At 70.5% G+C, this 51,473-nt stretch carries 51 protein-coding genes and 1 riboswitch; of the genes, 26 read left to right on the top strand and 25 right to left on the bottom strand.

The genetic code is table 11. From position 1 onward, the window contains the following. Positions 1-199 precede the first annotated feature (199 nt). Positions 200-1,369, bottom strand: coding sequence for a family 2 encapsulin nanocompartment cargo protein polyprenyl transferase (locus GTY47_RS21185; protein WP_010047517.1), 1,170 nt, complete (start codon positions 1,367-1,369; stop codon positions 200-202). Between the two features lie 111 nt (positions 1,370-1,480). After that, the gene (locus GTY47_RS21190; protein WP_010047518.1) at positions 1,481-2,887 is read right to left on the bottom strand and encodes a family 2B encapsulin nanocompartment shell protein; all 1,407 of its coding nucleotides are present in this window, start codon (positions 2,885-2,887) and stop codon (positions 1,481-1,483) included. 291 nt (positions 2,888-3,178) lie between these two features. Between GTY47_RS21190 and GTY47_RS21195 the strand changes: the two genes are divergently transcribed. Together GTY47_RS21195 and GTY47_RS21200 are read left to right on the top strand one after the other, a co-directional pair. Beyond that, positions 3,179-3,649, top strand: coding sequence for a DUF6010 family protein (locus GTY47_RS21195; protein WP_010047519.1), 471 nt, complete (start codon positions 3,179-3,181; stop codon positions 3,647-3,649). A 4-nt stretch (positions 3,650-3,653) separates the two neighbouring features. Beyond that, the gene (locus tag GTY47_RS21200; protein ID WP_010047522.1) at positions 3,654-4,562 is read left to right on the top strand and encodes a pyridoxal-phosphate dependent enzyme; all 909 of its coding nucleotides are present in this window, start codon (positions 3,654-3,656) and stop codon (positions 4,560-4,562) included. 94 nt (positions 4,563-4,656) lie between these two features. Here GTY47_RS21200 and GTY47_RS21205 read toward each other — a convergent pair whose 3' ends face one another. Continuing rightward, positions 4,657-6,255 carry a Na+/H+ antiporter gene (locus GTY47_RS21205; protein WP_010047525.1) on the bottom strand — a complete coding sequence of 533 codons (1,599 nt, stop codon included), beginning with the start codon at positions 6,253-6,255 and terminating at the stop codon, positions 4,657-4,659. 62 nt (positions 6,256-6,317) lie between these two features. On the opposite strand from GTY47_RS21205, the gene GTY47_RS21210 reads away from it, so the two are divergent. The 3 genes from GTY47_RS21210 to GTY47_RS21220 all read left to right on the top strand — a co-directional run bounded on the left by GTY47_RS21210 (position 6,318) and on the right by GTY47_RS21220 (position 8,409). Next, complete coding sequence (locus GTY47_RS21210) at positions 6,318-6,578, top strand: UBP-type zinc finger domain-containing protein (protein WP_010047527.1); 261 nt, start codon at positions 6,318-6,320, stop codon at positions 6,576-6,578. Positions 6,579-6,838: 260 nt separating this feature from the next. Further along, positions 6,839-7,252 carry a hypothetical protein gene (locus tag GTY47_RS21215; RefSeq protein ID WP_003992877.1) on the top strand — a complete coding sequence of 138 codons (414 nt, stop codon included), beginning with the start codon at positions 6,839-6,841 and terminating at the stop codon, positions 7,250-7,252. A gap of 17 nt (positions 7,253-7,269) precedes the next feature. Continuing rightward, positions 7,270-8,409 carry an RNA polymerase sigma factor SigF gene (locus tag GTY47_RS21220; protein WP_010047529.1) on the top strand — a complete coding sequence of 380 codons (1,140 nt, stop codon included), beginning with the start codon at positions 7,270-7,272 and terminating at the stop codon, positions 8,407-8,409. Positions 8,410-8,412: 3 nt separating this feature from the next. On the opposite strand, the gene GTY47_RS21225 is transcribed toward GTY47_RS21220, so the two are convergent. Beyond that, positions 8,413-8,862, bottom strand: coding sequence for a hypothetical protein (locus GTY47_RS21225; protein WP_029181718.1), 450 nt, complete (start codon positions 8,860-8,862; stop codon positions 8,413-8,415). A gap of 116 nt (positions 8,863-8,978) precedes the next feature. Between GTY47_RS21225 and GTY47_RS21230 the strand changes: the two genes are divergently transcribed. Both GTY47_RS21230 and GTY47_RS21235 read left to right on the top strand, forming a co-directional pair. Then, a complete protein-coding gene (locus tag GTY47_RS21230; RefSeq protein ID WP_010047534.1) occupies positions 8,979-9,947 on the top strand; it encodes a diacylglycerol kinase family protein in 969 nt (322 codons plus the stop codon). Between the two features lie 319 nt (positions 9,948-10,266). Further along, positions 10,267-10,524: a WhiB family transcriptional regulator gene (locus GTY47_RS21235; RefSeq protein ID WP_003992873.1), complete on the top strand. Its 258-nt coding sequence runs from the start codon at positions 10,267-10,269 to the stop codon at positions 10,522-10,524. A 193-nt stretch (positions 10,525-10,717) separates the two neighbouring features. On the opposite strand, the gene GTY47_RS21240 is transcribed toward GTY47_RS21235, so the two are convergent. Continuing rightward, on the bottom strand, positions 10,718-12,184 hold the full coding sequence (locus tag GTY47_RS21240; protein ID WP_010047549.1) for a PAS domain-containing sensor histidine kinase: 1,467 nt from the start codon (positions 12,182-12,184) through the stop codon (positions 10,718-10,720). Between the two features lie 385 nt (positions 12,185-12,569). Next, entirely contained in the window at positions 12,570-13,193 is a 624-nt protein-coding gene (locus GTY47_RS21245; protein ID WP_029181719.1) for a TetR/AcrR family transcriptional regulator, read from the bottom strand. Positions 13,194-13,359: 166 nt separating this feature from the next. Between GTY47_RS21245 and GTY47_RS21250 the strand changes: the two genes are divergently transcribed. After that, positions 13,360-14,112: an SDR family oxidoreductase gene (locus GTY47_RS21250; protein ID WP_010047553.1), complete on the top strand. Its 753-nt coding sequence runs from the start codon at positions 13,360-13,362 to the stop codon at positions 14,110-14,112. Positions 14,113-14,155: 43 nt separating this feature from the next. On the opposite strand, the gene GTY47_RS21255 is transcribed toward GTY47_RS21250, so the two are convergent. Then, positions 14,156-15,229 (bottom strand): SIS domain-containing protein, encoded by a 1,074-nt coding sequence (locus tag GTY47_RS21255; protein ID WP_010047555.1) that lies wholly within the window; start codon positions 15,227-15,229, stop codon positions 14,156-14,158. 247 nt (positions 15,230-15,476) lie between these two features. Here GTY47_RS21255 and nagB point away from each other — a divergent pair, with 247 nt between their 5' ends. Beyond that, a complete protein-coding gene (nagB, locus tag GTY47_RS21260) occupies positions 15,477-16,262 on the top strand; it encodes a glucosamine-6-phosphate deaminase (protein ID WP_010047558.1) in 786 nt (261 codons plus the stop codon). Here the strand turns inward: nagB and GTY47_RS21265 are convergent. The 6 genes from GTY47_RS21265 to GTY47_RS21290 all read right to left on the bottom strand — a co-directional run bounded on the left by GTY47_RS21265 (position 16,259) and on the right by GTY47_RS21290 (position 21,859). Next, positions 16,259-16,804 (bottom strand): hypothetical protein, encoded by a 546-nt coding sequence (locus GTY47_RS21265; protein WP_010047560.1) that lies wholly within the window; start codon positions 16,802-16,804, stop codon positions 16,259-16,261. The genes nagB and GTY47_RS21265 overlap by 4 nt on opposite strands. Beyond that, positions 16,801-17,049, bottom strand: a complete 249-nt coding sequence (locus tag GTY47_RS21270) for a helix-turn-helix transcriptional regulator (protein WP_010047561.1) — start codon at positions 17,047-17,049, stop codon at positions 16,801-16,803. The genes GTY47_RS21265 and GTY47_RS21270 overlap by 4 nt, the downstream gene beginning before the upstream one ends. 60 nt (positions 17,050-17,109) lie before the next feature. Continuing rightward, positions 17,110-18,645, bottom strand: a complete 1,536-nt coding sequence (locus tag GTY47_RS21275; protein ID WP_010047562.1) for a glycoside hydrolase family 3 protein — start codon at positions 18,643-18,645, stop codon at positions 17,110-17,112. 9 nt (positions 18,646-18,654) lie between these two features. Continuing rightward, a complete protein-coding gene (locus GTY47_RS21280; RefSeq protein WP_029181720.1) occupies positions 18,655-19,521 on the bottom strand; it encodes a carbohydrate ABC transporter permease in 867 nt (288 codons plus the stop codon). Next, positions 19,518-20,504, bottom strand: coding sequence for a sugar ABC transporter permease (locus tag GTY47_RS21285; protein WP_029181721.1), 987 nt, complete (start codon positions 20,502-20,504; stop codon positions 19,518-19,520). The genes GTY47_RS21280 and GTY47_RS21285 overlap by 4 nt, the downstream gene beginning before the upstream one ends. 71 nt (positions 20,505-20,575) lie before the next feature. Further along, complete coding sequence (locus tag GTY47_RS21290; RefSeq protein ID WP_010047565.1) at positions 20,576-21,859, bottom strand: extracellular solute-binding protein; 1,284 nt, start codon at positions 21,857-21,859, stop codon at positions 20,576-20,578. A gap of 311 nt (positions 21,860-22,170) precedes the next feature. On the opposite strand from GTY47_RS21290, the gene GTY47_RS21295 reads away from it, so the two are divergent. From GTY47_RS21295 to GTY47_RS21325, 7 genes are all read left to right on the top strand, one after another. Beyond that, positions 22,171-22,935: a GntR family transcriptional regulator gene (locus GTY47_RS21295; protein WP_010047568.1), complete on the top strand. Its 765-nt coding sequence runs from the start codon at positions 22,171-22,173 to the stop codon at positions 22,933-22,935. 142 nt (positions 22,936-23,077) lie between these two features. Next, complete coding sequence (locus GTY47_RS21300; protein ID WP_173937245.1) at positions 23,078-23,344, top strand: DUF3311 domain-containing protein; 267 nt, start codon at positions 23,078-23,080, stop codon at positions 23,342-23,344. After that, positions 23,341-24,969: a sodium:solute symporter family protein gene (locus tag GTY47_RS21305; protein ID WP_010047575.1), complete on the top strand. Its 1,629-nt coding sequence runs from the start codon at positions 23,341-23,343 to the stop codon at positions 24,967-24,969. The genes GTY47_RS21300 and GTY47_RS21305 overlap by 4 nt, the downstream gene beginning before the upstream one ends. 73 nt (positions 24,970-25,042) lie before the next feature. Beyond that, the gene (locus GTY47_RS21310; protein ID WP_010047577.1) at positions 25,043-25,549 is read left to right on the top strand and encodes a GNAT family N-acetyltransferase; all 507 of its coding nucleotides are present in this window, start codon (positions 25,043-25,045) and stop codon (positions 25,547-25,549) included. A gap of 77 nt (positions 25,550-25,626) precedes the next feature. Then, positions 25,627-25,709, top strand: a riboswitch (cobalamin riboswitch). A gap of 145 nt (positions 25,710-25,854) precedes the next feature. After that, a complete protein-coding gene (locus GTY47_RS21315) occupies positions 25,855-28,212 on the top strand; it encodes a ribonucleoside-diphosphate reductase subunit alpha (RefSeq protein ID WP_010047579.1) in 2,358 nt (785 codons plus the stop codon). Next, positions 28,212-29,219 (top strand): ribonucleotide-diphosphate reductase subunit beta, encoded by a 1,008-nt coding sequence (locus GTY47_RS21320; RefSeq protein WP_010047584.1) that lies wholly within the window; start codon positions 28,212-28,214, stop codon positions 29,217-29,219. The genes GTY47_RS21315 and GTY47_RS21320 overlap by 1 nt, the downstream gene beginning before the upstream one ends. A gap of 248 nt (positions 29,220-29,467) precedes the next feature. Continuing rightward, the gene (locus tag GTY47_RS21325) at positions 29,468-30,430 is read left to right on the top strand and encodes a helix-turn-helix domain-containing protein (RefSeq protein ID WP_010047588.1); all 963 of its coding nucleotides are present in this window, start codon (positions 29,468-29,470) and stop codon (positions 30,428-30,430) included. 13 nt (positions 30,431-30,443) lie between these two features. On the opposite strand, the gene GTY47_RS21330 is transcribed toward GTY47_RS21325, so the two are convergent. The 10 genes from GTY47_RS21330 to GTY47_RS21375 all read right to left on the bottom strand — a co-directional run bounded on the left by GTY47_RS21330 (position 30,444) and on the right by GTY47_RS21375 (position 40,498). Continuing rightward, entirely contained in the window at positions 30,444-31,814 is a 1,371-nt protein-coding gene (locus tag GTY47_RS21330) for a cytochrome P450 (RefSeq protein WP_010047589.1), read from the bottom strand. Beyond that, positions 31,811-32,896 carry an epi-isozizaene synthase gene (cyc1, locus tag GTY47_RS21335; protein ID WP_029181723.1) on the bottom strand — a complete coding sequence of 362 codons (1,086 nt, stop codon included), beginning with the start codon at positions 32,894-32,896 and terminating at the stop codon, positions 31,811-31,813. The genes GTY47_RS21330 and cyc1 overlap by 4 nt, the downstream gene beginning before the upstream one ends. Before the next feature lie 295 nt (positions 32,897-33,191). Beyond that, on the bottom strand, positions 33,192-33,842 hold the full coding sequence (gene def, locus GTY47_RS21340) for a peptide deformylase (protein ID WP_010047593.1): 651 nt from the start codon (positions 33,840-33,842) through the stop codon (positions 33,192-33,194). 132 nt (positions 33,843-33,974) lie between these two features. Further along, positions 33,975-34,955, bottom strand: coding sequence for a hypothetical protein (locus GTY47_RS21345; RefSeq protein ID WP_010047594.1), 981 nt, complete (start codon positions 34,953-34,955; stop codon positions 33,975-33,977). Positions 34,956-35,072: 117 nt separating this feature from the next. After that, entirely contained in the window at positions 35,073-36,410 is a 1,338-nt protein-coding gene (locus GTY47_RS21350) for an HD domain-containing protein (protein ID WP_040904319.1), read from the bottom strand. Further along, positions 36,317-37,648: an HD-GYP domain-containing protein gene (locus GTY47_RS21355; protein ID WP_010047597.1), complete on the bottom strand. Its 1,332-nt coding sequence runs from the start codon at positions 37,646-37,648 to the stop codon at positions 36,317-36,319. Before GTY47_RS21355 ends, GTY47_RS21350 begins: the two co-directional genes overlap by 94 nt. Positions 37,649-37,800: 152 nt before the next feature. Continuing rightward, positions 37,801-38,112 (bottom strand): mycothiol system anti-sigma-R factor, encoded by a 312-nt coding sequence (gene rsrA, locus GTY47_RS21360; protein ID WP_010047599.1) that lies wholly within the window; start codon positions 38,110-38,112, stop codon positions 37,801-37,803. Beyond that, positions 38,109-38,795 (bottom strand): RNA polymerase sigma factor SigR, encoded by a 687-nt coding sequence (sigR, locus tag GTY47_RS21365; protein WP_010047600.1) that lies wholly within the window; start codon positions 38,793-38,795, stop codon positions 38,109-38,111. The genes rsrA and sigR overlap by 4 nt, the downstream gene beginning before the upstream one ends. A 256-nt stretch (positions 38,796-39,051) precedes the next feature. Next, positions 39,052-39,681: an alpha/beta family hydrolase gene (locus GTY47_RS21370; RefSeq protein ID WP_010047601.1), complete on the bottom strand. Its 630-nt coding sequence runs from the start codon at positions 39,679-39,681 to the stop codon at positions 39,052-39,054. A gap of 1 nt (position 39,682) precedes the next feature. Next, entirely contained in the window at positions 39,683-40,498 is an 816-nt protein-coding gene (locus GTY47_RS21375) for an SOS response-associated peptidase (protein WP_010047602.1), read from the bottom strand. 50 nt (positions 40,499-40,548) lie between these two features. Between GTY47_RS21375 and GTY47_RS21380 the strand changes: the two genes are divergently transcribed. The 4 genes from GTY47_RS21380 (at position 40,549) to GTY47_RS21395 (ending at position 44,193) form a co-directional block, all read left to right on the top strand. After that, entirely contained in the window at positions 40,549-41,271 is a 723-nt protein-coding gene (locus GTY47_RS21380) for a M50 family metallopeptidase (RefSeq protein ID WP_010047605.1), read from the top strand. A 106-nt stretch (positions 41,272-41,377) separates the two neighbouring features. Continuing rightward, positions 41,378-42,694 (top strand): 3-phosphoshikimate 1-carboxyvinyltransferase, encoded by a 1,317-nt coding sequence (aroA, locus tag GTY47_RS21385; protein ID WP_010047607.1) that lies wholly within the window; start codon positions 41,378-41,380, stop codon positions 42,692-42,694. 17 nt (positions 42,695-42,711) lie between these two features. Then, complete coding sequence (gene rsgA / locus GTY47_RS21390; protein WP_010047610.1) at positions 42,712-43,722, top strand: ribosome small subunit-dependent GTPase A; 1,011 nt, start codon at positions 42,712-42,714, stop codon at positions 43,720-43,722. Positions 43,723-43,869: 147 nt separating this feature from the next. Then, complete coding sequence (locus GTY47_RS21395) at positions 43,870-44,193, top strand: multidrug efflux SMR transporter (protein WP_010047612.1); 324 nt, start codon at positions 43,870-43,872, stop codon at positions 44,191-44,193. Positions 44,194-44,200: 7 nt separating this feature from the next. On the opposite strand, the gene GTY47_RS21400 is transcribed toward GTY47_RS21395, so the two are convergent. Beyond that, on the bottom strand, positions 44,201-44,809 hold the full coding sequence (locus tag GTY47_RS21400) for a TetR/AcrR family transcriptional regulator (protein ID WP_029181725.1): 609 nt from the start codon (positions 44,807-44,809) through the stop codon (positions 44,201-44,203). Positions 44,810-45,026: 217 nt separating this feature from the next. Here GTY47_RS21400 and hisN point away from each other — a divergent pair, with 217 nt between their 5' ends. Together hisN and GTY47_RS21410 are read left to right on the top strand one after the other, a co-directional pair. After that, entirely contained in the window at positions 45,027-45,827 is an 801-nt protein-coding gene (gene hisN / locus GTY47_RS21405) for a histidinol-phosphatase (RefSeq protein WP_010047617.1), read from the top strand. A gap of 143 nt (positions 45,828-45,970) precedes the next feature. Further along, entirely contained in the window at positions 45,971-46,363 is a 393-nt protein-coding gene (locus GTY47_RS21410) for a CBS domain-containing protein (protein WP_010047619.1), read from the top strand. A 70-nt stretch (positions 46,364-46,433) separates the two neighbouring features. Here GTY47_RS21410 and GTY47_RS21415 read toward each other — a convergent pair whose 3' ends face one another. After that, positions 46,434-47,903 carry a catalase gene (locus GTY47_RS21415; protein ID WP_029181726.1) on the bottom strand — a complete coding sequence of 490 codons (1,470 nt, stop codon included), beginning with the start codon at positions 47,901-47,903 and terminating at the stop codon, positions 46,434-46,436. A gap of 126 nt (positions 47,904-48,029) precedes the next feature. On the opposite strand from GTY47_RS21415, the gene GTY47_RS21420 reads away from it, so the two are divergent. The 4 genes from GTY47_RS21420 to GTY47_RS21435 all read left to right on the top strand — a co-directional run bounded on the left by GTY47_RS21420 (position 48,030) and on the right by GTY47_RS21435 (position 51,393). Next, the gene (locus tag GTY47_RS21420) at positions 48,030-48,446 is read left to right on the top strand and encodes a Fur family transcriptional regulator (RefSeq protein ID WP_010047623.1); all 417 of its coding nucleotides are present in this window, start codon (positions 48,030-48,032) and stop codon (positions 48,444-48,446) included. A gap of 183 nt (positions 48,447-48,629) precedes the next feature. Beyond that, positions 48,630-49,397, top strand: coding sequence for an ABC transporter ATP-binding protein (locus tag GTY47_RS21425; protein ID WP_010047625.1), 768 nt, complete (start codon positions 48,630-48,632; stop codon positions 49,395-49,397). After that, a complete protein-coding gene (locus tag GTY47_RS21430) occupies positions 49,394-50,257 on the top strand; it encodes an ABC transporter permease (protein WP_010047628.1) in 864 nt (287 codons plus the stop codon). Before GTY47_RS21425 ends, GTY47_RS21430 begins: the two co-directional genes overlap by 4 nt. After that, positions 50,254-51,393, top strand: a complete 1,140-nt coding sequence (locus tag GTY47_RS21435; RefSeq protein ID WP_010047631.1) for an ABC transporter substrate-binding protein — start codon at positions 50,254-50,256, stop codon at positions 51,391-51,393. The genes GTY47_RS21430 and GTY47_RS21435 overlap by 4 nt, the downstream gene beginning before the upstream one ends. Positions 51,394-51,473: the final 80 nt, after the last annotated feature.

A 51,473-nucleotide genomic window follows, 5' to 3' on the forward strand; every position in this document is an offset into this window, starting at 1 on the left:
GAGGGCGGGCCCCGCACACCGTGGGGCAGTGCGGGGCCCGCCTGTCCGGAGGCGCGGGACCGTACGGAGTCAGGAGCCGCACGGCCCCGGCGCTCCGGGGTCCTGCCCTTCGGTCACCCGAAGGTCCGTCAGGTGCCGCCGAGGGCCCGTGGCCGCACCGCCGGCCGTTGCCGACGGCCGATTTCCGCACCGTCGGCCGTCAACTGCTGCGCCGTGTCACGAACTCGGCGAGGGCCAGCAGACCGCCCGCCGCCTCCGGGTCCGGCACCGCGCGGGCCAGTTGCTGCATCGCCAGAGCCATCCGGTCGGCCGCCTGGTTCTGCGCCCAGTCACGGCCGCCCGCCCGCTCCACGGTCAGGGCGATGTGGTCGAGGTCCTCCTTCTCGCTGGGTCGTGCGTACAGTTCGGCGAGTTCCGCGGCCGCCGGCGTGCCGGAGGCGAAGGCCGCCACGACCGGCAGGGACTTCTTGCGGGCGGCCAGGTCCGCGCCGACGGGCTTGCCGGTGCGGCGCGGGTCGCCCCATATGCCGATGACGTCGTCGATGAGCTGGAAGGCGAGCCCGGCCTCCCGGCCGAACGCGTCCAGCGCCGCCACGTCCGCGTCCCCGGCGCCCGCGTACATCCCGCCGATCGCGCAGGCGGTCCCCAGCAGTGCGCCCGTCTTGGCCTCCGCCATGGCGAGCACCTCGTCGAGCGTGACCTCGTCGGGACCGCGCCGCTCCATGGCCGTGTCCGCGTGCTGTCCCGCGCACAGTTCGACGACGCAGTCCGCGAGCCGGGCGGTGGCGGCCCGGCTCGCCGGATGCGGGTCCTCGGCGAGCAGCCGCATGGCCAGCGCCTGGAGGGCGTCCCCGGCGAGGATCGCGTCGGGGTCGCCGAACACGGTCCACGCGGTGGGCCGGTGCCGGCGGGTGGTGTCCCGGTCCATCACGTCGTCGTGCAGCAACGTGAAGTTGTGGACCAGCTCCACCGCCGCGGCCGCCCGGACCGCCGCGGCCCGTGCCTCGGGTCCGCCGAGGGCGGCCGCTGCGGCGAGGACGAGCGCGGGCCGGATCGCCTTGCCGGAGCCGCCCTCGGCCGGTGTGCCGTCCGCCTGCTCCCAGCCGAAGTGGTAGAGCGCGATCCGGCGCATCGGCCCGGGCAGCGAGCCGAGGGCGTCCCGCAGGACCGGGTCGACCTCCGTCCGGGCCCGCTCCAGGAGCGTGACCGCCTCGTGGACCTCGGCCGGTCCCGGCCGGCCGTCGCGCTGTGTCCCGATGAGCCCCCGCCTTTCCGGCGCCCCGGCCGCACGCCCGGGCTCGGTACCGCGCTGCCCACCGGGAGTGGGCAGCGTCGTCTCCGTCCCGAGATCCGTAAGGGACTCACCCATGGAACCGCCTCGGAGAGTGAGTGGACGGTGGCCCTTCCGCTGCCGCTGGGCGCGTACCCCGAGGGTGTACCCGCCCTGCCGGGCGCGGACACGGCCGGCGTACCGGATGCGTCACCGCCAGCGGCCGATCTCGACGTTCTCCAGGACGCCGAGCGCGTCCGGTACCAGCACCGCGGCCGAGTAGTAGGCCGTGACCAGGTACTTGATGATGGCCTGTTCGTTGATGCCCATGAAGCGCACCGACAGGCTCGGCTCGATCTCGTCCGGGATGCCGGAGGCCCGCAGGCCGATGACGCCCTGGTCGGCCTCGCCGGTACGCATGGCGATGATCGACGTCGTCCGCTCCGGGGTCACCGGGATCTTGTTGCACGGGTAGATCGGCACGCCGCGCCAGGTGGGGATGCGGTTGCCGGCCATGTCGATGGTCTCGGGGACGAGCCCTCGCTTGTTGAGCTCGCGGCCGATCGCGGCGATCGCGCGCGGGTGGGCGAGGAGCAGTTTGGTGCCGCGGCGCCTGCTGAGCAGTTCGTCCAGGTCGTCCGGGCTGGGCACGCCGTCGTGCGGCTGGATCCGCTGGTCGTATTCGCAGTTGTGCAGGAGACCGAAGTCGCGGTTGTTGATGAGCTCGTGCTCCTGGCGCTCCTTCAGCGCCTCGACCGTCAGCCGGATCTGCTGCTCGGTCTGGTTCATGGGCTGGTTGTAGAGGTCGGCCACGCGCGTGTGGATGCGCAGGACGGTCTGGGCGACGCTCAGTTCGTACTCACGGGGCCGGGCCTCGTAGTCGACGAAGGTGTGCGGGATGTCCGGCTCGCCGGAGTGGCCGGCGGCGAGGTCGATCTCCTTCTCGCCGTACTTGTTGGAGCGCTGCGAGGGGATCGAGCGGCGCTGCTGGAGGTGTTCGCGCAGCGTGTCCGAGCGCTCGGCGATCTGCGCGAACTCCGCGCGGGGCAGGACCAGGACGGTGCAGGTGGTGAGCGCGCGGGCCGTGTACTCCCAGATCGCGTCCTCGTTCAGCAGCGCGTCGTCACCGAAGTAGGCGCCGTCGGCGAGGACTCCGAGGGACTCCTCGTCCCCGTACGGGCCCGTGCCGACCTTCTCCACACGGCCGTGCGCGAGCAGGTACACCTCGTCGGACGGGCTGCCGAACGAGGCGATCACCTCGCCCGCGGCGATCTCCCGCTGCTCGCAGCGCCGGGCGATCTCGAAGAGCACCTCCTCGTCCTCGTACGACCGCAGCGCGGGCAGTTCACCCAGCTCAGCGGGGATGACCTCGACGCGGTCGCCGGTCTTCACGAACGTCAGCCGACCGTCGCCCACGGCGAACGTCAATCGCCGGTTCACCCGGTACGTACCACCCTGGATGTCGACCCAGGGCAGCATGCGCAGCAGCCAGCGGGAGCTGATCTCCTGCATCTGCGGCACGGACTTGGTCGTGGTGGCCAGGTTCCGCGCGGCCGCCGTGCCGAGACTCTGCTGCGGCTTGGTCTGCTCCGTGCGGACCTCTTCGCCTACCGACATAGAGAACTGCCCTCCCGGTTGTGACCGACGCCCATATGCCTCGGGCATCGATGTGCGCGCCCAAGCCTTCCTCACACCGTGGCGTGGTGCTATTACCCGAAAGAGGGGGAATGGATCATCGTACGACTGGGCAGGGGGCGCGAATTCCCGCCCGGTCACGGGAGGCACGGCCGGCCCCGGACCGCTGGCGACAACCCGTGGGAACCTGTCGGTAATGCCGCTGGGGAGCGTGCGGAACCGGACCTAGCGTGGTGATCCGTTCCTTCCACCGACTCCAGAAACGGCCCATCCATGCAGTACGTCGCGCCGATCGGCATCGGCATCCTCTACGCCCTGTTGATGTCCCTCGTCCGCGAGCCGCACCGGCGGCGCCTGAACGCGGTCATGGTCGGCGGCGCGGGAGCGGCGTACCTCAGCGGCGGCGGCACGGGCGGCTGGGAGTTCCTCTTCACCGCGCTGCTCACCTACGTCGCGTTCCGCGGTCTGGAGTCGTGGACGTGGATCGGCATCGGCTGGCTGCTGCACACGGCGTGGGACATCGTCCACCACATCAAGGGCAATCCGATCATCCCCTTCGCCCACACCTCCTCTCTGGGCTGCGCCATCTGCGACCCGGTGATCGCCCTCTGGTGCCTTCGGGGCGGCCCCTCACTCATCGGCCTCGTACGCGACCGCCGCCGGTCCGGGCGGCCGCAGCCCGGGCCGGATCCGCGGGAAGGCGTCAGCCCCGGGTCCCCCTCCCTCACTCCCGGGGGACAATGACCCGGTGACCAGCCCCGACGTCCCCGGACTCGCCGCACTGCACCCCCGGCTGCCCTCGCCGGTGCAGGAGGTCGTGGACAGCCGGTTCGAGCGTCACGGCGTCCGGCTGGTGCTGAAGCGGGACGACCTGATCCACCCGGAGCTGATCGGCAACAAGTGGCGCAAGCTGGCGCCGAATCTCACGGCCGCGGCCGGCCGTACCGTCGTCACCTTCGGGGGCGCCTACTCCAACCACCTGCGTGCCACGGCCGCGGCCGGCCGGCTGCTCGGCATCCCCACGATCGGAGTCGTACGCGGCGAGGAGCTGGCCGGCCGGCCCCTCAACCCCTCGCTGACCCGCTGTGCGGCCGACGGCATGCGGCTGCACTTCGTCGACAGGGCTGCGTACCGCCGCAAGTCCGAGCCGCGGACCCTGGCCGCGATCCTGCGCGCGGTGGACGCCGCGGAGGCGTACGTCGTCCCCGAGGGCGGCAGCAACGCACAGGCGGTACGGGGCTGCCGGGCACTCGGCGCCGAGCTGCACGACCAGGGCGATGTCGTCGCCGTGGCCTGCGGCACCGGTGGCACGCTGGCAGGGCTGGCGGCGGGACTCGCCCCCGGACAGCGTGCCCTCGGTGTCCCGGTCCTCAAGGGCGGCTTCCTGACCACCGACGTCGCCTCCTTGCAGCAGCAGGCCTTCGGCGGCCCGCGCGGCACCTGGAGCCTCGACGACCGCTTCCACTTCGGCGGCTATGCGCGCGTGCCCGACGAGCTCGACGCCTTCGCCGCGGACTTCGAGCAGCGTCATGGACTACCCGTCGAACGCCTCTATGTCGCGAAACTGCTGTACGGACTCGTCGCCCTGGCCGGCGAAGGCGCCTTCCCGCGCGGGACGACGGTGACGGCTGTGATCACCGGCCGGCCTTTCCCGTGACGCTCGCCGGTCCGGCGACGCCGCCGCCCTTCCCGTCACTCCCGCCGCCCCTCCCCTGACGCCCGGCAGCGTGTCCGTGCCGTCCGCCCCTCCCCTACGCCGTCTCCCGGAAGGCAGCCGCCTCCTCCAGGTCCAGCCTGCGCAGCAGCGTCCGCAGCATCTCGTCGTCGATGTACCGCGCGTCCCGGAGCTTGACGAACACCTCACGCTCGGCGCTGATCATCTCCCGGGACAACCGCCGGTACGTGTCGTCGACGGACTCCCCCGTCACCGGGTTGGCCTGCCCGAGCCGTTCCCAGACGGCGTTGCGGCGGCGCTCCAGGACGATGCGCAGCCGGTCGGCGAGCGGAGCGGGCAGGGCGTTGCGCTCGTCGGTGAGGAGTTCGTCCAGGCGCCGCTCGGCGGCCCGGGAGGCCTGGGCCTGGGCGTTGGCCTCGGCCAGCGTCTCGGCCTGTGCGTCCCGCCCGGGGAACTTCAGGAGACGGATCAGCGGGGGCAGGGTGAGGCCCTGCACGACCAGCGTCCCGATGACCGTCGTGAAGGTCAGGAAGAGAATGAGGTTGCGGTGCGGGAAGGGCTCCTCGCCGTCGTGCAGGGTGAGCGGGATCGAGAAGGCGATGGCCAGCGAGACCACGCCCCGCATACCGGCCCACGCGATCACGAACGGCCCCCTCCAGGTCGGATTCGCCTCCCGCTCCCGGATCCGGGCCGACAGCAGCCGCGGCAGGAAGGTCGCCGGGTACACCCACACGAACCGGGCCGCGACGACCACCAGGAAGACGGCGACCGCGTACCAGGCGGCCAGGGCCCCCTCGTACTCCCCGAGGCCCCTCAGCACCACCGGCAGCTGGAGTCCGATCAGCGCGAACACCGCCGACTCCAGGACGAAGGCGACCATCTTCCACACCGCCTCCTCCTGGAGCCGCGTGGCGAAGTCGACCTCCCACGCGCGGTGTCCCAGGTAGAGCGCGACGACCACGACCGCGAGGACGCCGGAGGCGTGCACCTGCTCGGCGACGGCGTACGCGACGAACGGGGTCAGAAGGGAGAGCGTGTTCTGGAACAGCGCCTCCTTCACGTGCGTGCGCAGCCAGTGGATCGGCGCCATCAGCACGAGCCCGGCCACGACACCGCCGACCGCCGCGAGCAGGAACTCGCCTATGCCACCGGCCCAGGTCGCGCCCTCGCCGACGGCGGCGGCGAGGGCCACCCGGTAGGCGGTGATCGCGGTGGCGTCGTTGAGCAGGGACTCGCCCTGGAGGATCGTGGTGATCCGCGACGGGAGCCCGACCCGGCGGGCCACGGCCGTCGCCGCGACCGCGTCCGGCGGCGCCACCACCGCCCCGAAGACCAGGGCCGCGGTCAGCGGCAGGTCCGGCACGAGCAGGTAGAGGGCCCAGCCGACGACGAAGGTCGCGAAGAGCACGTACCCGACGGACAGCAGCGCGACCGGCCGCAGCTGCGCCCGCAGGTCGAGGTAGGAGCTGTCGGTGGCGGCCGTGTGCAACAGCGGGGGCAGGAGGAGCGGCAGGACGACATGCGGGTCGAGGGTGTAGTCCGGCACGCCGGGGACGGAACTGACCGCCAGCCCGACCGCCACCAGCAGCAGCGGCGCGGGAACCGGTGTGCGCCTGGCCACCGCGGCGATCGCGGCACTGCCCGCCACCAGCAACAGCAGTGGCATCACGTCCATCGTTCTCGCCCGCCCTCTTTTTTCCACGCGGTCTTCTGCGCGACCGTCGTAACCTGGCAATCATGAAACAGTGCACGCACGCCGACGCGCTGCCGCACCCCGAACCCGTCCCGCTCAGCGAGACGTGTCCGGAGTGCCTGGCGGAGGGCATGGATCCGGTGCAACTGCGGCTGTGCCTGAGCTGCGGTCACGTCGGCTGCTGTGACTCCTCGCCGGGGCGGCACGCGGCGGGGCACCACAAGGAGTCCGGGCATCCCGTGATGCGGACCCATGAGCCCGGGGAGACCTGGCGCTGGTGCTTCGTCGATCATGTCCTGGTGTGACTCGACAGGACCCCGGCGCCGGACGGTTCGACCGTCTGACGTCTGGGTACGTCAACCCGGCGCGCGCTCTTCCCTTTTGGGCCCGCCAACCCCCTAGACACGGAGCGTATCCACAGGTTTACTGTGAGTGACGGCAAGGGGTTGGGGTCCCGGGGACAGGACCGTTGAGAGCGCGATAGCGTCACCGCTGAACCACGTATCGCGTTACCCCGGGGGGCGACCCTCGGCCCTGAAACGCTTGTACCACCATGGAGGTGAGGGTGTCCCAGATCGCAGGCGAGCCCGCGACCCAGGACTTCGTGGAAGTCCGGCTGCCGGCCGCGGGTGCCTACCTGTCGGTGCTGCGTACGGCCACGGCCGGTCTCGCGGCCCGTTTGGACTTCACCCTCGACGAGATCGAGGACCTGCGCATCGCGGTGGACGAAGCCTGCGCGATCCTGCTCCAGCAGGCCGTGCCCGGCTCCGTACTCAGCTGTGTCTTCCGCCTCGTCGACGACTCGCTCGAGGTCACTGTCTCGGCGCCGACCACGGATGGTCATGCCCCCTCGCGGGACACCTTCGCCTGGACGGTCCTGTCCGCTCTCGCGGGCAAGGTCTCCTCCGCCGTGGACAAGGACAAAACCGTTTCGATCAGCCTCTACAAACAGCGCGGCGCGGGACCCGGGCCGGCGTGAGGAACGAGGACGGGCCGGTGCGGGACGAAGAGCGCGGCACACGAGAGCTGCCGGCCGAGGGCACGGCCCCGGGCACGGCGCCCGGCGGCACCCGGCGCATGGCGGACGGCATCGACGGCATCCCCGAGCAGGCCCGCCCGCATCCCGAGGACGACTCCGCGAGGGCCGTCGTCCCGGGCGGCGAGCGGCGGGACCCGGACGGGGCCGTGCGGAGCGCGCCTCCGGGCGGAGGGATCGCGGCATCTCCTGCCCAGGGGGGTCCCCCCACTCGCGTGAAGCCGGGAGTGGAGGAGGAGGCGAGGGCTCGGGGAAGGGCGACGGGCGGGACGATGAGCGAGCACGAGCGACACTCCGAGGACGCAGCGCCGCGCGCGCACCACACACAGGGTGCGCAGCACGGCTCCCCGGACCGCAGCGGGGCGCGCGACATGTTCCTCAAACTGCGCACCCTGAGCCCCGGCAGCCCCGAGTACGCGGAGCTGCGCAACCAGCTGGTCCGCATGCACCTGCCGCTCGTGGAGCATCTCGCGCGGCGCTTCCGCAACCGCGGTGAGCCGCTGGACGACCTGACCCAGGTCGCCACGATCGGGCTGATCAAGTCGGTCGACCGCTTCGACCCGGACCGCGGCGTGGAGTTCTCCACGTACGCGACCCCGACGGTCGTCGGCGAGATCAAGCGGCACTTCCGCGACAAGGGCTGGGCGGTGCGCGTCCCGCGCCGCCTCCAGGAGCTGCGCCTGTCACTGACCACGGCCACGGCCGAGCTCTCGCAGCTGCACGGCCGCTCCCCCACGGTCCACGAGCTCGCCGAGAAGCTCGCGATCTCGGAGGAGGAGGTCCTGGAGGGCCTGGAGTCCGCCAACGCGTACTCCACACTGTCCCTGGACGTCCCCGACACCGACGACGAGTCACCGGCGGTCGCGGACACCCTCGGCGCGGAGGACGAGGCGCTGGAGGGCGTGGAGTACCGGGAGTCCCTCAAGCCGCTGCTGGAGGACCTCCCGCCGCGCGAGAAGCGGATCCTGCTGCTGCGCTTCTTCGGCAACATGACCCAGTCGCAGATCGCGCAGGAGGTCGGCATCTCGCAGATGCACGTCTCGCGGCTGCTGGCGCGCACACTGGCGCAGCTCCGGGAGAAGCTCCTCGTCGAGGAGTGACGGCTACTTCTCCGTAGCGCCGGGGTTGCCGGGCCCGCGGATCCCGAGGGCCCGGGTCGTCTCGGGGTTCACGAGCAGGACGAGCGCCGCGACGGCCACGACCGCGAGGGCGATCCCGGCCGGAATGGCCATGCTGTCGGCCTGGAGCAGGTTGTAGGCCACCGGCAGCGCCATGAGCTGGGTGATGACGGCCGGGCCGCGGCTCCAGCTGCGGCGGCCGAGCAGCCCGCGCGCGGCGAGCAGCGGCAGCAGAGCGAGCACGACGAGCGTGATGCCCCCGGTCACGGCCTGCTGGCGGTCGTCCGGATGACCCGTGAGGCCGAGGACGAGGATCCAGACGCCGCCGACGACCAGCGCGAGCCCCTCCAGTGCGGCCAGCAGCGCGGCGTACGTCAGCCGCCGCGGACGGGGGCCGGTGATGTCCGGGGTGGTGGGGGTCTGCTCACTGCTCACCCCTGAAGGGTAGCCCTGGCCGTACGCGCCCCTCATGGCGAGGTTCACCCCTGCTCTCTTACCTGATCCCTACCTCGGTCTGGGCCAGGTACCACCCAGTAGGTACGCTGCCAGTCATGCGTGCACTTCTCGTGGTCAATCCGGCGGCAACCACCACAAGTGCGCGCACACGCGACGTACTGATCCACGCGCTCGCCAGCGAGATGAAGCTGGAAGCGGTCACCACCGAGTACCGCGGCCATGCGCGCGACCTGGGCCGGCACGCGGCGGAGAGCGACGACATAGACCTGGTGGTGGCCCTCGGCGGTGACGGCACGGTCAACGAGGTGGTCAACGGCCTCCTGCACGCCGGCCCCGACCCGGGGCACCTCCCCGGCCTCGCCGTGGTCCCGGGCGGCTCCACCAACGTCTTCGCCCGCGCTCTGGGCCTGCCCAACGACGCGGTGGAAGCAACCGGGGCTCTGCTGGACGCCCTGCGCGACGGCAGCGAACGCACCGTCGGCCTGGGCCTGACCTCCGGCACTCCGGGCACGGAGGACGAGGCGGTGCCCTCCCGCTGGTTCACCTTCAACGCGGGGCTCGGCTTCGACGCCGGTGTGGTCGGCCGGGTGGAGCAGCACCGCGAGCGCGGCCGGAAATCCACACACGCTCTTTACGTCCGGCAGGTCGTGCGCCAGCTCCTCGGCGAACCGAACCGCCGGCACGGGACGATCACGCTGGAGCAGCCCGGCGAGGACCCGGTCACCGATCTGGTGCTGTCCATAGTCTCGAACACCTCCCCGTGGACGTTTCTGGGGAATCGCCCGATCTACGCGGCGCCTAAGGCCTCGTTCGATACCGGACTCGATCTCTTCGGCCTCAGCCGGCTGTCCACGGCGGCGGTTGCCCGGTATGGCACCCAGTTGCTCACTTCGTCCCCCGAGCGCGGACCCCGCGGCAAGCACGCGACCTCTCTGCACGATTTGACCGAGTTCACCTTGCATTCGAAGGTGCCACTCCCCCTCCAGATGGACGGTGACCACCTGGGGCTGCGAACAAGCGTGACGTTCACAGGCGTACGCCGTGCACTGCGTGTGATTGTGTGAGCAGAACTGGCTAAAGTCCTTTCACTCGAACGTTTAGGCCAGGATCCACCCCATGGAAGTACGGCTGTGACCTAGTCGACACCGAAGAATCAAAAAAAACTTTCCAGAAGGGGTTGTATCCGCCGCTGAGGTTTGCGAGTCTCTACGTGGCGATCGGGACGGCCCGCAACACCGGCCTCCACTGATCACCAGAACCCCTCTTCAACTCACAGGACCCACGCCAGGGAACCTGGCGGTCGGCCCTTCACTTGTTGAGGGATTCGTGAAAGCGTTCACATTCACAAGCACCTGCACGTAATACCAAGGAGAGGTAGCAGCCATGGACTGGCGTCACAACGCCGTTTGCCGCGAGGAAGACCCCGAGCTCTTCTTCCCCATCGGCAACACCGGTCCTGCGCTGCTGCAGATCGAGGAAGCCAAGGCCGTCTGCCGTCGCTGCCCGGTGATCGAGCAGTGTCTGCAGTGGGCGCTCGAGTCCGGCCAGGACTCCGGCGTCTGGGGTGGTCTCAGCGAGGACGAGCGCCGCGCCATGAAGCGCCGCGCCGCCCGCAACCGGGCCCGTCAGGCCTCCGCCTGACAACCCACCCCTGCTGACAGCCTGAGCTTGGCGGCGCGTGCAGCGAGCACGCATCTCCCGCCCCCGAGCCGCAGCGCGCAGTTCCCCCGATGCGCTTAGTTAAGCAGCAACGAGCTTTAGCCCCGGGCCATTTACTGGCCCGGGGCTCAATGCTTTTGTGGGTCGCTTCCGAGGGCCCCGGATGCTGCTGCTTCTACTTCCGCGCCGGCACCGGGATGTCGAGGATCACGCGGGTGCCGCGCTCCGGGGCCGGGACCATGTCGAAGGTTCCCCCCAACTCGCCCTCCACGAGCGTCCGTACGATCTGGAGGCCGAGATTGCCCGCGGTCTGCGGATCGAAGCCTTCCGGCAGGCCGACGCCGTCGTCCTGGACGGTCACCAGCAGGCGGGCCTCCTTGGAGGTACCGCCGCGGACCGCCGACACCTCGACCGTGCCGGTGTCGCCCTCGCGGAAGCCGTGCTCCAGCGCGTTCTGAAGAACCTCGGTCAGCACCATCGACAGCGGAGTGGCGACCTCGGCGTCGAGGATGCCGAAGCGGCCGGTGCGCCGGCCGGTGACCTTGCCCGGGGAGATCTCCGCGACCATGGCCAGGACCCGGTCGGCGATGTCGTCGAACTCGACGCGCTCGTCCAGGTTCTGGGAGAGCGTCTCGTGCACGATCGCAATCGATCCGACGCGCCGCACCGCCTCCTCCAGGGCCTCGCGGCCACGGTCGGATTCGATGCGCCGGGCCTGGAGGCGGAGCAGCGCCGCCACCGTCTGCAGGTTGTTCTTGACGCGGTGGTGGATCTCCCGGATCGTCGCGTCCTTGGTGATCAACTCGCGTTCCCGGCGACGGAGTTCGGTGACGTCACGGAGCAGGACCAGCGAGCCGATGCGGGTGCCCTTGGGTTTGAGGGGGATCGCGCGGAACTGGATGACCCCGTCGCTGGCCTCGATCTCGAACTCGCGCGGTGCCCAGCCGCTGGCGACCTTGGCGAGCGCCTCGTCCACCGGCCCCCGGGTCGGGGCGAGTTCGGCGGTGGTCTTGCCCAGGTGCTGGCCGACGAGGTCGGAGGCGAGGCCGAGGCGGTGGTAGGCGGACAGCGCGTTCGGGGAGGCGTACTGGACGATGCCGTCGGCGTCGAGCCGGATCAGGCCGTCGCCCACCCGGGGGGAGGCGTCCATGTCGAGCTGCTGGTTCGCGAAGGGGAAGGAGCCGGCCGCGATCATCTGCGCGAGGTCGGAGGCGCTCTGGAGATAGGTGAGCTCCAGGCGGCTGGGGGTGCGCACGGTGAGGAGGTTGGTGTTGCGCGCGATGACACCGAGGACGCGCCCCTCGCGCCGTACGGGGATCGACTCGACCCGGACGGGGACCTCTTCACGCCACTCGGGGTCCCCTTCGCGCACGATGCGGCCCTCGTCGAGGGCGGCGTCCAGCATCGGGCGGCGGCCACGCGGGACGAGGTGGCCCACCATGTCGTCCTGGTAGGACGTCGGACCGGTGTTGGGCCGCATCTGCGCGACGGACACGTACCTCGTGCCGTCGCTGGTGGGGACCCACAGCACCAGGTCGGCGAAGGAGAGGTCGGAGAGCAGCTGCCACTCCGAGACCAGCAGGTGGAGCCACTCGAGATCGGTGTCGTCGAGGGCGGTGTGCTGGCGTACGAGTTCGTTCATGGAGGGCACGTGAGCGAGCGTACCCGGGGGTTTGTACGGCTCTGAAATGTACCGGCTCGGACAGGTACGGGCTCCTGGAACACCCGCGGGCCGCGGCGCCTGAGAGGGACCCTCAACCCTCCCGGCACCGCAGCCCGGAGCAGTATCGGCCGTGGGGTGTGCGGTCCCGGTCGGCCGAAGGACGAGGACCCGGGGCAGTCAGGGCAGAGAGCCTCGGTTCCTCTGTCCGCCTTCCTGTGCGGGGAAGGCGGAGGCTGGTGCGCGCTGCACACGCGCTCTCATCACGCATTGTGGACTAGACCACTCGTTGGTGTCCATGCGTTGGAGGCTGTTCGTTGTTGTTAGTTCTCCGACTGGTCGGACGCGCCGGCGTCCTCCACGCAGCCTAACCCGTGTGGGTTCCTGTGCGGGGCCAGATGGACATGGCAATTTCCGCGACCGCCTCCAGTTCCTCCCGGCTCGCCCCGTCCCGCGCCTGTTGTGACATGCCCTGGATCATCGCTCCGGTGTGACGGGCCAGAGCGGCGGCGTCGGTACCCGGGGGCAGCACTCCGGCGGCCACATCGGCTCTGATGCGGCTCTCGAACGCGGCGATGTTGGCGTTGCGGCGGTCCCGCAGCGACTGTTCGACCTCGGGGGTCGAGCAGTTCGCGGCGGCGTGGACGACGAGGCAGCCGTGCGGGTGGCCGGGTTCCGTGTACGCGGTGGCGGCCTCGCGCAGCATGCGCTCGACGGCGCCCCGGGCGGTGGGCTCCTCGGCGAGGGCCCGGTCGGTGAACGAGCCGTACCTCGTGCCGTAGACCTGCACCACCTCCTCGAACAGGGACCGCTTGTCGCCGAAGGCCGCGTAGAGGCTGGGGGCGCCGATGTCCATGACGCGGGTGAGGTCGGAGACGGACGTGGCCTCGTAGCCGTGCTCCCAGAAGGCCAGGAGCGCCTTCTCGAGGGCGGTCTCGCGATCGAAGGAGCGGGGGCGGCCGCGGGGCCTCCCCCTGCCCTTGCCCGTCATCGCTCCGCCGTCCTCGCCCGTCGCGGTTCCGTGCCTCTCGGCCCTCGCGGTCCCGTCGTCGTTCACCATGGAGTGCATTTTATAGCGGGCACTAGAGAAATGTCGCCGGCGTGGGGTACGGTCATTTATGTAGCGACCGCTAGGTAAATGAGAAGGGGGCGCCGCCATGGGCGTGCTCACGGGCAGGACGGCACTCGTCACGGGGGCGAGCAGGGGCATCGGGCGAGGGATCGCCGAGCGGCTGGGGCGCGACGGCGCGCGGGTCGGGGTGCACTACGGCAGGAACGAGACGGCGGCGAAGGAGACGGTCGCGGCGATCGAGGCGGCGGGCGGCTCGGCGTTCGCGGTGGGCGCGGAGCTGGGCCTGCCGGGGGACGCCGAGGCGCTGTGGGCGGAGTTCGACCGGCACGCGGACGGGCTGGACATCCTGGTGAACAACGCGGGGATCGGCAACACGCGGCCGATCCAGGAGCTGGACGAGCGGGAGTACGACAAGGTCTTCGCGGTGAACGTGAAGGCGCCGTTGTTCATCCTCAAGCACGGCATGACGCGACTGCGGGACGGCGGCCGGGTCGTCAACATCTCGTCGGGGCTGGCCCGGACGGCGGTGATGCCGGACAACATGGCGTACGCGATGACGAAGGGCGCGCTGGACGTCCTCTCACGGGACCTGTCCAAGGTGCTGGGGCCTCGGGGCATCACGGTGAACTCGGTGGCGCCGGGCATCATAGACACCGACAACACGGCCGAGCTGCTGCACGGCAGTGCCGACGGCTGGGCGAAGGCCGCTGCGCTGTCGGCGCTGGGCGGGGTGGGCGAGCCGGCCGAAGTCGCCGACGTGGTGGCGTTCCTGGTCTCGGACGGGGGGCGGTGGGTCACGGGGAGCTGGGTGGATGTGACGGGGGGTTCGCTCACGTAGGGGCCGCCGGCGCACAGCCGAGGGGTCCCGGCCCCGCCCTCGGTCAACGGGTCTCCGTCACCTTCGCCAGCGCCCGAGGCGCGTCCGGGTCCTGGCCGCGGGCGATGGTGACCTCGTAGGCCAGGAGCTGGAGGGGAATGATCTCCAGGACGGGCTGGACCTCCTCGGCCACGTCGTCCGTCGGCAGGACGAAGCCGGCCGACGCCTGCTCGACCTGATGCCGGGGACCGATGACGACCAGGTCGGCGCCGCGGTCGCGCAGCCGGTCGAGGACCGGCTGAAGCGCCTCGCCGCCCTTGCCGTCGGTGACGACGGCGATGACCGGGGAGACGTTGTCGACCATGGCGAGCGGCCCGTGCAGCAGATCGGCGCCGGAGTACGAGAGGGCGGGGATGTAGCTGGTCTCCATCAGCTTGAGCGCGGCCTCCTTGGCCGTGGGATAGCCGTAGCCGCGCGAGGTGATCACCATGCGCTCGGCGAAGCGGTAGCGGGCGGCGAGGGCGCGCACCTCGTCCTGCCGGGCGAGCAGTTGCCCGGCGAGATCCGGCAGCACGTGCGCGGGCGCGCCGTCGCCGCCGCGCAGGCCCTCGACGAACAGGTAGAGCGCGAGAAGGGAGGCGGTGTACGTCTTGGTCGCGGGGAGGGCCTTCTCCGGTCCGGCCATGATGTCGATGTGGTACTCGGAGACGCCGGCGAGCGGTGAGTCCGGGTTGTTGGTGACGGCGAGCGTGATCGCGCCGGCCTCGCGGGCGGCCCGGGTCGAGGCGACCAGATCAGGAGAGCCGCCGGACTGGCTGACGGTGACGACGAGGACGCCCGTGAGGTCGGGCCGGGCGCCGTAGGCCGTGGTGGTGGACATCGAGGTGAGCCCGCAGGGCAGGCCGAGACGGATCTCCAGGAGGTACTTGGCGTAGAGGGCGGCGTTGTCGGAGGTGCCGCGGGCGGTCAGGAGGACGAAGCGGGGAGCGCGGGCGGCGATCTGCCGTGCCACGTCCCGGATGGCGGGGGCACCGTCGGCCAGGATCCGGCGCAGGACGGCGGGCTGCTCCGCCATCTCCCGGGCCATGACCCGGCCCGGGCGCTCACTGAGGGTGTCAGGTGTGGCGGCGGCGGTCATGGCGGGGTCCTTCCGGGGCGCGGGCAGATGCAGCTCCCATTCCACTCCCCCGCACCGCGGAACGCCCACGCGGGGCCGGTGCCGTACACCTGCCGGAGACCTGGTCGGCACCGGGTGGCTGCCCGCGTGGGACCGGCTGCATTCACCCTGGGAGCGGCGCCCCCGCTCTGTTAGATTGGTCTAAACCACACGGCCCCTCCCGGGTCCAGTCCCAGTTGAGCATCCCTCTCAGATCGGCAGGCCCAGCGTGGAAGTTGTCATCGTTCCGGACGCCAAGGCGGGCGGCGAGCTCATCGCCGAGGCCATGGCCCAGCTGCTCCGGCGCAAGCCCGACGCCCTGCTCGGCGTGGCGACCGGCTCGACGCCGCTGCCCGTGTACGAGGCACTGGCGGCCAAGGTGCGCTCCGGTGCCGTGGACGTCACGCGGGCGCGGATAGCCCAGCTCGACGAGTACGTGGGGCTGCCCGCCGACCATCCGGAGTCGTACCGCTCGGTGCTGCGGCGTGAGGTGCTGGAGCCGCTCGGCATCGGGATGGGCCAGTTCACGGGTCCGGACGGCACGGCAGAGGACGTACAGGGCGCGTGCGAGGCGTACGACAAGGCGCTCGTCGACGCCGGTGGTGTGGATCTTCAGCTGCTCGGGATCGGGACCGACGGGCACATCGGGTTCAACGAGCCGTGTTCGTCGCTGGCGTCGCGGACGCGGATCAAGACGCTGACCGAGCAGACCCGGATCGACAACGCCCGTTTCTTCGACGGCGACATCGACCAGGTGCCGCACCACGTGATCACGCAGGGCATCGGCACCATCCTGGAGGCCAGGCACCTGGTACTGCTCGCCACCGGCGAGGGCAAGGCGGACGCGGTCGCGGCGACGGTGGAAGGGCCGGTCGCCGCGGTGTGCCCCGCGTCCGCGCTCCAGCTCCACCCGCATGCGACCGTCGTGGTCGACGAGGCCGCCGCGTCGAAGCTGAAGCTGGCGGACTACTTCCGGCACACCTACGCCAACAAGCCCGACTGGCAGGGGATCTAGCGGCCGAGCGCCCCTGCATCCAGAGCCTCGTCGTCAGCCGGCTCGTCCTGGGCCCGCAGGCCGGCCACCCACAACGGCATGACCCAGTGGACGACGAGGACGGCGAGGAGGAGGGGTGCGGCGTAGGCCTTCGGGGCGTCGCCGTCGACACCGCCCGTGATCAGCAGGGCGATCGCCGCCGCGGCCAGGAGCAGGGTCGTCATGCGGTGGGCCCGGGCCAGGACGCGGCTGCGCTCCGCCGACTGCCGCTCGTCCAGCACGTGTTCGCGCAGCTCCAGCAGGCCCCGGGTGGCGCCGTTGATGACGCCGGTCGCGACCATCCAGGGAAGCAGCAGTACCGCCATCGCGGCGACGGGCCACAGCGGCTCGCCCTCGGCGAGGAAGAAGTGGGTCATCAGTCCGCCGATGGCCACGGTGAGGGTGATGTGTGCGGCGACGGCCAGGCGTCGGCGTGCCGCCGTGGCGTACCAGGCCTGGCCGCGGCGGTCGTTCATGAGCCGCAGCATGCTCCGGTCGTAGCGGGTCAGGCGTGTCGTCGTCATGGCTGGTTCCTCCCGTAGACCTCGTCCGTGAGCGGCCGGAACGGTTCGAGGGAGAACAGGGCCTCGACCGGCAGATCGAAGAACTTCGAGATCCTCAGTGCCAGGTCGAGGCTCGGGTTGTACTGCCCTCGCTCGATGTAGCCGATGGTCTGGTAGTGGGCTCCCACTGCCTCGGCCAGGCTCTGCCGCGACACCTTCCGTTCGGCGCGCACCACGGCCAGCCTGTTGTGAACCTGCTCGCTCATGTATAAGAAGTACTACATTCGGAAGTAGCTTTACAACCCAGTAGCTGCAACCCGACAGGCTTACACCCCGGCGATCACCTCGGCCGCCGCCCGGCCGCAGACGCGGGCCGCGCCGTGGGTGGCGATGTGCAGGGCGCCGCGGGGTGCGGCCTGGGGGACGCCCATTTCGACCACGATGGTGTCGGGGCGGGCCGCCAGCAGGGTGTCGAGGGCGGAGGCCATCCAGGGGTGGCGGTGTTCGTCGCGGACGACGGCGACGATGCGGCGCGGACCGGCTGCCTCGAGGGCCGCGCGTCCGGCGCTCTCACCGGCACCGGCATCACCCTCCTTGCCGTCCTCCGCCGAGTAGCTGCCCGTCACCGTGCCCGGCAGGAGGTGGACGAGTTCGGCGGCGACGCCCCAGGGGGTCTCGTCACCCACGGCGATGTTGGCGACGGGGGTGAGGGCGGCGACGTAGGGAGGTTCGGTGAGGGGCTCGAAGGTCTCCGGGCTCCCCAGCCCCGGGGCGACGGTGACCGTGAGGGCGCGGCGGGCGGCGTGCAGGCCGATCTCGCTGCCGTGGGTCTCGTCGGGCGAGTGACCGGCCGTGCTCGCCCAGCGGGCCAGCGCCCGGACCCGGTCCGCGGCCTCGGCCAGGCGTTCCTCGGGCAGCTCGCCCGTGCGTACGGCCGTGACCAGGGCATCGCGCAGACGCCGTACGGTCTCGTCGTCGGCCAGGCCACCGCCCACGCAGATCGCGTCGGCACCGGCGGCGACGGCGAGGACGCTGCCGCGTTCGATGCCGTAGGTGCCCGCGATGGCCCGCATCTCCATGCCGTCGGTGACGATGAGGCCGTCGTAGCCGAGTTCGCCGCGCAGCAGGCCGGTCAGGATGCGGCCGGAGAGGGTGGCGGGGCGGTCGGGGTCCAGGGCCGGGACCAGGATGTGAGCGCTCATCACGGCCCGGCTGCCGGCGGCGATGGCCGCGCGGAACGGGGTCAGTTCACGGTCGGTCAGCACGTCCGCGGGGACGTCGATGCGCGGCAGGGCGTGGTGGGAGTCGACAGCCGTGTCGCCGTGGCCCGGGAAGTGCTTGGTGCAGGCGGCGACTCCCGCCGACTGCAGGCCCGTCACGTACGCGGCGGTGTGCCGGGCGGCCAGGCCGGTGTCGGCGCCGAAGGAGCGGACACCGATCACCGGGTTGCGCGGGTCGGAGTTCACGTCGGCGGACGGGGCCCAGTTGAGGTTCACGCCGCAGGCCGCGAGACGGCGGCCCAGTTCGTGGGCGACCTGTCGCGTCAGCTCCACGTCGTCCACCGCGCCGAGGGCGTGGTTGCCCGGGAAGGAGGAACCGGTCCGCACCTCCAGGCGCGTCACGTCACCGCCTTCCTCGTCGATCGCGACCAGGACGTCGTCGCGCTCGGCCCGCAGTTGTGCGGTCAGCTCGGCCAGTTGGCCGGGCGAGGCGATGTTGCGGCCGAACAGGCCGACGGAGGCGAGGCCCTCGCCGAGCCGGCGCAGCAGCCAGTCGGGGGCGGTGGTGCCGGTGAAACCGGGCTGGAGAACCGTCAGGGCGTCACGCGTGAGCGTGTCGGTACCGCTGGCGAGTGTCGTCATCGGGTGGGGTCATCCCTTCACGGCGCCCGCGGTCAGGCCCGCGGCCATCTTGCGCTGGACGAGGAGGAAGAGGGCGACGATCGGCACGGCCATCATCGTGGCGCCGGCCATCATCGGGGCGTATTCGGTGCCGTGCTTGGTGGTGAAGTTGCCGAGCCAGACGGTCGCCGTCTGGTTCTTCTGGCTGAGCAGCATCAGGGCGTACAGGTATTCGTTCCAGGCCTGGATGAAGCCGTAGACCGAGGTGGCGACCATGCCGGGGGCCAGCAGCGGGAAGACGACCCGGAGGAAGGCTCCCGTGCGGGAGCAGCCGTCGACCATGGCCGCCTCCTCCAGTTCCTTCGGGATGTTGACGATGAAGCCCCGGAGCGTCCAGACCGTGAACGGGAGGATGAAGGTCAGGTACGTGATGATGAGGCCCGTCAGCCGGTCGTACTGGCCCAGGTCGTTGAGCAGCAGGAACACCGGGATGATCATGGCGACCAGCGGGACCATCTGGACGGCGAGGATGCCCACGATCACGATCTTGCGGCCACGGAATGCGAAGCGCGAGATGGCGAGCGCGGCCAGCAGCCCCACGACCATGCCGATGACGACCACCGCCAGCGACACCACCATGCTGCGGCCCACCGGGCCCCAGAAGTCGGCGATGTCCAGCGCCCGGCCGAAGTTGGCGAAGGTGATGCCGGTCGGCAGCAGGCTCGGGTCCGGGTCGATGGCGTCCTTGGCGGGCTTGAACGCCGTGTTGAGCATCCAGTAGAGCGGGAAGCCCGCGGTGACGAAGACCAGGAGGCCGAGGAGGTTCCACCAGAGTTTCGGCGCCCGCTGCGCCCGCGGCGCGCGCCGCACCCGCCGGGGAGCCACAGTGCTGCTCATTCGACCTCTCCGATCTTCAGCATCTGCCGCATGTAGACGGCGACCACGCCGAGCAGCAGCAGGACGGTGATCAGCGCGATGGCCGAGCCCTGGGCGTAGTCGTTGACCACGAACGCCCGGTCGTAGGAGTAGGTGTTGAGGACCTGGAACTCCGGCTCGGGGTGGCCGCCCCGCATGACGAACACCTGGGGGAAGACGCCCATGTCCCAGATGACCGACAGGGTCGTGAGCATCACGATGATCGGCTTGAGGACGGGCAGGGTGACATAGCGGAAGACGCCCCAGGAGCCGGCGCCGTCCAGGCGGGCCGCCTCCTCCAGCTCCTTCGGCACCTGGGTGAGACCCGCGCTGAGCGTGATGACCACGAACGGCACGGCTCCCCACACCACCAGCAGCATGATCACGGCCAGGCCCTCGGGTCCGCTCGCGAACCAGTTGTGGCCGATCATCTCGACGCCGGGCAGCTTGCTGAGCAGCGCGTTGAACACGCCGTAGTCCGAGTCGAAGAGCCACTTGAAGACCGTGGTCGCCACGATCACGGGCATGCCCCAGCTCGCCACCAGCACGATGTTGATGAGCACCTTCAGCCAGCCGGAGACCCGCTGGAGCAGCAGGGCGATCGCCATGCCGATCACCATGGTGAAGACGACGGCCCCGGCGGCGAAGACGATCGTGCGGACCACGACGGTCCAGAACTCGCCGTCCCCCAGCACCTTCGCGAAGTTGTCGAACCCGACCGACTCGGCCGGCTGGAAGCCCCACAGCTGGGACTGCCCGAACCTCTGGAAGGACAGGGTGACCAGACGGGCCAGCGGATAGCCCATGACCAGGGCCAGGATCAGCAGGCAGGGGGCGAGCAGCAGCCAGGGGACCGCGGCCCCGCCCGACGGCCGGCTCACCCGTGGCGGCTCGTCGGCGGGAGGTGGCGGTGCCTGCCGCGGTGGCGGCACCTTGGCAGGGGTGGTGGTGTCTGCGGCACTCATCGCGCGCTCCTCGGCGGTCCCTCAGGTCTTGACGACGGCGGGGCTCCCCGGCCAGGAGCCCCGCCCGTAGGTCACTTGGTGTTGATGACCTTGTCGATCGCGGCGTCCGCATCCTTCGCGGCGGCCTCGACCGACTTCTTGCCGGTGCCGATGCTCTGGAGCATGGTCTGGAGGATCTGCGCCTTCTCGACCTGGCCCCAGCCGGGGGCCATCGGGACGAACCAGCTGGACTCGGCCGCGGTGGCGGGGACCGCCGTCTTCGGGTCGTTCTTCAGCGTCGCGAGGTCGGTCTTGTTGTTGGGCAGGTTGCCCTTGGCGATCAGGCCCTTCTGGCCGGAGGAGCCGGTGAACGCGTTGATCCACTCGGCGGCCAGGGCCTGAGCGTCGGACTTCACCGGCACGGCGAGGTCGCTGCCGCCCAGGAAGACCGGCATGTTCTTGCCGGACGGGCCGGGCATGACGAAGTTCTCGAGGTTGCCCTTGAGCTTGCCGGTCTTGTCGTTCTTCGGGTCCTCGGCGGTCGCGCCCTCCCAGGCGGCGGCGAAGATCATGGCGGACTTGCCCTGGCCGTAGACGATGTAGCGGTCGGACTCGTCCTTGGTCTTGTCACCGTGCATGTACTTGTCGACGACGTTCTTGAACTCCTTGAGGCCCTTGAGGGACTCGGGCGAGGAGAGGGAGGCCTTCCACTGGCCGCCCGACTCGGTGGCGATGGCGCCGCCGGCGTCGTAGACGAAGGACATGGCCGCGTACCAGTCGCGGGTCGGCTGGTACCAGGCGCTGAACTTGTCGCCCTGCTTCTTCTGGATCTTGTCCAGGGCGGCGGTCAGCTCCTTGTACGTCTTCGGGGGCGTCTTCACACCGACCGAGGCCGCCACGTCCTTGCGCCAGTTGGCGACGCGGCCGCCGGCGTAGTACGGCACGCCGTAGGTCTTGCCCTCGTAGGTCACCGAGGCCTTGAGGCCGTCCAGCCAGGCGTCCGAGTTGTCGAACTCGCCCGCGTCGAGGGGGGCGAAGGCGCCCTTGACCATGTAGCCGAGCATCTCGGTGTTGCCCATCTCGACCACATCGGGGGCCTTGTCGGTGGCGAGGACGGCGTCGAGCTTGGCGTTCTTGTCGGGCCAGCCGTAGTACTCGTGGTTGATCTTCAGCCCGGGGTGCTTCTTCTGCACGGCGGCGTCGGCCGCCTTCACCAGCTCCGGCCAGTTGTTCTGGGCGTCGACGGTGAGCCAGACGGTCAGCTCCTTGGCGTCCGCGCCCTTGTCCGAACCCCCGCTGCCACCCTCGCCCCCACACGCCGCGATGGAGACCATCATGCCCGCGATACCGATCGCGGATATCAGCTTGCGCTTCACGCCACCCTCCTCAGGGATGCCACCGACCCCCCTGCTCCCCGCGGTGAACGTGGGGCCAGGCCCTGGACCAATGGTGTAGACCAGTAGGGGGAGCTTGGACCAGACCACCAGGCCTGTCAAGAGTCCGGAATCAGCTCTGACCAGCCGTTATGCGACCTACATATGCAGGAACCTTTAAGTAAGAACCCGGCGAAAACCCGGCCGCGCACGGCATACTCCAGGTAGACCACTGGAGTTGTGGACTAGACCAAAAGCGGCGCCGACGGTATACAAGTGAGATCGTGTCGGCCCAGGAGCCGGGAAGGCGGAGCATGAGCACCGACATCAGCAGTGCGGAGAACGAGAGCGGGGCGCCCGTCCGCACCGCACGCGTGCCCAAGTACTACCGCCTGAAGAAGCACCTGCTCGACATGACCGAGACCCAGGCGCCCGGCACGCCGGTGCCGCCCGAGCGCACCCTGGCGGCCGAGTTCGACACCTCGCGCACGACCGTGCGCCAGGCGCTCCAGGAGCTGGTCGTCGAGGGCCGGCTGGAGCGCATCCAGGGCAAGGGCACGTTCGTCGCCAAGCCGAAGGTCTCGCAGGCACTGCAACTGACCTCGTACACCGAGGACATGCGCGCCCAGGGTCTCGAACCCACCTCGCAGCTGCTGGACATCGGCTACGTCACCGCCGACGACCGCCTCGCCGGGCTGCTCGACATCACGGCCGGCGGACGGGTGCTGCGCATCGAGCGGCTGCGCATGGCCAACGGCGAGCCGATGGCCATCGAGACCACCCACCTGAGCGCGAAGCGCTTCCCGGCCCTGCGCCGGTCCCTGGTGAAGTACACGTCCCTCTACACCGCGCTCGCCGAGGTCTACGACGTCCATCTCGCGGAGGCCGAGGAGACCATCGAGACCTCGCTGGCCACTCCGCGCGAGGCCGGCCTGCTCGGCACCGACGTCGGCCTGCCGATGCTGATGCTCTCCCGTCACTCGCTGGACCGGGACGGGCAGCCGGTGGAGTGGGTGCGGTCGGTCTACCGCGGCGACCGCTACAAGTTCGTGGCGCGTCTGAAGCGCCCCCAGGAGTAGGGCGCGCGGCGCGGCACGACTGCTGCTGAGCTCGGTTTCTTTTGGATACCGCATTACGGACGAGGGGTTCCGTTCCCGCCGCACCCTGACCTAGATTGCCTGCGCATTGCACAGGTGATCACTGAGGGGACGGAGCCGCCTGATGTCGCAAGCCCCAGAAGCCAGCAGAGGGGCGATGGTGACGCCGATGCGCGTCGTCATCGGCCTCTGCCTCATAGCGCCCTTCGTGGCCATGCTGTGGGTCGGCTCGTACGCCAAGACCGACCCGGCCTTCATCGGGATCCCGTTCTTCTACTGGTACCAGATGGCGTGGGTGCTGATCTCCACCGCGCTGACGATGATCGCCTACAAGCTGTGGCAGCGTGACCAGCGCGCCCGCTCTGCCGCGAAGGGCGGTGCGTCCGAGTGAAGGACGGCGTGAACGGCGTCGCACTCGCCGTCTTCATCTTCTTCTTCCTGGCCGTCACGGTCATGGGCTTCCTGGCCGCGCGCTGGCGCAAGGCCGAGAACGAGCACAGCCTGGACGAGTGGGGCCTGGGCGGCCGCTCGTTCGGCACCTGGATCACCTGGTTCCTGCTCGGCGGCGACCTGTACACGGCGTACACCTTCGTGGCCGTACCGGCGGCGATCTACGCGGCGGGCGCGGCCGGCTTCTTCGCGGTGCCCTACACGATCCTCGTCTACCCGCTGATCTTCACGTTCCTCCCCCGCCTGTGGTCGGTCTCGCACAAGCACGGGTACGTGACGACGTCCGACTTCGTCCGCGGCCGGTTCGGCTCGAAGGGCCTGTCGCTGGCGGTCGCGGTGACCGGCATCCTGGCCACGATGCCGTACATCGCGCTACAGCTGGTCGGCATCCAGGCCGTACTGGACGTCATGGGCATCGGCGGCGGCGAGAACACCAACTGGTTCATCAAGGACCTGCCCCTGCTGATCGCCTTCGGTGTGCTGGCGGCGTACACGTACTCGTCGGGTCTGCGGGCGCCGGCGCTGATCGCGTTCGTGAAGGACACCCTGATCTACATCGTCATCGCGGTGGCGATCATCTACATCCCGATCAAGCTGGGCGGCTTCGACGACATCTTCGCCAAGGCGAGCGACGCGTTCAGCCAGACCAACCCGGCGACGGGCGCGCCGCGCGGTGCGCTGGTCCCGGCCGAGGCGGGGCAGTGGACGTACGCCACGCTGGCGCTGGGCTCCGCGCTCGCGCTCTTCATGTACCCGCACTCGATCACGGCGACGCTGTCCTCGAAGAACCGTGAGGTGATCCGCCGCAACACCACGATCCTGCCGCTGTACTCGCTGATGCTGGGCCTGCTCGCGCTGCTCGGCTTCATGGCGATCGCCGCCGGGATCAAGGTGCAGAACGGGCAGCTGGCGATCCCGCAGCTGTTCGAGACCATGTTCCCGGACTGGTTCGCGGGCGTGGCCTTCGCGGCGATCGGCATCGGGGCCCTGGTCCCGGCGGCCATCATGTCCATCGCCGCCGCGAACCTCTTCACCCGCAACATCTACAAGGACTTCATCAAGCCCGACGCCACGCCCGCGCAGGAGACCAAGGTCTCCAAGCTGGTCTCGCTGCTGGTGAAGGTGGGCGCGCTGGCCTTCGTCCTCACCATGGACAAGACGGTCGCCATCAACTTCCAGCTCCTGGGCGGCATCTGGATCCTCCAGACCTTCCCGGCCCTGGTCGGCGGCCTGTTCACCCGCTGGTTCCACCGCTGGGCACTGCTCGCGGGCTGGGCCGTCGGCATGATCTACGGCACGGTCGCCGCGTACGGCGTCGCCTCGCCGACCCAGAAGCACTTCGGCGGCTCCTCGAAGGAGATCCCGGGCATCGGCGAGATCGGCTACATCGGCCTCACGGCGTTCGTCCTGAACGTCGTCGTCACCGTCGTCCTGACCTTCGTCCTCAAGGCCCTGAAGGCCCCCGACGGCATCGACGAGACCAAGCCGGAGGACTACACGGCGGACGCGGGCGACCCCGGCGTCCAGGTGGAGCTGCCGCCGGCGACGGCGGGCACCTCGCACTGAGTCGCAGGTGACAGCGGGCCGTCGGTGAAAGACCCGGCGGCCCGTTGTCATACCCGTCCCGCACACTCGGACCATGGACATCCTCATCCGGCGGGTGAAGCCCGCCGAATACGACGCCCTCGGCGAGATCACCGCCCAGGCCTACCTGAAGGACGGCCTCCTCGACTTCGGGGAGAGCGACGGATACCTCGGCGAACTCAGGGACGTGGCCAAGCGGGCCGCCGCGGCGGACGTCCTGGTGGCCACCCAAGGCGAACACCTCCTCGGTGGCGTCACCTTCGTCCCCGCCGGCGGACCCATGGCCGACATCGCCCGACCCTCAGAAGCCGAGATACGGATGCTCGCCGTCGCCCACGAGGCCCGCGGCCGCGGCGCCGGAGAGGCCCTCGTCCGCGCCTGCGTCGACCGCGCCCGTGCGACGGACGGCTGTGTACGCGTCGTCCTGTCGACGCAGCGCACCATGCACTCCGCCCACCGCATCTACGAACGCCTCGGCTTCGTCCGTACCCCGGAGCGCGACTGGAATCCCGTTCCGGAGCTCGGCGACATCACTCTTCTCACCTACGAGTTGACGCTGTGAAACCGTCGCGACACTACATCTAGGGGTGCTTTCACCACCCGGCACAAGATGTATGCTCATGCTCGCTGTCGCCGCAGGGGAATCCGGTGGGAATCCGGAACTGTCCCGCAACGGTGTACCCATGCCTTCTTATGCGTGTATGGGAGTCAGTCCGAGGACCTGCCGACAGCGCGCCCGGCCGTCCGGCCGGTGCGCACTGACGTCCGGGCCTCGCGGAGTGGGCCGGTGGACGCGACGCCGCGTGCGTTCGTGTGCTGCCCCCTGCCCTGCGTGAGGTCCCCGTGCCGAGCGAGGGAGAGCCCCACGTGACCATCGCGCCAGCCGATCCGGTCTCAGCCGCCGAAGATGAGCACGACGGTCCCGGTGCCGCGCTGCTGCGGACCCTGACCGAGCTGACCGCCGACCTCCCCGACGCCGACCCCGGCCGGGTCGCCGCCGCCGCGCTGCGCGGCCGGTCCGCACGGGCCGACGCGTCGGAGTTGCGCGAGCTGGCGACGGAGGCGGCCGCCGGCCTCATCTCCGAGGATCCCGTCTACTCCCGGCTGGCCGCGCGCCTGCTGACGATCGGGATCCGCGCCGAGGCCGCCTCGCAGGGAGTCACGCGCTTCACCGAGTCCGTGGCCGTCGGGCACCGGGAGGGCCTCATCGCCGACCGGACCGCCGCGTTCGTGCGCACGCACGCCGCGCGGCTCGACGCCCTGATCGACACGGCCGCCGACGACCGCTTCGGCTACTTCGGCCTGCGCACGCTGCACAGCCGCTACCTGCTCCGGCACCCGATCACCCGCAAGGTCGTCGAGACGCCCCAGTACTTCATGCTGCGCGTCGCCGCCGGGCTGGCAGAGGACGACACCAGCCGCTCGGTGGACGAAGTGGCCGCGCTCTACGGGCTCATGAGCCGGCTCGACTACCTCCCCTCCTCCCCCACCCTCTTCAACTCCGGCACGCGGCACCCCCAGATGTCGTCCTGCTACCTCCTCGACTCCCCCAAGGACGAGCTGGACTCGATCTACGACCGCTACCACCAGGTGGCGCGGCTGTCGAAGCACGCCGGCGGCATCGGAATCGCGTACTCCCGCATCCGTGCGCGCGGTTCGCTGATCCGCGGCACCAACGGACATTCCAACGGCATCGTCCCGTTCCTGAAGACCCTCGACGCCTCGGTCGCCGCCGTGAACCAGGGCGGCCGCCGCAAGGGCGCCGCCGCGGTCTACCTGGAGACCTGGCACTCGGACATCGAGGAGTTCCTGGAGCTGCGCGACAACACCGGCGAGGACGCCCGCCGCACGCACAACCTGAACCTCGCGCACTGGGTGCCCGACGAGTTCATGCGGCGCGTGAACGCCGACGGGCAGTGGTCGCTGTTCTCCCCCTCGGACGTTCCCGAGCTGGTCGACCTGTGGGGCGAGGAGTTCGACGCCGCGTACCGGGCGGCCGAGGCGAAGGGCCTCGCCAGGAAGACCCTGCCCGCCCGTGAGCTGTACGGCCGCATGATGCGCACCCTCGCGCAGACCGGCAACGGCTGGATGACCTTCAAGGACGCCGCCAACCGCACCGCCAACCAGACGGCCGAGCCGGGCCACGTCGTCCACTCCTCCAACCTCTGCACGGAGATCCTGGAGGTCACCGGCGACGGGGAGACGGCGGTCTGCAACCTGGGATCGGTCAACCTCGGCGCGCTCGTCGACCGGTCCGGCGGGGACATCGACTGGGAGCGGCTGGACGAGACCGTCCGTACGGCCGTCACGTTCCTCGACCGGGTCGTGGACATCAACTTCTACCCGACCGAGCAGGCGGGCCGTTCCAACGCCAGGTGGCGTCCGGTCGGCCTCGGAGTCATGGGCCTCCAGGACGTCTTCTTCAAGCTGCGCCTGCCCTTCGACTCTCCGGAGGCCAAGCGGCTCTCCACCCGCATCGCCGAGCGGATCATGCTCGCCGCCTACGAGGCCTCCGCCGATCTCGCCGAGCGCAACGGCCCGTTGCCGGCCTGGGAGAAGACCCGTACGGCGAAGGGCGTGCTCCACCCCGACCACTACGACGTGCAGCCGACCTGGCCGGAGCGCTGGGCGGCCCTGCGCGAGCGCGTCGCCGCGACCGGCATGCGCAACTCCCTGCTCCTGGCGATCGCGCCGACGGCCACCATCGCCTCCATCGCGGGCGTGTACGAGTGCATCGAGCCGCAGGTGTCCAACCTGTTCAAGCGCGAGACGCTGTCGGGTGAGTTCCTCCAGGTCAACTCCTACCTGGTGGAGGAGCTGAAGCGGCTCGGCGCGTGGGACGCGCGTACCCGGGAGGCCCTGCGCGAGGCGAACGGCTCGGTGCAGGACTTCGCCTGGATCCCCGCGGACGTACGCGCCCTCTACCGCACGGCGTGGGAGATCCCGCAGCGCGGCCTGATCGACATGGCGGCGGCCAGGACCCCGTTCCTGGACCAGTCCCAGTCCCTGAACCTCTTCATGGAGACGCCGACCATCGGCAAGCTCTCCTCGATGTACGCGTACGCCTGGAAGTCCGGGCTGAAGACCACGTACTACCTGCGTTCGCGCCCGGCGACCCGCATCGCCCGCGCGGCCCAGGCCACCGTCCCCGTGCAGGCCACCCCGGATCCCGAAGCGGTCGCCTGCTCCCTGGAAAACCCCGAGTCCTGCGAGGCCTGCCAGTAATGACCACCCAGAACCTCCTCGACCCCGGCTTCGAGCTGACTCTCCGCCCGATGCGCTACCCGGACTTCTACGAGCGCTACCGGGACGCCATCAAGAACACCTGGACCGTGGAGGAGGTCGACCTCCACTCGGACGTCGCCGACCTCGCCAAGCTCTCCCCCGCCGAGCAGCACCTGATCGGCCGGCTGGTCGCCTTCTTCGCCACGGGTGACTCGATCGTCGCGAACAACCTGGTGCTGACGCTCTACAAGCACATCAACTCCCCTGAAGCGCGGCTCTACCTGAGCCGGCAGCTCTTCGAGGAGGCCGTGCACGTCCAGTTCTACTTGACGCTGCTCGACACCTACCTCCCCGACCCGGAGGACCGCGCCGCCGCGTTCGCCGCCGTGGAGAACATCCCCTCCATCCGCGAGAAGGCCGGGTTCTGCTTCAAGTGGATGGACTCGGTGGAGCAGCTCGACCGGCTGGAGACCCAGGCCGACCGGCGCCGTTTCCTGCTGAACCTCATCTGCTTCGCCGCGTGCATCGAGGGCCTGTTCTTCTACGGTGCCTTCGCCTACGTCTACTGGTTCCGCAGCCGGGGCCTGCTGCACGGTCTGGCCACCGGCACGAACTGGGTGTTCCGCGACGAGACGATGCACATGTCCTTCGCCTTCGACGTGGTCGACACCGTCCGCAAGGAGGAGCCGGAGCTGTTCGACGACCAGCTCCGGCAGCAGGTGACGGACATGCTCCGAGAGGCCGTCGAGGCCGAGCTGCAGTTCGCGCGCGACCTGTGCGGTGACGGCCTCCCGGGCATGAACACCGAGTCGATGCGGCAGTACCTGGAGTGCGTCGCCGACCAGCGGCTCAGCCGCCTGGGCTTCGCTCCGGTGTACGGCTCCGAGAACCCCTTCTCCTTCATGGAGCTCCAGGGGGTTCAGGAGCTGACCAACTTCTTCGAGCGGCGGCCCTCCGCGTACCAGGTGGCGGTGGAGGGCACCGTCGACCTGGACGAGGACTTCTGAGCGCGCTCGCCCTCACGGGCCTCCTGGGCCTCCCTGATCTGTCGGTCGACGCGCCGGTCGCGCACGATACCGATCACTGACGGGAGGACCAGGAGGACCAGCATCCCGAGTACGAAGATCATTGCGATGAGCGTCTGTGCCTGGTTCGTGTCCATGGACACCACTGTCGCGCCGATGACTCCTTACCGTCAGTGGCAGTACTGCCGTGGACCCTCGAATTACTGCCACTGACGAGGCACACTGGAGGCATGCTCCAGAACGTGGCCGTCGTCCTCCTCGACGGCGTGAACCCCTTCGAGCTCGGTGTGGTGTGCGAGGTCTTCGGCACCGACCGCAGCGACGACGGCCTGCCGGTCTACGACTTCGCGGTGGCCTCGGCCGAGGGCCCGGCCCTGCGCACCAACACGGGCTTCTCGCTGCACGTCGAGCACGGTCTGGAGCGGCTGGAGACGGCCGACCTGATCGCCGTGCCCGCCGGGCACTGCTACGAGTCCCGGGACTTCCCGCCGGAGCTGCTGGACGCCCTGCGGCGCGGGGCCGGCCGCGGCGCCCGGGTGCTCAGCGTCTGCTCCGGCGTCTTCGTGCTGGCCGCGGCCGGGCTGCTGGACGACCGGCGCTGCGCCGTGCACTGGCGGCACGCGCAGGCCCTCGCCCGGCAGTACCCGCGGGTGGCCGTCGAGCCGGACGTGCTCTACGTCGACGAGGACCCGGTGATCACCTCGGCCGGCACGGCCGCCGGGATCGACGCCTGCCTCCACCTGGTGCGCAAGGAGCAGGGCTCCGAGGTCGCCAACAAGATCGCCCGGCGGATGGTGGTGCCGCCGCACCGCGACGGCGGGCAGGCCCAGTACATCGAGCGCCCGCTGCCGCACTCCGAGGCCGACACGATCGGGGAGGTGCTGGCGTGGATGGAGCGGCACCTCGACGAGGAGGTCACCGTCGAGCAGCTGGCCGCCCGCGCCCACATGTCCCCGCGCACCTTCGCCCGTCGCTTCCAGCAGGAGACCGGGACGACCCCCTACCGCTGGATCCTGCGCCAGCGCGTGCTGTTGGCCCAGCGGCTGCTGGAGGCGACGGACGAGACGATGGACGCGATCGCCGGTCGAACGGGGTTCGGCAACTCGGCCACGCTGCGCCACCACTTCGTCCGGGCCGTGGGCACGACGCCGAACGCCTACCGGCGGACCTTCCGGGGCCCCGAAGCGGCCTGAGCCGGTCCCACGCTCACCTCGCCACCGGCCGCAGCAGCAGGTCGTGCGGCCGCAGCGTGATGCCGACGCGGGTGCCGTCGTTCGAGCCGACCACCTGCTCGAAGCGGTACTTGGTGGCCAGCGCCGCCGTGATCAGCGTCAGCTGCGCCATCGAGAAGTGGTCGCTGGGGCACTTGCGATTGCCCACGCTGAACGGGCTCATGGCGTGCTTCGGGATGTCCTTGGCCCGGTCCGGAAGCCAGCGGTCGGGGTCGAACTCCAGGTTCCGCTCATACGACTTCGGGTCGCGCTGGATCGCGTACGGGCTGTAGACGATGTCCGCCCCGGCCGGAATCCGGTATCCGCCGAGTTCGGTGTCCCGCACTGCCCGGCGCGTCAGAATCCAGACGGCGGGGCGCAAACGCATGGCCTCGACCACGACATTGTTGGTGTGCCTGAGTCCCCGGACGTCCTCGAATGCCACCGGCCTCCCACCGGCGACGGCTTCTACTTCGTCGCGCACCCGGTCCGCGTGTTCTGGGTGTTCCGCGAGCATATGCAACAGCCACATGATCGTGGAGGCGACGGTTTCGCTGCCAGGGGTGAGGATTGCGACGACCTGATCATGGATCTCCTGTTCCCCGATGGGGTCGCCATTCTCGTCCGTCGCCTCCAGCAATGCCGTCAGCAAATCGTCCGGCTTTTGACCGGATGCGCGGCGCTCGGCGACGATCTCGTCCACCAGGAGATGCAAATCGGCCAAAGCCCGGTTGAATTCGCGGTTGGCCGGGAGCGGCAGCTTGTAGAGCGGTCCGAGCGGCACCACCATCCGCCGGTACATCCCGCGGAAGACGGTGGCGAGCGCGACACACAGCCGCTCCGCCCGCTCGTCCATGTAGTCGCCGCGCAGCAGGCAGCGGGCCGCGATGCGCACGGCCACCCGGAAGGACTCGGAGGTGCAGTCGATGGTCTCGCCGGGCTTCCAGCGCTCGGTGAGCGCGTGCGCCTCCTCCTCCATGATCGGCCCGTAGGCGGGGATGGCGTCGAGCCGGAAGGCCGGCTGGATGGTGCGCCGCTGGCGCCGGTGCCGCGGGCCGTTCGCGGTGGCCACGCCCTCCTTGCCGAGCAGGCCCTCCAGGGACTCCCACAGCGGTCCGGCGATGATGAAGTCGTTGCTCAGCGCGAGGGCGCCGGTGAGCGCCGGGGTGGTGACGGCGTACACCGTCTTCGGTCCGAGCTTCAGCCGGACCACCTCGCCGTGGTCGCGCAGCCGCGACATGAACGCCAGCGGGTCGCGCACCAGCTTCCAGCCGTGTCCCAGGACGGGTACACCGCCGCCCGCCCGGGGCGGTTCACGCAACTCCGGGGCCAGAGGGGCTTCAGGCTTCACAGACTCGACGGTCATTTCTCACCTGCCGCTTCGTTGTTGACGTACGGGGGCGTGGACCGGTCGTCCCAGCTGTCGACCATGTACCGGCCGGACTCGTGATGGAACCAGTAGACGGAACTGAACCAGTTCCGCATATTGCTCAGACAGGCCCGCACGGCGGCGCTGAGTTCCTTTCCCCGCACGGTGCCGTCGGCGAGGGCGTCGGCGAACCGTAACGCTTCCTGTTCGACGTCGAGGAATTCCGTGATGCATTTCTCGACGCGGCGCCTGACTTCGACGACCGCCTGTTCCAGGGTCAGCCCCTCATGAGTGATGAGACTGATTCCGAGATTGTGCACCTCGTCGCCCGCTATTTCCTTCGGAAGCGAGCAGAGGTCGTTGTACCAGGCGGCGAACTCCTGACTCAGCAGCGCCGCCCGCCGATATGCCGGGTGTTTCCGTACGGTGGCTGGGAGTTCGCATCCCGCGGCCGGCTCCAGCAGATCCGTCCAGATCCAGTGGGCGAAGGTGAGCCGGCGCAGCAGGAGATACTCCTCGACCGAGGGCACGATTCCGTGGGTGCGGTTGTAGAACTCCCGGTCGTACGCGTCGATCACCGCGTGGAAGTGCCGCGCGAACCGGAGGTTCCATGTCCCCGGCAGGAAGGCGTACAGCCGCAGCACGCTGTCCGCGAACCCGGCGACCAGTGGGTCCTCGTGGTGCAGATGCTCCCCGGGGGAGTCGAGGGCCGAGTGCAGCCGGTCCCGCAGCCGCCGCCAGGCGACCGGACGGCCGTGCACGATGTCGCGGTCGTGGCGGTCGTCCCAGACGAAGAACCAGGCGCTGTAGTCCGCGATCGCCTGCATCACCTCGTCGGAGGCGCCGATGTAGTACCCGGCCATGAGGTCCGTGTAGCACAGGCCGTCGGCATATTCCTCCACCTTGTCCGCGGGCATGAGCCGTTTTTCGAGCAGCCAGGCGCGGGTCTTCTCCTGGCACTTCGGCCAATACGGGTGGAGTTGCCGGGGAAACGCCGCCTCGATCACCGGAAGGGAGAGCGACGGTGGAACCGCGATGGTGGTCGGTGTCGATGTGGTGCCGTGTGACAAAGCATGCACGAACTAACCCCTCTCAGCCGCCAGTTGGCGCGGGCGCCCCTCCTTCCGTGCTGGGCGTGCGCCGTTGCATACCCCGCTACTCCCATTCAGCACTACAACTGACCGTTCTGGGAACGTATTTGCTTCATTCACTGCCCCACAGGGCTGGGAACCTCCCGTTGTGTGACTGGTACCTGATCACCAGAAGAGCGGAAGCGATCGAACGTGCGACGGACAGGCGAACGAAGCAGACGAACGGCGCCTGTCCGGGGCGGGAAGCCCGAACAGACGCCGTTCGCCTGGTGATCCTGAGGTCTCAGTCGTTCGCGACGACCGGGTACCGGGGCTCGTTCTCGGCCATCTGCCGCAGCGCGTCCTTGCGTTCGCGCTTCGAGAGGCGGTCGATGTAGAGGTAGCCGTACAGGTGGTCGGTCTCGTGCTGCAAACACCGAGCGAAGTATCCGGTGCCGCGCACCCGGATCGGGTTGCCCTTCTCGTCCTGCCCGGTCACCTCGGCGTAGTCGGGCCGCGCGAGCGGCGCGTACGCGGTCGGCACCGACAGGCAGCCCTCGTTGCTGTCGTCCAGCCGGCGCTTCTCGGCGGGCAGTTCGACGAGCTTGGGGTTGCAGACGACACCGGTGTGCCGGACGCCCTCGTCGTCCGGGCAGTCGTAGACGAAGACCTTCAGGTCGACACCGATCTGGTTGGCGGCCAGGCCCACGCCCTCGGCGGTGCGCTGCGAGGCGAACATGTCCGCCACCAGCTGCTGGAGGTCGTCGCCGAACTCGGTGACGTCCTTGCACTCCTTGTGGAGCACCGGGTTCCCGACCACCGTGATCGGCCGCGAGGTCCCCCGCTCCCGCCAGGCCGCCTCGCGCTCCTCGCAGTCCTCCGTGTCGATCACGTACCCCTCGTCATCGACGGGGAGCACGCCCGCGCGCTGCTGATCGGTGTCCTGCTGAGCCATGACGTTACGTACGCCTTCCTGAACCAAACCGGGCTGAGATGCTGATACAGGTTACGCGGGTGTCGGACGCCGCTTTCAGGGGCGCGGGGACCTGTGCGAGAAACCACGACGGCGCCGCACCCGGCAAGGGGCCTAGCACACCTCTTCCAAATCCCGCCAATCCCGAGAATCCGGACTGTCGGCCACCCACCCGTCCAAAAGCCCCCTCACCAGCGAAGCCGGCGCGGCCAGCCCGCACTCCCGCTCGGGAACCCACAGCTGCCCGTCCGTCCGATGCCCCAGCGGCCCGGGATGCCCCGGCTCACTGTGGTCGTGCGGGTCGAGGTGCTCCCCGTCACCCTCGTCCGACGGCATCCGCGACTCGGAACACATCCGGCACAGCAACCGCACCGAAGAGGACCAGTCCTCGGCGGCGAACCCGGCATCCGCGGCAAGCTGCTCCAGCGCGTCCCGGTCGGACTCCGTCGCCGCCTCCAGCAGCACCACCCACGTCGGCACCGGCGACGGCGCCCACAGCTCGATCTCGTCGAACACCGGGTAGGTGTGCCCCGCGGCCGTGGTCCGCTCCCCGTGCGGCACGCCGTCGTGCAGCACGACCTCACCCCAGCGCCGCCCCGACGACGGCAGCGGAATGGACAGCACCTCGATCCGCGCGGGGTCCAGCCGCCGCCCCCACACGACCTCGGCCTCCCCCTCCGGGGACAGCCGTACGGCCGCGCTGCCCAGGTCCATGCCGACCGGCTCACCGGAGTCGTTGGCCGCCCCCGGCACCCGCAGTCCGTAGGCCTGCCAGGCGCGCCGGGCCAGTGGCCAGTCCTGGAGGGCGGTCGCGGCGATGCCGACGTTCCACCAGTCGGGCGCTCCGGTGTCCCGGTCGAGCAGGGCCACGGCCCTGAGGCCCGCCGCCCGCGCCTGCTCCCAGTCGTGCCGGAACTTGTGCAGCAGGGCGAGGTTGAACCAGGACTCGGACAGCCAGGGCTCCAGGTCGGCGGCACGTGTCAACAGTGCGCCCGCGTCCTCGTACCGGCCGTCGCCGATGAGAGTGAACGCCCGGTCTGTGGCCTGCCGCCAGGAGGCGGAGGGCCGGTGCCGTCCCTTGCCGAAGATCCTCACGATTCCCGCCTGCCAGTTCCGTGCGGTGGGCTGGCCGTAGCTGTGTTTCGAGCCCCCGGACACCTTCTTCTTCGCATCCAACCACGTACGGCCTCCGGGGCGCTCATTACCCATGGGTTACCCAGTCAGGCGCATGGTCAGACTGCTCCTTGCCAGTACCCGGGCCAGCGATTCCACCACCTCCGGGGCGTACTCCCCGGCGGTGGCGAGCCGGAGTTCCTCCAGCGCCGTCAGCGGCCCGCCGGGACCACCTTCCCGGGACTTCTCCTCGTACGCGTTCACGGCCCGGACGATCCGCGCGGCGAGCGGCTGCTCCGCAAAGGGGTCGGCCTGCCGCTCCACGACCACGGCGACCGCCTCGTCGACGCCCGTCTGCCGGACGACGGCCCCGCCGAGCAGCGCGATCCGCCGCTGTTCCGCGGCGGGCAGGCCGGCGGTGGCGCCCGACGGCACCGGGTCGACGAGGCTCAGCTGGCCGATGTCGTGCATGAGCGCGGCGTACTCCAGCACGGCCAGCTCGGGTTCGGTGAGGCCGAGGTCACGCCCCACGGCCAGACTGAGCGCGGCGACACGGCGGGCGTGCCCGGCCGGGGTGTACCCGGCGACCTCGGTGGCCCGCGCGAGGGAGGCGATGGTCTGCCGGTAGGTCGCCCGGACGGCGGCGTACCGGCGGAACGACATCTGGGCGAGCAGCAGCGGCACGGAGAAGACAGGCAGTGCCCACAGGCCCACCACGGCGACCGCCAGCGCCATCACCGCCCCCGTCGCGATGACGGCGGCCCCGATGCCGCACACGGCCCGCAGCTCGTCCCGCAGCACGGGCCCGAAGGGCCAGCCGGTGCGGGAGTGGGCCAGCGCGGCGGCGAGCACGGCATCGCACAGCGCGGTCAGGGACAGCAGCGCGAGCAGCAGCAGCGCGTAGGCGGGACCGCCCCAGTCGTCGAACATGCCCCGGTTGTAGGGGGGCTGGAAGCACACGGCGACGAACCCGACGGTGAGCACCCGGCGCGCCAGATGGTCGAGCGTGGGCCCCTGACCGCGTGCCACGTGCGGCACGCTGCCGAGCAGCGAGGCGGCCAGCACGACGGCGACGACCTGGGCGGGGCCGTGGTGCGTGGCCCGCCCGCCGGCCTCGCCGAGCAGCGCGTACGACAGGGCCGCGGCGGCCCCGAGCGGCGCCGGCTCCCTGACCTGCGCCCCGTTGCGCCGGGCGAGCTCCCCGACGGTGACGAGGACGCCGAAGGCGAGGGCGCCCCGGCGTTCCTCCAGCCCGTGGTGGAGGGTGACGGCGAGGGAGCCGGCGGCGAGGAGGGCGGCGCAGGCGTGGACGAGGGTGAACAGCGGCGGCGGGCGGTACGCGCTCACCGGTGTGCTCCCGGCGGGCTGGAGACAGGTGCGCCGGGCGGGGGAATCCGGGGCGGGTGGACGTCGTCGGCGGTCACGGCGGGGCGCCATCCCGCCCGGCCGACGGCCTCCACGAGGGCCGCGACCATCACCGGGTCGAACTGGCTGCCGGAGCAGCGCTTCAGCTCCGCCAGGGCGACCGGGACGGGCCGGGCCCTGCTGTAGCTCCGTGTGGAGGTCATGGCGTCGAAGGCGTCCGCGACGGCCACGACCCGCGCGGATTCCGGGATCTGACTGCCCACCAGGCCGTAGGGGTACCCGCTGCCGTCCAGCCGTTCGTGGTGGTGCAGCACGGCGGCGCGGGCCTCCCCGAGGAAGCCGATGCCGCGCACCATCTCGTGCCCGTACTCGGGGTGCAGCTCGATCACCCGTCGTTCCTCGGGCGTCAGCGGCCCGTCCTTGCGGAGCAGCCGGGTGGGGACGCCCAGCTTGCCGACGTCGTGCAGGATCCCGGCGAACCGGAGCACCTCGACGCGCTCGTCGTCCATGCCCAGCTCGCGCGCGATCATCATGGAGGCCTGCCCGACGCGCTCACTGTGCCCGCGGGTGTACCCGTCCTTGATGTCGACGGCCTGGACCAGCGCCCGGATCGTCGCCTGGTGGGCGGCCCGTTCCCGGTGGTACTGCGCGAAGGCCCACCAGGAGACGCACATCGGCAGCAGCACGAGCAGGGCCGCCACGGGACCGTAGGGGCTGCGACACAGCACGGCCATCATCAGCCCGGCCAGCCCGTGCACGGCGATCGGCGCGAGCGAGCGCGCCACCAGTCCCCGCCAGGCCCGCCGCACCGGCACCCGCTCGGCCACGGCCAGGATCCCGCCGTCCAGCACCGCGAGCACCAGGCAGAACGCCAGCACGGCCGCCCCGGCCGGCCCGAGCGCGTAGGGGACGTCGCCCGCGAGGACGGCGTCCCGCCCGCCCAGCGCCCGGTGCACCCGCGCCGCGGCCCAGACGCCGAGGACGAGCTGAGCGGCCCGCCAGACCCGCCGCAGCGCCACGGGCCGCTGCTCCACGTGCGAGAGCAGCGCACCGGGCACGGCCACCAGGGCGGCGGCGGGCGCGGGCAGCAGGAAGGCACCGGCGAGCAGCACGGGATAGAAGGTCCCGGCCGGATGGGAGATCCCGACGAACCGGGACCGGGCGACGCGCTCGCAGCCCGCGTACAGCGCGGCGAGCAGCAGCACGGCCCACCAGGGCGTGCGGACGCCCGGCAGCGGCAGCAGGCAGAGGAGGGCGGCGAAGACGACACAGGCGACGTACACACGTGCCCGCACCGGTACCGCATCCATGAGCCCTCCCCCGGCCATGTCCATCAGGCCCGGAGCCTAGGACGGCGGTGGGGGGCTCCGCGGGCGGATAACCCGCGGATTAGCACGTTCGAGTGATGCGTTCGAGGATGACTACCCCCTCAGAGGTGGGGTAGTTGAAAAGCGCGGGAGTGTCAGGAGTCCTGCGACGTGGTCGGCGAGGCGGTGACGTCCTGCTCGGGGACGGCCTGGCCGGAGCGGATCAATTCGATCCGCCCCATGACCTTGTCCCGCAGGTCGCCGGGGACGTCGTCATGCCCACAGCAGCGCTTGACGAGCTTCTTCACGGCCTGCTCGAGCCCGTACTTCTCGAGGCAGGGCGAGCACTCCTCGAAGTGGTGCTCGAACTTCACGCAGTCCGAGTCCGGCATCTCACGGTCGAGGAACTCGTAGAGATGATCGAGGATTTCGCTGCAATCCGTCTCGTGCGGCTCTCCGCAGCTCATGACCCCGAGCCTTTCGCTTCGTTCGACTCTCCGGCGCCGGCCGGGACCATCCCGCGGTCACGGGCGTAGTCCTCCAGCATGCCGCGCAGCTGACGGCGGCCCCGGTGCAGCCGGGACATCACCGTACCGATGGGTGTCCCCATGATGTCGGCGATCTCCTTGTAGGCAAAGCCCTCGACGTCCGCCAGATAGACGGCGATGCGGAACTCCTCGGGGATCGCCTGGAGCGCTTCCTTCACGTCCGAGTCGGGCAGGTGGTCGAGCGCCTGCGACTCCGCGGAGCGCAGACCCGTCGACATGTGCGACTCGGCACGGGCGAGCTGCCAGTCCTCGATCTCCTCGGCCGCGGAGCGCTGCGGTTCCCGCTGCTTCTTGCGGTACGAGTTGATGAAGGTGTTCGTGAGGATCCGGTACAGCCACGCCTTGAGATTGGTGCCCTCGCGGAACTGGTGGAAGGACGCGTACGCCTTCGCGTACGTCTCCTGCACCAGGTCCTCGGCGTCGGCCGGGTTGCGCGTCATGCGCAGCGCGGCCGAGTACATCTGGTCGAGGAACTCGAGCGCGTCCCGCTCGAAGCGCGCGTTGCGCTCCGCGGCCGTCTCCGCGCCCGTGCCGCCCTGGCCCTCGGGCTGCTCCGCCTGGCCGTGTTCGGTCCCTGCGTCGGTCCCTGTGACCGGACCCACCTCCTCCAGTGTTCTCGTGAGACCGAGACCGGTCTCACCCGAATCGGAGGATAGACGACGATCCGGTCCGCCCGCCGCCCGAATAGGGGCGGTCTTGGCCGCGTGCAGCACCGTCCAGTCCAGGTCGGCGCGGCTGCTGCGGCTCGGGCAGAAGGTCGAACCCATGCGGCGGACTTCCTCTCCTACGGCATCGGTGCTGGTCTCCAGCACGTACGTCCCGCACAACAGTGCTCGCCGCCCCGGCATTCCCGGAGCTTTACCCGAGTGACCCGGTCCACTCCACGACCGCGTCCGTGATGACCGCCACTGCCTCCTGCTGCGTGATCTCCGCGCGCTTGGGGACGGCGAAGCCGTGATCGCCGTACGGCACCTCGACGAGCTCGTACGGCCCCTCGGGGAACTCCCCGGGCTTCCCGAAGGGGTCGTTCCCGCCCTGGACGACCAGGGTGGGCACCCCGGAGCCCAGCAGCTCGGCGGCGCGGGACTTCTCGGGCTTGCCGGGCGGGTGGAGGGGGAAGCTGAGGGCCAGGACGGCGCGGGCACCCAGCTCGACGGCCGTGCGGCAGGCCACTCGGGCTCCGGCGCTGCGCCCGCCCGAGATCACCGGCAGCCCGGGCGCGGCTACCGCGGACCAGATGCCCCGCCACCCCGCGTCCAGGGTCTTCGGCGCCGGCGCCAGCTTCTTCCCGGCCACCCGCCAGGGCTGCTCGACGAGAGCGACGCTCACGCCGTGCTCCGGCAGGACCCGCGCGAGGGCCTGGAGATCCCGCGCCTCGATGCCCCCGCCGGCCCCGTGGCTCACCGCCAGCACCAGCCGTGCCTTCTCCGCCCGATGCCAGGTGATGCGGGCGTCCCCCGTGTCCGTGGCAATGATCTCGTTCGTCACGTCAGAAGAGTGTGCCCTCTTCGGGCCCTTCCAGCTCCTTGAGCAGCTCCGGGCCGTTGTTGCGGACGTTGCTGACGGCCGTGGTGACGGGGTAGGCGCGCATCAGCCCGGCGGGCGGCGGGGCGAGCAGCTCGCGCAGGTCGTCGGGGTCGGTGCGGGCCGGGTCCAGCCAGGCGTCCCAGCGGTCGGGCGTCAGCATCAGCGGCATCCGGGGGTGGATCTCGGCCAGGGCCCGCGGACCGTCGGCCGGGGACACCGCCAGCGGGCTCTTCTCGGCCTCGGTGGTGATGACGGAGCACGTCACCCACCAGGCCTGCGGGTGGTCGTCCGGCAGTGTCTTGTCGCGCCAGAACTCGTACAGGCCGGCCATGGCGAAGACCGACCCGTCCGCCGGGGTCACGAAGTAGGGCTGCTTGCGGGGCCGCTTCTTCTTGCCCTCGACCTCCAGCTCGCGCTCCTGCGTGCCGGTGACCCACTCGTAGTAGCCGTCGGCGGGCAGGATGCAGCGCCGGGAGGTGAAGGCGCGACGGTAGGACGGCTTCTCGTGGACGGTCTCCGCGCGGGCGTTGATCATCCGGGCGCCGCCCTCGGGGGTCTTCGACCAGGACGGGACGAGCCCCCACTTCAGCGTGCGCAGCTGCCGAACCGGGCGCGGGTCGTCCGCGTCTTTCAGAGGGCGGTCGAGGACGGCGTAGACCTCTTTGGTGGGCGCCACGTTGTAGTCGGGCTCCAGAGTCTCCTCGGGCTCCCACTTCTCGATCTCGAAGATTCCTGCGAGATCCTCTGGCCTACGACTCGCTGCATACCGTCCGCACATACGTGTCACACTGCCAGATTCCATCCGCCCACAGGGAGCCAACGCCGCACATGGACAGCACCGCAACCGCCTCGCTCGCCTCCCTCTGGGACGAGGTCTCCGGCACCCAGCCCGACCCCGACCTCTGGGTGGTGATCGCGAGCCTGGGCGTCGCGCTCGCCGTGGTGATCCCGCACGGGCTGTGGCGCATCTCCCGCAACGCCATCACCATCGCCCACGAGGGCGGTCACGGGCTCGTGGCCCTGCTCAGCGGCCGCACCCTCACCGGCATACGGCTGCACTCGGACACCAGCGGCCTGACCGTCAGCCGCGGCAAGCCGTACGGCATCGGCATGATCCTCACCGCTGCCTCCGGGTACACCGCCCCGCCCCTGCTGGGCCTCGGCGGCGCGGCCCTGCTGGGCGCCGGCCGCATCACGCTGCTGCTGTGGCTGGCCACGGCCCTGCTGCTGGCCATGCTCGTGATGATCCGCAACGCGTACGGCGCCCTGACCATGGTCATCACCGGCGGCCTGTTCGTGCTGGTGTCCTGGCTGGCCGGCCCCCAGGTCCAGGCGGCGTTCGCGTACGTGGTGGTGTGGTTCCTGCTGATCGGCGGGGTGCGTCCGGCGTTCGAGCTCCAGGCCAAGCGGGCGCGGGGCGGGGCGGGGGACTCGGACGCGGACCAGTTGTCGCGGCTGACGCATGTGCCGGCGGCGTTGTGGTTCTTCCTGTTCCACGCGGTGTCGCTGTGCTCGCTGCTCGGCGGAGGGCGCTGGCTGCTGGGCCTGTGACCAGCCGGCCTGAGGGGCGCGGGCCTGTGGGTGCGGCTCCGCCGCGTCGGCTCGACCGGCCCCCACGGCGCCGCACCCGAACCTCTGCTCCTTATAAAGTGAAGCCATGGCCCCGAACACCGCAGACACCGCCCTCTGGCCCGCCCCGCACGCGAGCGGAGCCGTCGACGCGACGGTCCACGTGCCCGGGTCCAAGTCGGTCACCAACCGCGCCCTGGTCCTCGCCTCCCTCGCCTCGGAACCGGGCTGGCTGCGCCGCCCCCTGCGTTCCCGCGACACCCTGCTGATGGCCGGCGCGCTGCGCGCCATGGGCGTCGAGATCGAGGAGGGCGTGGGCCCCGACGGCACGGGCGAGGCCTGGCGGGTGCTCCCCACGGGCCTGCGCGGTCCGGCCACGGTCGACGTCGGCAACGCCGGCACGGTGATGCGCTTCCTGCCGCCGGTCGCCGCGCTAGCCGACGGTCCCGTCCGCTTCGACGGCGATCCCCGCTCGTACGAGCGTCCCCTGAACGGAGTCATCGACGCGCTGCGTCAGCTCGGCGCCCGGATCGACGACGACGGCCGTGGCGCGCTGCCGTTGACCGTGCAGGGCGGCGGCGCCCTGGACGGCGGGCCGGTGGCGATCGACGCGTCCTCCTCGTCGCAGTTCGTGAGCGCCCTGCTGCTGTCCGGCCCGCGCTTCAACCAGGGCGTCGAGGTCCGCCACACCGGCGCCACGCTGCCCTCCATGCCGCACATCCGCATGACCGTCGACATGCTGCGCGCGGTCGGCGCCCAGGTGGACACGCCCGAGTCGGGCGGCGAGCCGAACGTCTGGCGGGTCACGCCGGGCGCCCTGCTCGGCCGGGACCTGGTCATCGAGCCGGACCTGTCCAACGCCCAGCCGTTCCTCGCGGCGGCGCTGGTGACCGGCGGCAAGGTCGTCATCCCGGACTGGCCGGCCCGCACCACCCAGCCCGGTGACCGGCTGCGCGAGATCTTCACCGAGATGGGCGGCTCCTGCGAACTGACCGAGTTCGGGCTCGTGTTCACCGGCTCCGGCTCGGTCCACGGCATCGACGTCGACCTGAGCGAGGTCGGCGAGCTGACGCCGGGCGTCGCGGCGGTCGCGGCCCTCGCCGACTCCCCGTCGACCCTGCGGGGTGTGGCGCACCTGCGGCTGCACGAGACGGACCGGCTGGCCGCGCTGACCAAGGAGATCAACGAACTCGGCGGTGACGTCACGGAGACCGCCGACGGTCTGCACATCCGCCCGCGCCGGCTGCACGGCGGGATCTTCCACACCTACGACGACCACCGCATGGCCACGGCCGGCGCGATCATCGGCCTCGCCGTGGAGGGCGTGCAGATCGAGAACGTGGCGACGACGGCCAAGACCCTGCCCGACTTCCCCGACCTGTGGACCGGGATGCTCGGGGCGTAGGACGCGGGGACCAGGTCATGCGCCGCTACGGCAAGCACACCGACGAGGACGACATCCGCACCCGTCCCGGCCGCCGGAACACCCGGCCCCGGACGAACATCCGGCCCAAGCACGAGGACGCCGCCGAGGGCCTCGTCCTCACCGTCGACCGGGGCCGCCTGACCTGCCTCGTCGAGGACCGCGTGGTCATGGCGATGAAGGCCCGCGAGCTGGGCCGCAAGGCGGCCGTGGTCGGCGACCGCGTGGCGCTCGTCGGCGACCTGTCCGGCAGGAAGGACACACTCGCGAGGATCGTCCGCATCGCGGAGCGGACCTCGGTCCTGCGTCGCACGGCGGACGACGACGACCCGTACGAGCGCGTGGTCGTCGCCAACGCCGACCAGCTGGCCGTCGTCACGGCCCTGGCCGACCCGGAGCCCCGCCCGCGGCTGATCGACCGCTGTCTGGTCGCGGCCTACGCCGGCGGCCTGGACCCGCTGCTGGTCCTGACCAAGTCGGACCTCGCACCGCCCGACAAGCTGCTGGAGCTGTACGGTCACCTCGACATCCCCTACGTCGTCACCAGCCGCGAGGAACTGCACAACGGCAGCGCAGTCGCCCGCGTACGGGAGCAGCTCGACGGCAAGATCACCGCGTTCGTCGGCCACTCCGGTGTCGGCAAGACGACCCTGGTCAACGCGCTGGTGCCCCAGGAGCGGCGGCGTACGACCGGGCATGTGAACGCGGTGACGGGCCGTGGCCGGCACACCACCACCTCGGCGCTGGCGCTGCCGCTGGCGGACAGCGACGGCTGGGTGATCGACACACCGGGCGTACGGTCCTTCGGGCTGAACCACGTGGACCCGTCCCGGGTCATCCACGCCTTCCCCGACCTGGAACCGGGCACCGAGGGCTGCCCGCGCGCGTGCAGCCACGACGAGCCCGACTGCGCGCTGGACGCGTGGGTGGCCGAGGGGCACGCGGATCCGGCGCGGCTGTACTCGCTGCGACGGCTGCTGGCCACGCGGGAGCGCAAGGAAGGCGACTGACCTCCGCGTTGTTTGTCATGGCGCGTGGACGGTAAGTGCATAATCGCACCAAGCCGGATCCAAGACCGACCAGAAGCTGATGAATCTGGCGAACTTGCTCAAACTGACTAAGCGGTCGCTGAACGTGGGATACGGGAGGAACGACTCATGGCGTGGCTGCTGGTCATCGTGGCGGGGTTGCTGGAGACCGGCTTCGCCGTGTGCCTGAAGCTGTCGCACGGTTTCACCCGGCTCTGGCCGACGGTCGCGTTCTGCATCTTCGCCCTCGGCAGCTTCGGCCTGCTGACCCTGTCGCTGAAGAAACTCGACGTGGGTCCCGCCTACGCCGTGTGGACCGGCATCGGCGCGGCGGGCACGGCGATCTACGGCATGGTGTTCCTGGGCGACCTGGTGTCGACGCTGAAGATCGTGTCGATCAGCCTCGTCATCATCGGTGTGATCGGGCTTCAGTTGTCGGGTTCGTCGCACTGACGTCCCGTCAGCCGACCTGCTGCTGAAGGGCGCTGCGGACCAGCTCGGCGACGCCGCCCTCGCCCGGAGGCGCGGCCACGCAGGACAGTGCGAGCCGGACGGCGAGTTCGCAGGAGCGGGCCAGATCGGCGGTGTCGGACCTGGGGGCGCCGGGTCCGGCCAGGACGGTGACGGCACGGTCGCGGACGAGGGTGACGAAGTCGCCGGGTGAGGGCAGTGGGCCGTCGGCGCGGCGCTGGGCCGGTACCACGGAGGTGGACGGCACGGCCGACAGGGCCGGGGACGGCAGCCGTTCGCTCCAGCAGCCGGTGAGCATGGCACGGACGAGGGCGTTCTCGCGGGCCGCCGAGGTGGTCCACTCGGCGGTGGCGGTGAGCCGCTCGCGCGGGTCGCTGTGCGCGGTGAGCGCGCGGTCGACCCCGGCGAGATATCCGTCGGCTTCTCGCCTCACGAGGGCCCGGGCGAGCCCGTCCTTGCTGCCGAACTCGTTGTACAGCGTCTGCCGGGACACTCCCGCCGCCGCGGCCACGTCCACCATCCGCACGGCGGACCACGGCCGGCGCGCCAGCGCCGTGTAAGCGGCGTCCAGTAGAGATTCCCGCGCTGCAGGCATCATCGCCTCCCCTTGGGGCGAGCGGCTCTGCGCCCAGATTTGACGCGCGGGAAACCACTGTCAAGGGTTCACGAGAGCACGCGGGGTCGCCTTTGAGCCGACCTGCCGCCCTCGGCTCCGAAGCCGCGGTCACCCCCACCCCCGAGCCCCCACAACACCGTCACCCCCGCCCACAAACCCCCTGTAGCCCCACCCCCACCTCGGCAGATAGGTTCGGTACATGCCCGACTACCTCGACGACCTGCGTCTCGCCCACGTCCTCGCCGACGCCGCCGACGCCGCGACGACGGACCGGTTCAAGGCCCTCGACCTCAAGGTCGAGACCAAACCGGACATGACCCCGGTGAGCGAAGCGGACAAGGCCGCCGAAGAACTCATCCGCGGCCAACTCGCCCGCGCCCGTCCACGGGACGCGATCCTCGGCGAGGAGTACGGCGTCGAGGGCACCGGCCCCCGCCGCTGGGTGATCGACCCCATCGACGGCACCAAGAACTACGTGCGCGGCGTCCCCGTCTGGGCCACCCTCATCTCCCTGATGGAGGCCGGTGAGGGCGGCTTCCAGCCCGTCGTCGGCGTCGTCTCCGCCCCCGCCCTCGGCCGCCGCTGGTGGGCCGCGAAGGGTCACGGCGCGTTCACCGGCCGCAGCCTCACGAAGGCGACCCGCCTCCAGGTCTCCCGCGTCGGGAAACTCGCCGACGCCTCCTTCGCGTACTCCTCCCTCAGCGGCTGGGAGGAACAGGGCCGCCTGGACGGCTTCCTGGACCTCACCCGCGAGGTGTGGCGCACGCGCGCGTACGGTGACTTCTGGCCGTACATGATGGTCGCCGAGGGCTCGGTCGACATGTGCGCCGAGCCGGAGCTGTCGCTCTGGGACATGGCCGCCACCGCGATCATCGTCACCGAGGCCGGCGGCACCTTCACCGGACTCGACTCCCGCCCGGGCCCGCACAGCGGCAACGCGGCCGCGTCGAACGGCCTGCTGCACGACGAGTTGCTGGGGTATCTCAACCAGCGCTACTGAGCGACCGCCGCCACCGAGCGCGCCCCCTGTCACCGAGCGCCCCCTTGTTGACCCTCCCTTTACCTGCCACCCTGAGAGTCCGCCCGCTTGTGAACTTGTGAAAACATGAACAAACGGCGGGGACATCCCCAGGAGGCCCATCCATGCTCGTCCGTGACGCCATGAGCACTGTCGTCCTCACCATCGGCCCGGCCCACACGCTTCGCCAGGCCGCCGCACTGATGGCCGCCCGCAAGGTCGGCGCGGCCATCGTCCACGACCCCGACGCCGGCGGCATCGGCATCCTCACCGAACGCGACATCCTCATCTCCGTGGGCCAGGGTCAGGACCCGGACACGGAACGCGCCCACGCCCACACCACCACCGACGTCGTGTTCGCCACTCCGGCCTGGACCCTGGAGGAGGCGGCCCGCGCCATGGCGCACGGCGGTTTCCGCCATCTCATCGTGCTGGACCGCGACGAGCCGGCCGGTGTCGTCTCGGTCCGCGACATCATCCGCTGCTGGGCACCGGCGCGTCAGCAGGTGCCCGCCTGACAGCACGAACGGCCCGGGCCCCTCGAAGGAGCCCGGGCCGTCCCTACCGCAAGCGGTCCAGTGCTGGAGTTCAGCCGCGCAGGGCCTGGACCGCGGCCTCCAGCCGCTTGCCGTAGTCCCCGTCGGCCTGACGGAAGTTGTCGATCGCCCGCTCGACGATGTCGTCCCGCGAGACCTTGGCGATGAAGCCCGCCAGGTTGGCGATCAGCCGCTCCTTCTCGTCCTCGCTCATCAGCCGGTAGAGGTTGCCCGCCTGCACGAAGTCGTCGTCCTCGGCATGGACGGGCGTCGGGTGGTTGCCCGTGACACCGTTCACGGCCGTGGCGGACCACAGCGGACGGTCCGTCTGGAACGGGCCGCCGAAGCTGTTCGGCTCGTAGTTCTTCGCACCCTTGTGACGGCCGTCGTAGAGGTGACCGTCACGGGAGTTGGTGCGCGCCACGGTGGCGTGCGGGCGGTTCACCGGCAGGTGGTCGGCGTTGATGCCGACGCGGTAGCGGTGGGCGTCGCCGTACGCGAAGAGGCGGCCCTGGAGCATCTTGTCGGGGGACGGGCCGATGCCCGGCACGAAGTGCGCGGGGCTGAAGATCGACTGCTCGACCTCGGCGAAGATGTTCTCCGGGTTGCGGTTGAGCTCCAGCCTGCCGATCTCGATCGGCGGGTAGTCGGCGTGCGGCCAGACCTTGGTCAGGTCGAACGGGTTGAAGCGGTACGTCGCCGCGTCCGCCGCCGGCATGATCTGCACCTGCACGGTCCAGGACGGGAACTCACCGCGCTCGATGGCCTCGCGCAGATCGCGCTGGTGGGAGTCGGGGTCCTCGCCGGCCAGCCGGTTGGCCTCGGCCTGCGTGAGGTTCTTGATCCCCTGGTCGGTCTTGAAGTGGTACTTGACCCAGAAGACCTCGCCGGCCTCGTTCTGCCACTGGAAGGTGTGCGACCCGAAGCCGTCCATGTGGCGGTACGAGGCCGGGATGCCGCGGTCGCCGAACAGCCAGGTCACCTGGTGCGTGGACTCGGGCGACAGGCTCCAGAAGTCCCAGACGTTGTCCGCCTCCGTCGAGCCGGTGTACGGGTCGCGCTTCTGGGTGTGGATGAAGTCCGGGAATTTGATGGCGTCCCTGATGAAGAACACCGGGGTGTTGTTGCCGACGAGGTCGTAGTTGCCCTCCTCGGTGTAGAACTTCAGCGCGAAGCCGCGCGGGTCGCGTACGGCGTCCGCCGCCCCGAGGTTGCCGGCCACGGTCGAGAAGCGCAGGAAGACCTCGGTCCGCTTGCCGATCCCGGAGAGGAACGCGGCACGGGTGTACGGCGTGACGTCGGCGGTCACCGTGAAGGTGCCGTAGGCGCCGGCGCCGCGCGCGTGCACGACACGCTCCGGGATGCGCTCGCGGTTGAAGTGGGCGAGCTTCTCCAGCAGGAGCTGGTCCTGGACGAGCACCGGGCCGCCCACGCCCGCGGTCTCGCTGTTCTGGTTGTCGGCGACCGGAGCACCGGCCTCCGTCGTAAGCGGTCCCTGCGTCACGTACGCCTCCTGCGCCATCCTGACCAATCCTGTCCCTTGGCTAAAGCCGTTTCCGATCCTACATTAGACATAGTCCAAGTCAAGCTGGACTCTAAGTTCACACCTGTTCGGAACCTGGTCCCCTTTGCTGTTAGGCTGGTCGTCATGAGCGACCTTCTGGAACGCCTGCGCGGACGCGGATGGCGGATGACCGCGCAGCGGCGCGTCGTGGCCGAGGTCCTCGACGGCGAACACGTCCATCTGACGGCCGACGAGGTCCACGCCCGGGCCGTCGCCAAGCTGCCCGAGATCTCCCGGGCGACCGTCTACAACACGCTCGGTGAGCTCGTGTCGCTCGGCGAGGTGCTCGAGGTCTCCACCGACCAGCGCGCCAAGCGGTACGACCCGAACGCCCACCAGCCGCACCACCACCTGGTCTGCGCCCAGTGCGGCGCGATCCGCGACGTCCACCCGGTCGGCAACCCGCTGGCAGACCTCCCCGACTCGGAGCGCTTCGGCTTCACGGTGTCGGACGTCGAGGTGACGTACCGCGGCGTCTGTCCGAACTGCGCGGCCGCCTAGCCTTCCCGCCCTCCCCTCTCTTCCTCGCGCGACGCCTTTCTCGCGCTCCGTCCTTCTCGCGTGAAGCCCCGGCACCGATGGGCGCCGGGGCTTCGCGCTGTCCGTGGACTTCCCGTATCTGACGGGTCGTCATATGGTCAACGGCACCCACCAGTCCGTTCCGCACTCCGCGAGGAGACCGAAGTGGGAGAGCCGTATCCAAAAGTCACCGCCCATGACCTGACGCGCACCTTCGGCCGGGGCCCTCGCGCGGTCGACGCCCTCGGCCCCCTCGACCTGACCGTCGCGCCGGGCGAGTTCGTCTGCCTCGTCGGCCCCTCCGGCTGCGGCAAATCCACCCTGCTGCGCATCGCCGCCGGGCTGCTCCGGCCCAGCACCGGCACGCTGGAGATCCGCACGTCCAGCCCGCGCCCGGCCGCCATGATCTTCCAGGACTACGGCATCTACGACTGGAAGACCGTCCAGGCCAACGTCCGCTTCGGCCTCGACGTCCAGCGCGTCCCGCGCCGGGAGGCGAACGCCCGCGCCGCCGACTGGCTTGCTCGCACGGGCCTCGCCGATTTCGCGCACGCCTACCCGGCGGCCCTCTCCGGCGGCATGCGGCAACGCGTCGCCATCGCCCGCGCCCTGGCGGTCGAGCCCGAACTGCTGCTGATGGACGAGCCGTTCGCCGCCCTGGACGCCCAGCTCCGCACGATCCTCCAGGACGAACTGCTGGAGATCACCCAGGCGCTGCGCACGACGACCCTGTTCATCACCCACAGCCTGGAGGAGGCGATCGTCCTCGGCGACCGCGTCCTGGTGATGTCCGCCCGCCCGGGCCGGATCATCGCCGAGCGCCGCCCGCCCTTCCCGCGCCCGCGCACCGGCGACGTCCGCGCCACCCCCGACTTCACCGCGCTGAAGAGCGAACTGTGGGACTTGCTGCGGAAGGAGGCGGTGCCGGCATGACCACGGTCGCTCCCGGGACGAGAGCCTCGGTCCTGGTCCGCCGCCCGGGCCCGCGCGAACTGCATCCCGTCCGCACCCATCGCCGCCGCCGCACCCTGGAACTGTCCCTCGCTGCGGCCGTACCCGTCCTTCTGGTGCTGCTCTGGCAGCTGGCGGCGGTCCGGGGCTGGATCGACGACCGCGTCTACCCGGCGCCGTCCACGATCCTCGCCGACGGCTGGGACCGGGCCGCGGCCGGTGACCTGTGGCCGGACGTGTGGGCGACGCTCAAGCGGATCCTGGCCGGCTACGCCGTCGGCATGGCGGCGGGCTACCTCCTGGGCCTGCTGATGGGTTCGATGTCACTGGTCCGGGCCGCCCTGGAACCGCTGCTGGACGCCCTGTACGTCGTACCGAAGCTGGCCCTGCTCCCCGTCTTCCTGAACATGTTCGGACTGGGCGAGGGCCCGCAGGTGGCCCTGGTGGCGGCCACGGTCTTCTTCTTCGTCTGGATCTCCACCATGTCGGCGGTCATGGCGGTCCCCGACGGCCACCGCGACGCCGGCCGGGTCTTCGGCGCCTCCCCGTGGCAGATGTTCCGCCACGTCCTGCTTCCGGCGTCCCTGCCCGCCGTCCTGGTCGGCGCGCGGATCGCGGCGGGCGTCGCGGTCCTGGTGATCGTCGCCTCGGAACAGATCGCCGCGACCGACGGCCTCGGCCATCTGATCTTCGACTCCCGCGCCCTCTTCCAGAACGACGTGATGTTCGTCGGCATCGTCTGCGTCGCCGTCCTGGGCGTGCTCTTCTCCGAGCTGGTCCGCTTCGTCGGCCGGCTGCTCACGCCGTGGGCCCCGCGCGACCGGGGACGGGGGCAGTCATGAGGGGACGTACGTACGGCCTCGCCCTGCTCGCGACGGCGCTGCTGGCCTCGGCGGCCTGCTCGTCGCCGTCCTCCGGGAGCGCGACGCCGAAAGCGGACGACGGAACGCGCGCCGTCCGCCCGGTCGAGGGCTGCGGTGCCGGCTCCTGGACGGACCCCGCCGACCTCACACCCGACCGCACCCCGGCCCGCTGCCGCCCGGGGTCCCCGCCCGCCCAGCGGCTCCCCGAGCCGCGCAAGCTGACCATCGCGACCGGCACACTCGGCGCCGAGTACGTGGCACCCCTGCGAGTCGCCCTCGACAAGGGCGAGTTCGACAAGGAGGGCCTCGACGTCACGCTGAAGGTGCTGCCGACGCCCGAGGCACTCCCGCTGCTGGCCAAGGGCGAGGTCGACGCGCTCTGGGCGGCCCCGGAGGCAGCCGTCATGAACGGCATCCGAGGCGGCTTCACCATCCGCTGGGTCGCCGGGAACTTCTCGCCCGACCCGAAGTCCAAGAGCGGCCTGTGGGTCCGGCTGAAGGACGGCGAGACGGCGACCGCCGTCCGGATGGCCGACCGGAAGCTCGGCACGATGATCGGCAAGGGCTCCGTCATCGCCTACCCCATGGAACAGGTTCTGGAGCAGCACGGCGGAGGCCTCGACCGGATCCGCTACCAGCAACTGGGCTCGGCCGACGTCCTCACGGCCCTGGAGAACGGCGGCGTCGACTCCGCCTGGCTGCTCGACCCCGTATGGCGCCGGGTCGACGGCGAACCCGGCTACGCCTTCCTGGGCGGCCAGCCCCCCGGAGAGCCCCTGGGCGGCATGCTCTACGGCCCGAGCCTGCTGAACGACGACGTGGACGCGGGGGTGGCACTGCTGCGGGCGTACATCCGCACGGTGAACACGTACTTCGCGGCCGACTACAAGAAGAACGAGACCTTCGTCACATATCTGGCGAAACTTCTGAAGGCGGACGAGGCGATCCTGCGCTCGACACCGTCCCTCCGCATGGACTGGGAAATCCGCACCGGCACGACGGACCGCCTCCAGTCCGCCTACCGATCCCAGGGCGTGGCGGAAGGCGACCCGCTCCCCGAGTCGCGGACGGTGACCCGCTCCCTCTACGAGGAGGCGGTAGGCCATCGCCGGTAGACACACCGAGGGCCGGAACCCTTTCGGATTCCGGCCCTCGGCCTTCAGTAGCGGGGACAGGATTTGAACCTGCGACCTCT

Origin of the sequence: Streptomyces sp. SID5464, assembly GCF_009862985.1 — a bacterium.
GTDB classification, from domain to species: domain Bacteria; phylum Actinomycetota; class Actinomycetes; order Streptomycetales; family Streptomycetaceae; genus Streptomyces; species Streptomyces chartreusis_D.

Bases quoted from the DNA above. Each gene is read 5' to 3' on its own strand.
- GTY47_RS21185 (WP_010047517.1), bottom strand. From the start codon at position 1,369: ATGGGTGAGTCCCTTACGGATCTCGGGACGGAGACGACGCTGCCCACT.
- GTY47_RS21190 (WP_010047518.1), bottom strand. From the start codon at position 2,887: ATGTCGGTAGGCGAAGAGGTCCGCACGGAGCAGACCAAGCCGCAGCAG.
- GTY47_RS21195 (WP_010047519.1), top strand. From the start codon at position 3,179: ATGCAGTACGTCGCGCCGATCGGCATCGGCATCCTCTACGCCCTGTTG.
- GTY47_RS21205 (WP_010047525.1), bottom strand. From the start codon at position 6,255: ATGGACGTGATGCCACTGCTGTTGCTGGTGGCGGGCAGTGCCGCGATC.
- GTY47_RS21210 (WP_010047527.1), top strand. From the start codon at position 6,318: ATGAAACAGTGCACGCACGCCGACGCGCTGCCGCACCCCGAACCCGTC.
- GTY47_RS21230 (WP_010047534.1), top strand. From the start codon at position 8,979: ATGCGTGCACTTCTCGTGGTCAATCCGGCGGCAACCACCACAAGTGCG.
- GTY47_RS21235 (WP_003992873.1), top strand. From the start codon at position 10,267: ATGGACTGGCGTCACAACGCCGTTTGCCGCGAGGAAGACCCCGAGCTC.
- GTY47_RS21240 (WP_010047549.1), bottom strand. From the start codon at position 12,184: ATGAACGAACTCGTACGCCAGCACACCGCCCTCGACGACACCGATCTC.
- GTY47_RS21245 (WP_029181719.1), bottom strand. From the start codon at position 13,193: ATGACGGGCAAGGGCAGGGGGAGGCCCCGCGGCCGCCCCCGCTCCTTC.
- GTY47_RS21250 (WP_010047553.1), top strand. From the start codon at position 13,360: ATGGGCGTGCTCACGGGCAGGACGGCACTCGTCACGGGGGCGAGCAGG.
- GTY47_RS21255 (WP_010047555.1), bottom strand. From the start codon at position 15,229: ATGACCGCCGCCGCCACACCTGACACCCTCAGTGAGCGCCCGGGCCGG.
- GTY47_RS21265 (WP_010047560.1), bottom strand. From the start codon at position 16,804: ATGACGACGACACGCCTGACCCGCTACGACCGGAGCATGCTGCGGCTC.
- GTY47_RS21270 (WP_010047561.1), bottom strand. From the start codon at position 17,049: ATGAGCGAGCAGGTTCACAACAGGCTGGCCGTGGTGCGCGCCGAACGG.
- GTY47_RS21275 (WP_010047562.1), bottom strand. From the start codon at position 18,645: ATGACGACACTCGCCAGCGGTACCGACACGCTCACGCGTGACGCCCTG.
- GTY47_RS21280 (WP_029181720.1), bottom strand. From the start codon at position 19,521: ATGAGCAGCACTGTGGCTCCCCGGCGGGTGCGGCGCGCGCCGCGGGCG.
- GTY47_RS21285 (WP_029181721.1), bottom strand. From the start codon at position 20,504: ATGAGTGCCGCAGACACCACCACCCCTGCCAAGGTGCCGCCACCGCGG.
- GTY47_RS21295 (WP_010047568.1), top strand. From the start codon at position 22,171: ATGAGCACCGACATCAGCAGTGCGGAGAACGAGAGCGGGGCGCCCGTC.
- GTY47_RS21300 (WP_173937245.1), top strand. From the start codon at position 23,078: ATGTCGCAAGCCCCAGAAGCCAGCAGAGGGGCGATGGTGACGCCGATG.
- GTY47_RS21310 (WP_010047577.1), top strand. From the start codon at position 25,043: ATGGACATCCTCATCCGGCGGGTGAAGCCCGCCGAATACGACGCCCTC.
- GTY47_RS21320 (WP_010047584.1), top strand. From the start codon at position 28,212: ATGACCACCCAGAACCTCCTCGACCCCGGCTTCGAGCTGACTCTCCGC.
- GTY47_RS21325 (WP_010047588.1), top strand. From the start codon at position 29,468: ATGCTCCAGAACGTGGCCGTCGTCCTCCTCGACGGCGTGAACCCCTTC.
- GTY47_RS21330 (WP_010047589.1), bottom strand. From the start codon at position 31,814: ATGACCGTCGAGTCTGTGAAGCCTGAAGCCCCTCTGGCCCCGGAGTTG.
- def (WP_010047593.1), bottom strand. From the start codon at position 33,842: ATGGCTCAGCAGGACACCGATCAGCAGCGCGCGGGCGTGCTCCCCGTC.
- GTY47_RS21350 (WP_040904319.1), bottom strand. From the start codon at position 36,410: ATGGCGCCCCGCCGTGACCGCCGACGACGTCCACCCGCCCCGGATTCC.
- GTY47_RS21355 (WP_010047597.1), bottom strand. From the start codon at position 37,648: ATGGATGCGGTACCGGTGCGGGCACGTGTGTACGTCGCCTGTGTCGTC.
- rsrA (WP_010047599.1), bottom strand. From the start codon at position 38,112: ATGAGCTGCGGAGAGCCGCACGAGACGGATTGCAGCGAAATCCTCGAT.
- GTY47_RS21375 (WP_010047602.1), bottom strand. From the start codon at position 40,498: ATGTGCGGACGGTATGCAGCGAGTCGTAGGCCAGAGGATCTCGCAGGA.
- GTY47_RS21380 (WP_010047605.1), top strand. From the start codon at position 40,549: ATGGACAGCACCGCAACCGCCTCGCTCGCCTCCCTCTGGGACGAGGTC.
- aroA (WP_010047607.1), top strand. From the start codon at position 41,378: ATGGCCCCGAACACCGCAGACACCGCCCTCTGGCCCGCCCCGCACGCG.
- rsgA (WP_010047610.1), top strand. From the start codon at position 42,712: ATGCGCCGCTACGGCAAGCACACCGACGAGGACGACATCCGCACCCGT.
- GTY47_RS21395 (WP_010047612.1), top strand. From the start codon at position 43,870: ATGGCGTGGCTGCTGGTCATCGTGGCGGGGTTGCTGGAGACCGGCTTC.
- GTY47_RS21400 (WP_029181725.1), bottom strand. From the start codon at position 44,809: ATGATGCCTGCAGCGCGGGAATCTCTACTGGACGCCGCTTACACGGCG.
- hisN (WP_010047617.1), top strand. From the start codon at position 45,027: ATGCCCGACTACCTCGACGACCTGCGTCTCGCCCACGTCCTCGCCGAC.
- GTY47_RS21410 (WP_010047619.1), top strand. From the start codon at position 45,971: ATGCTCGTCCGTGACGCCATGAGCACTGTCGTCCTCACCATCGGCCCG.
- GTY47_RS21415 (WP_029181726.1), bottom strand. From the start codon at position 47,903: ATGGCGCAGGAGGCGTACGTGACGCAGGGACCGCTTACGACGGAGGCC.
- GTY47_RS21420 (WP_010047623.1), top strand. From the start codon at position 48,030: ATGAGCGACCTTCTGGAACGCCTGCGCGGACGCGGATGGCGGATGACC.
- GTY47_RS21430 (WP_010047628.1), top strand. From the start codon at position 49,394: ATGACCACGGTCGCTCCCGGGACGAGAGCCTCGGTCCTGGTCCGCCGC.
- GTY47_RS21435 (WP_010047631.1), top strand. From the start codon at position 50,254: ATGAGGGGACGTACGTACGGCCTCGCCCTGCTCGCGACGGCGCTGCTG.